Source organism: Mesorhizobium sp. WSM4884, from assembly GCF_029625675.1.
Classification (GTDB): domain Bacteria; phylum Pseudomonadota; class Alphaproteobacteria; order Rhizobiales; family Rhizobiaceae; genus Mesorhizobium.
In genome coordinates this window covers 317,844-371,863 of record NZ_JARTVO010000003.1, presented here as the reverse complement: position 1 = coordinate 371,863, position 54,020 = coordinate 317,844, and the positions used below count along the sequence as shown (strand labels likewise).

The window sequence follows — 54,020 nt, the reverse complement described above, 5'->3', positions numbered from 1 at the left end:
CCAGATCATCGCCGGAAAGCTGACTCGGCCGATCAGGTCCTGGATCTCGTAGCCGCGCAGCCGGATCACGCCGGGATGCATCTCGATGATGCCGGTCTGCCACCATTCCTCGCCACGCTCGCGGCCGGTCTTCTTCTCCGCGCTCATGCTCGCGCCCTTTTTTTGTCGCGCGCCGGCAACGCGGCGAACACCTCGTCCAGATGCTCGCCGAGCCGCGGTGGCGGCCGGGCGGGCGCCGGCGCCGCGCCGTCGACCATGAAGCCGCCGCGCACCACCGTCAGCGGCTTCTCCATGCCGGATACATGCTGGAAGCGGGTCGCCATGCCGCGCTCCGTCACCTGGCGCTCCTCCAGCACTTGCGGAATCGTCAGCACACGTCCCGCCGGCACGCCGGCCCGGTTGAGCTTTTCTTCCCAGATCGCGGCCGAGCCGCCGGCAAGCGCTTCCTCGATCAACGCCTTCAGCGCTGCCCGGTTCTCCTTGCGTGTCTCGCGTTCGGCGAAGCGCGGATCCGACGCCAGCTCAGGGCGTCCGATCAGCCCGCAAAGGGTGACGAACTGCTCCTGCTTGTTGGCGGCGATGTTGAGCAGCCCTTCGCCGGTGTGGAAAGCTCCCGAGGGCGCGGCCGTCATGTTCTCGTTGCCCATCGGCCGCGGCTCGACGCCGGCCGTCAGATAATTCGACACCGGCCAGCCCAGCGCCGACAGCGTGCATTCGAGCATCGAGACGTCGAGGAAGGCGCCCTCGCCGCTCGTCTTCTGCCTGACAAGCGCCGCGGCGATCGCAAAGGCTCCGACCAGCCCGCCAAGCGTGTCGGCGACGGGATAGCCGACGCGCAACGGCGCGGTCTCCGGCGTGCCGGTTATGCTCATGATCCCCGACAGCCCCTGGATGATCTGGTCATAGGCAGGGTTGCCGCGCATCGGTCCGGTCTGGCCGAACCCGGATATCGCGCAATAGACGAGGCTCGGCCGGACTTCCTTCAGCCTCTCGTGCCCGAGGCCGAGCCGGTCCATCACGCCGGGTCGGAAATTCTCGACCAGCGCGTCGGAGGTGGCGACGAGATCGAGGAAGCGGTCGCGGTCTTCCACCTTCTTCAGGTCGAGCACGACCGATCGTTTGCCCGCATTCTGCGCCAGGAAGGATGCGCCCATCCCTGCCTGGTTGAGTTCCGGCGAGGCGCCGAGCTGGCGCGCGAGATCGCCGCCCGGCGGCGCCTCGACCTTGATGACGTCGGCGCCGAGCAGCGCCAGCTGGTAGGCGCAGTAAGGGCCTGCGAGCACATTTGTGAGGTCGAGGACGCGGATGCCGGAAAGCAGGTCTGTCATAATCTTGGCAATCGCTCAGGCATCGCCTGGCACATGCTCCGGCCCGCGCGTGCGCCGGTGCTCGACATAGGCCCAGACATGCGGACCGACGAGACCGATGAAGGCGAGCGTCAAAAGCGTGAGCGACAGCGGGTGCCGGTAGAACACCGTCCAGTCGCCATTGGCGATCGTCATCGCCCGGCGAAACTGCGTCTCGGCGAGCGGCCCGAGGATCATGCCGATGATGACGGGCGCCGTCGGGAAATCGAAGCGCCGCATCAGAAAGCCGGCGATCCCCAGCAGATAGAGAATCACGAGGTCGATCGGCGACTGCGAGATGCCATACGTGCCGACGGTGGCGAACACCAGGATGCCGGCATAGAGCTGCGGCGCCGGGATTTTCAGCAGACGCACCCACAGGCCGATCAGCGGCAGGTTCAGGATGACCAGGATAACGTTAGCAATGAACAGGCTGGCGATCAGACCCCAGACGAGGTTGGCCTGCGTCGTCAACAGAAGCGGCCCGGGATTGATGCCGTAGCTCTGGAAGGCGGACAGCATGATAGCCGCGGTCGCCGAGGTCGGCAGGCCGAGCGTGAGCATCGGCACCAGCACGCCGGCGGCGGACGCGTTGTTGGCGGCTTCCGGCCCGGCGACGCCTTCGATGGCGCCGACCGTGCCGAATTCCTCCTTGTGCTTGGACAGCTTCTTCTCGATCGCGTAGGACAGGAAGGTCGGGATCTCGGCGCCGCCGGCCGGCATGGCGCCGATCGGGAAGCCGATCGCGGCGCCGCGCAGCCACGGCTTCCACGAGCGCGCCCACTCGGAAGCCGTCATGTAGAGCGAGCCCTTCAGCGGCACGATCTCGTCCCTGCCGGCATAGCGGCGCGAGGCCATATAGAGCGTCTCGCCGACCGCGAAGAGGCCGACCGCGACGACGATGACGTCGACGCCGTCGAGCAATTCGCCCATGCCGAAGGTGAAGCGTGGCTGCCCGGTCTGCAGATCGACGCCGATCATGCCGATGACGAAGCCGCCGAACAGGCTGGTGAGCCCCCGCACCGAGGATGAGCCGAGCACCGCCGAAACGGTGATGAAGGCGAGCACCATCAGCGAAAAATACTCGGCCGGCCCGAAGGCCAGCGCGAATTTCACCACGATCGGCGCCAGGAAGGCGACGCCCAGCGTGCCGAGCGTGCCAGCCACGAAAGAGCCGATCGCCGAGGTCGCAAGCGCCGCGCCACCACGCCCCGACCGCGCCATCCGGTTGCCTTCGAGCGCAGTGACGATCGTTGCGCTTTCGCCCGGCGTGTTGAGCAGGATCGAGGTCGTCGAGCCGCCATACATGGCGCCGTAATAGATACCGGCAAACAGGATGAAGGAAGCTTCCGGCGCCACCTGGTAGGTGATCGGCAGGAGCAGCGCGATGGTTAGCGCTGGCCCGAGGCCGGGCAGCACGCCGATCGCGGTTCCGAGCGTCGTGCCGAGCAGGCACCACAAGAGATTGGTCGGCGTGAAGGCGACCGCGAATCCGTGCGCGAGATAACCGAGCGTGTCCATCGCCTCAGCCCTTCCCGATGCCCAACACGGCGTTGATCAACGCATTGAGCTGGTTCTCGATCAGGCCGGCGCCGATGTTGACGCCGAGCGCCCTGGCAAAGCCGAAATAAGCCGCCAGCGCCAGGACCAGGCCAAGCAGCGCGTCGCGCAGCGGATGCCGGCTGCCGAAGCCGAAGCAGACCAGCACGAACATGACGACCGAGGCGGCGGTGAAACCGAGCGGCTGGATGAGCACGAGATTGGCGACGAGCCCAGCGATTACGAAACCCATCGCCTTCCAGTCGGTCGGCGTTTCCTTTTCCTCCTCGGGCTGCCAGCCGCCGCGCAGTGCGGCCAAGATGAGCAGCAGCGACAGGACCACCATGCCGGCCATGGTGATGTAGGGAAAGACCTTCGGACCGACCTTGGAATAGAGCGGCGACACCGGGATCGCCAGGGTCTGCCAGGCAACGGCGCCGGCGCAGGCCAGAAGTCCGATGCCGATCAAGAATTCCGGTATGGCAGGGTGCGGCGGTGACGCCTGCTGTTGGCTGGTGCTCATGATCTCCTCCCCGGATGGCCGGCTTGCAATCGCCGGCATCGCCACAGTTTCACCGCTGCTCGATCATCTGTCCATGCTGTCCGAAGGGGACCCGAGCCCCTTCGGACATCGCGGGCCGGACTCAGGCGAGGCCGAGATCCTTGAGGATGGCGCCGATGCGGGCCGTGTCTTCGGAAACGAATTTTGCGTAGTCGTCGCCGGTCAGCAGGATCGGCGTCCAGTTGCGGTTCTTGCATTCGGTCGCCCAAGCGTCGCTCTTGGCCATGGTCTCGACCAGCTTGATCATCGCCGCCTTGTCTTCGTCGGAAACGCCGGGCGGGGCAAAGACGCCGCGCCAGTTGAACAGCTCGACGTCGATGCCGGCCTCCTTCAGGGTCGGTGCGTCGATGCCTTCCTGGCGCTTGTCGGACGAGATCGCCAGCAGCCTGAGCGCACCCGCCTTGACCTGCTCGGAGAACTCGCCATAGCCGGAAATGCCGGCCGCGACCTGGTTGCCGAGCAGCGCCGACAACGCCTCGCCGCCGCCGGCAAAAGGAACATAGGACAGGTTGGCCGCGGGGACGCCGGCCGTCTTGGCGATCAGGCCGAACAGGATGTGGTCGGAACCGCCGGCAGAGCCGCCGGCCACCGGAACCTTGGTCGGATCCTCTTTGAGCGCGGCGACGAAATCATTAGCCGTCTTGAATGGCGAGGCCGCCGGCACAACCAGCGCCTCGAACTCGCCGGTGAGGCGGGCGATCGGGGTCACTTCGGTCAGGTTATTGGCGGCCTTGTTGGCAATGATGGCGCCGACCATGACCATACCGGCGACCATCAGCGAATTGCCCTTGCCCTCCCACTGATTGACGAATTGCGGCAGGCCGACCGTGCCGCCGGCGCCCCCGACATTGGTGATCTGCGAGCCCGAGATCAGCTTTTCGGAGCGCAGCACCTGGTCGATCGTGCGCGCGGTCTGGTCCCAGCCGCCGCCGGGTGCCGCCGGCACGAAAATCTGGATCTGCGGGGTGTCCTGCGCAAAGGCCGGTGCGAGGTGCAAAGCGGCGAAACCGGCAGCGCCGGCCGCGGCGGTGCTGGTCAAGAATTTGCGTCTGTTCAGCATGGGATTCCTCCAATCACGACACCTCCTCCGGTGCCTTGCCAAGACGTGGCCTGAATTAAGACCCGCATTCGAGTTCAAGCATTTGTTACTGCGTTCTGTCAACGGGAATGCCATTCTGCTGGACAGAACGATGCGGGCCGGATTAAATCCGCATGTCCGGGATCACACCCGGATGGGCGACCGAAGATGAAACCATCACCGAAATGACAGCCACTCCTCCCAGCCCGGCCCAGGCCGATGGCGTTGCGGCCCTCGATCGCGCGATTGCCATCCTCGACGCGTTCACCATCGCCGACCGGTCGCTCGGTCTCGCCGAGATCGCGGCCCGCACCGGCCTCTACAAGAGCACGATTCTGAGGCTGGCCAATTCGCTGATGCGCGGGCAACTGCTGGAGCGTCTGGAGGACGGACGCTATCGCATCGGACCGGCCACCTTCCGGCTTGGCGCGCTCTACCAGCGCTCGGTCGTGGCGATGGATATCCTGCTGCCGATCATGCGCGATCTCTCCGAGCGCAGCTGGGAAAGCGTCGCCTTCTACGTCCGCTCGGGCGACGTGCGCACATGCCTCTACCGGGTCGAGTCCAAGCACCCGATCCGCTATACGATACGCGAAGGCGACGTGCTGCCTTTGCTGGTGGGCTCCGGCGGACGGGTGCTTGCCGCCTTCTCGGGCGAGCAGGGCGAGCCTTACGAGACGATCCGGAAAACCTACAACTACATTTCGATCGGTGATCGCGACCCCCAGACGGCAGGCATATCCGCGCCCGTGTTCGGACCAGGGCGGACATTGGTCGGCGCGCTCACGCTCGCCGGCCCGAGCACGCGGGTCGATGCGGCTTTCCTCACGCGCATGAAGCGCCCGCTGCTCGAAGCTGCCGCCCGTGCCACACGCGCCTTCGGCGAGGATGCCTCGATGCTGGATGAAGCAAGCCGCGACATGGGCGCCGCTGGCTAAAGCGCGTCGCGATCTTTCAGATTCGCTCCAGGCGCTTTAGGTTTCTGATTTTGCGCATGTCTTTACCCCGAAACCGGTTCCCACTTTCGGGAGACATGCTCTAGGTTCGAGAGCGCGCCGGCTCATAGCCAGGCATCCGCTTCCCTGCTTGACTCACACATATCTCATTGGTTATAGATCAATCAATAGCCATTAGGTTATTTATCCAGATGTCGAACGCCCATGATATGCTTTTCCGGACGCTTGCTGATCCGACAAGGCGCGGCATTTTTGAGCGTCTGTGCCGCCAAGGCGAGCAGACGGTTGGCGCGCTCACGGCGCAGGCCGGTGTCTCGCAGCCGGCGGTCTCGAAGCATCTCGGCCTCCTCAAGGAAGCCGGACTGGTGCGCGACCGCCACGAGGGTCGGCAGACCCATTACAGCGCGCAGCTTGCAGCACTGGCGCCGCTGATGGACTGGACCCGTCAGATGGCCGGGTTCTGGGAGAGCCGGTTCGACGATCTCGAGGATCTGCTGAAGAGGATGGATCAATGAACGATATGCCGGCCGGAACGCGCTCCGTCGTCGTTGAGCGCGAGATCCCTTACCCGCCGGAAAAGATCTGGCGGGCGCTGACCCAGCCGCATCTCATCGAGGAGTGGCTGATGAAGAACGACTTCAAGCCGGTCGTAGACCACCGTTTCGAACTCAGCGCGGACTGGGGAGGCGTCGAGTGCCAGGTCCAGGCCGTCGAGCCGTACAAGATGCTGTCCTACACCTGGGACACCAAGGATCTGGAGAGCGTCGTCACCTGGACGCTCACCCCGACGGGCATGGGCACCCATCTGCGCATGGAGCAGACGGGTTTCCGCACCGATCAGCAACCCTACTACCGGGGCGCCACCGTTGGTTGGCAAAGGTTCCTCGCAGCCCTGGAAGAGGTCCTGGCGCGGATCGACTAAAGTCCCGCCGAAAGGATTCAAAAAGCAGAAACCGTTGGCGGGTGGCAACCTGCGGGCGTGAGCAATGGAGAAATGCGATGAAGATCAAGCTGACAAGTGTCTATGTCGACGACCAGGAGAAGGCTCTTGGCTTCTACACGGACGTGTTGGGTTTCGACAAGAAAGCCGATTTCACCAACGGGCCGTTTCGCTGGCTAACGGTCGCCTCGCCCGACGACCCGGACGGCACGGAGCTGCAATTGGCGCTGAATGACAATCCGGCGGCCATGGCCTACCAGCAGGCCATCTTCAAGCAGGGCCAGCCGGCACTCATGCTGTTCACCGACGACATCAAGGACGATCACGAGCGCATCACGGAAAATGGCGGCAGCTTCGCCATGGCGCCGACCGAAGTGACCGGCTCGACGATCGCGCAGCTCAACGACACCTGCGGCAATCTCATCCAGATCACCCAGCTGGCGCGTTGGTAAGCCGGCGTTTCATTCGTTCGGTCAAAGGAGGCAGCATTGGACTGGAGCAAATGGATCAGGCAACTGCATCGCTGGCTGTCGATCATCTTTACCATGACCGTCATGGCCAACTTCGTCGCCATGGCATTGGGCGAGCCTCCGGCCTGGGTGGTCTACTCGCCGCTCCTGCCGCTTTTCCTGCTGCTGTTCAGCGGCCTCTATATGTTCGTGCTGCCCTATGCCGCCAGATGGCGCGGTGGGCCGGCGCGCGAGCGTGTAGGACCGGCCTGATGGCGAAGGCGAAATCGCCGAAGGTTGCCGCTGGGCCCACGGGCGCGAAACCCGTCCTGCTTTCGGGCGGCAACCCGCAGATCGCCAAGGGCTATGGCGATGCCCCCGTGCGGGCCTATATCGCGGCTATGCCAGGGTGGAAGAGCGAGGTCGGCCGCCGGCTCGACCAGCTCATCATGCAGGCCGTTCCCAACGCGCAGAAGGCCGTCAAATGGAACTCGCCGTTTTACGGGATGGAAGGCGAAGGCTGGTTTCTCGGCATCCACTGCTTCACCGGATACATAAAGGTGGCCTTCTTTCGCGGCATGTCGCTGAAGCCCGTGCCGCCCGGCGAATCCAAGAGCAGGGACACGCGCTATTTCCACATCCATGAGGACGACCAGCTCGACGAAGCGCAGTTCCTCTCCTGGGTGAAACAGGCAAGCCAATTGCCTGGCGAACGAATGTAGGCGCATTATCGATCAAGCACGGTTCGCCTGAAGAGCCATCCCGGCAATCCATTTATCCGGCAGAAGAAACACAGATGGAGAAAAGTGGCGTGCAGGAAAGCAAATCTCCTTCCGAGCTCATCGATGGACGCATCGAGGAACTGGGCGATTGGCGGGGTGAGATGCTCGGCCGCCTCCGTGCCCTGATCAAGCAGGCCGATCCAGACGTCAACGAGGAATGGAAGTGGCGCGGGGTGCCGGTTTGGGAGGACGCCGGAATGATCTGTACCGGCGAGACCTACAAGGCAGTCGTCAAGCTGACCTTCGCCAGGGGCGCGGCGCTGCCCGATCCCGAACGGCTCTTCAACTCCAGCCTCGAAGGCAACACAAGGCGCGCCATCGATTTTCGCGAGGGTGAGGAGATCGATGAGGAAGCGCTCAAGGCTCTCGTCCGCGCAGCGGTGGCTCTGAACAAGATAAAATCCAAACGTTGAATCGCTGGGCGCGCCCATTTCGACTTCATTCTGGCGAGAGCAACTCGGCAGGCGACACTGGGGCGGAAATATCCCCATGACGTAGCGTACACCGCCAACCGTTTTGTCGAAGAATTTCGAAAACAAATACTGTCGGAATTTATCGGCTGTTAAACCAGGTACGCTATCTGGATTGGCGTCGCCAATTGCGGGGCAGACATGAGGGGAAGAACATCGTCTCAACCGACGGATGAACCGGTCGGACAGACGCCGACGGGGTCGCGGCAGGCTCTATGGAAATGCGATGAAGCTCTCGTCGACGGATGCCAGCCCTCGTCTCATCGGGCTGGTCTGGCCTTTCATCGTGGTCGTCCTGATCCAGGCCCTGGTGGCCAGCCTCAGCCTCTATACACTATCGGCCGTTCGCGCCTATGTCGGCGGCGAGAGCCAATGGTCGAAGGGGCAGAAGCACGCCATCTATTTGCTCAGCCTCTATGCCGATACCGGCAACGCGGAATATTTCCGCGAATACCGCCAGGCCATCGCCGTGCCGCTCGCCGATCGCTCGGCCAGGCTTGCGCTCGAAAAGACCAACCCTGACACCGAAGCGGCGCGGCTGGGTTTCCTCGGCGGCAACAACCATGCCGACGACGTTGCCGGCCTGATCTGGCTGTTTCGGAATTTCCGTCGCGTCAGCTACCTCGACATCGCCATCCGGCACTGGACGGAGGCCGACGAGATGATCCTCGCCATCGAGAAGCTCGGCGACGATATGCACGGAAGGCTCGAAGAAGGCCCCGCGTCGCAGGCGGAGATCAGCGCCTGGAAAGCCGACATCCACCAGCTCGACCACCAGATCGGACCCTTGTCCAAGGCCTTCTCCGACAGCCTCGGCGAAGGCTCGCGCGTCATCAAGATGGCGCTCACGGCTGCCAACCTCGTCACCGCGGCGCTGCTTATTCTGCTGGCGGTATGGCGCACGCGAAAGCTGATGGCTCAGCGGCAGGCGTTCCGAAGCGCCTTGAACGCCGAGCGCGAGCGCGCGCAGATCACGCTGGCCTCGATCGGCCAGGCCGTCATCAGCACCGATGCGGCCGGGCGGCTGGATTATATGAATGCCGTCGCCGAGCGCTTGCTCGCCTGTCCCCTGGACGCCGCCAAGGGCAAGCCCGTCGCCTCGCTGTTCCGGCTGATCGACAAGGACAGCGGTGTCGAGGAAATCGACCTGATACCGCGCCTCCTGGCCGGCGAGCCGCGCCGTTCCAACGTGCGGCCGCAGCTCCTGGAGCGCCCAGACCGTTCGGTCGTGCCAGTCGCGCTCAACGGTGCGCCGCTCAGCGTCTCCGGCAAGATTGTCGGCGCCGTTCTCGCGTTGCACGACATGACCCGCGAGCAGGACTTCATCGAGCGCCTGTCATGGCAGGCATCGCATGATGCGCTCACCGGTCTCGTCAACCGCCGCGACTTCGAGACCCGGCTGGCAGGCGCGATTTCTGAGCCGCCGGAGAGACCGGGCACGCATGCGCTGATGTATCTCGATCTCGATCAGTTCAAGCTGGTCAACGACACTTGCGGCCATGCGGCCGGCGATCAGCTGCTGCGCCAGATCTCGGTGCTGCTCCTCAATGAGTTGCCCACCGGCGACATACTGGCCAGGCTTGGTGGCGATGAGTTCGGCGTGCTGCTCTTCGATTGCGACACCGGCTGCGCCGTCGCCACGGCGGAACGGCTGCGCGCCACCGTCCAGGATCTGCATTTTTCCTGGGAAGGCCGGCCCTTCAACATCAGCGTCAGCATCGGCATGGTCGAGATCGCTGATTGCGGCATGTCACTGGAGCAAGTGCTGCGCGCCGCCGATGTCGCCTGCTACATGGCGAAGGAAAAAGGGCGCAACCGGGTTCAGCTTCACAGCGACAGCGATACGGCGCTGCGCGAACGCTTCGGCGAGATGGCCTGGGTCCAGCGCCTGCATGCCGCGCTCGACGAGAATCGCTTCAGGCTGCATGCGCAGGAGATCTCGCCGCTGCGTGAGAATGTCGCCGAGGTCGGCGCGCACATCGAAATCTTGCTGAGATTGACCGACGAGGACGGCAACTTCGTCACGCCGCAGAGTTTCATCCCCGCGGCCGAGCGCTACGGGCTGATGCCGGCGATCGACCGCTGGGTGGTGCGCAACACATTCCGAATTCTCGCGGCCAGGCTTGCCGATCCGCGCGCCATGCCGATATCGACCTGCGCCATCAACCTTTCCGGCGCCAGCTTCGGCGACGAGACGTTCCTCGGCTTCATGCGCGAGCAGTTGGCGACCCATGGCATCGCGCCCGGAACGATCTGCCTGGAGATCACCGAGACCAGCGCCATTGCCAACCTGACGGAAGCCATGCGCTTCATCGCCGACCTGCGCGGCTTGGGCTGCCGCTTCGCCCTCGACGATTTCGGCTCTGGTATGTCGTCTTTCGCCTATCTGAAGCACCTGCCGGTCGATTACCTCAAGATCGACGGCGGTTTCGTCAAAGACATGCTGGACGACCGCATCGACCGCGCCATGGTCGAGATGATCCACCATATCGGCAAGGTGACCGGAAAACGCACGATCGCCGAATTCGTCGAAAGCCAGGGTATCATGGAGGCTTTGCGAACGATCGGTGTCGACCACGCGCAGGGTTATGCGATCGCAAGGCCCCAGCCGTTCGACGCGACGACGGCTTTCCGCGGCGGCTGGATCGACGGGGGCGCAAGCGCGGATTCCTGGGAAGGCTTGGCGCAGACGTTGCGCCGCAAGGTCGGTTGAAACGGTCGCCGGCGATTCTTCTTCCGAACCGCTCCTAGCCTGTCGCCCCTCCGGCCTGCCGCTCCAGCAGGATCGTCGGCTTGTCGTGATAGGTGGTCCGCAGTATTTCGCGATAGCCGTTCTTTTCGGCCACCTTGAGCGAAGCGCCGTTGTCGGGATCGATGATGCAGACGGTCCTGGCTCGCCCGAACACCGCGTCTCCCCAGGCGACGATGCGCCCGACGACCTCGCTGGCAAGCCCCTGGCCATGCACGACGGAGGCCAGCGCCCAGCCGGCTTCCGGCACGCCTTCGATCGACGGCTCGATCTCACGCTTGAGATCGTGGAACCCGGCCTCGCCGATGAATCGGCCGGTAGTCTTGTCCTCGATCGCCCAGAACCCATAGCCGAGCAGCGACCACAGCCCGGCATGGCGCAGGAAACGCATCCAGCTTTCCTCGCGGGTGCGCGGCTTGCCGCCGATGAAACGGGTGACTCCGGGATCCGCCCACATCGCGACATAGGTCTCGAAATCATCGAGCCGATGCGGCCGCAGGACGGTCCGCGCCGTCTCGAGGATCGGCACACCAGCTTCCGTTCCAATGCCCATGGCATTCTCCTCCATTGAGGCGGCAGCGCTTAGCAAACCAGCGCGTTCCGGCAAGGGCCAGGATCGCGCCGGGTCATCCTCCAGCGGCGCGGGGAAATCGAGCACGCTCAACTGTCGACGACCGGCTGACATTTCGGCATCTGGGATTCTCGACCGACGATGTTACTCTTTTGACGAAACCGATTCAGCCATATCTCGCGGCGCCGCCCGAACACGGGACTAGACCATGGACACCATCGACCTTCTGCTGGCGATTGCCCATCACCTTCTGGTGTTCTCGCTGGCCGGCATTATCGGCGCCGAGTTCGTGCTGGTGCGTGGCGAGTTGGAGGCGACGACGCTCAAGCGCCTTGCCGGCATCGACCGCCACTACGGCATCATCGCCACGCTGATCGTCGTCGTCGGCATCTGCCGGGTGTTCTTCGGCCTGAAAGGCTGGGAGTTCTACGTCTACAACTGGGTGTTCTGGGCCAAGATGGTCGCCTTCATCATCGTCGGCCTGCTGTCGATCATCCCGACTGTTCGCATCATCGCTTGGAACAGGCAGGCGAGCGGCAATCCCTCCTTCTCGGTGCCGGCTGCTGAACTTGCCTCGGTGAAGAACTACGTCCGCGCCGAAGGCTTCATCTTCCTGCTCATCCCCGTCTTTGCCGCGGCGATGTCGCGTGGCTATGGCTATTAGTTCCTCGATATGGGATTTTGACAGGTTGCAGCCTGTAAAATTTCACGGTTCGTTTCCATGGAATCAGCGCGTCGTTTGAAATTAGCTGAAGCCTCCCAACCTCGTCATCCCAGGGCAAAGCAGGAGCGTAAGCTCCGTCGCGGAGACCCTGGGATCCATGCCGTGAATCCGACCGAAGAGCGCAGCGGAGCAGAATTCCGTACCGCAGCAGCGCTCATGCCTCATGGCATGGATCCTCGGGTCTGCGCGCGTCGCTTCGCTCCTTGCTTCGCCCGAGGATGACGATCGCGACGGGCGTTTCGGCCAATCTCCACGGCATGCGACCTGCCAATACAAACCTGGCCGACCGGTCAAAGTTCCTGTGTTCGGAGGCCAAACCTAGGCCATTCCGGAAATACTCTAAACCTCCGCCGGAAAAGCCTCCTTCAAGGGCGCGATCGGCACCAGCGGCGCCGGCACGGCGGTTGTCTTTTCCTTGGACTTGCAGATGTCGGCGATGACACAGGCCGGGCAGTCTGGCTTGCGCGCCCTGCAGACATAGCGGCCGTGCAGGATCAGCCAATGATGCGCGTGGCGCATATACTCGGCCGGAATCACTTTCAAGAGCCCCTGCTCGACCTGTTCCGGTGTCTTGCCGGGCGCCAGCCCGATCCGGTTGCCGATGCGGAAGATGTGCGTGTCGACCGCCATCGTGTGCTGGCCGAAGGCGACGTTGAGCACGACATTGGCGGTCTTGCGCCCCACGCCCGGCAGCTTGACCAGCTCGTCGCGATCTTCGGGCACCTTACCGGCATGGTCGTCGATCAGCGCCTTCGAGAGCGCGATCACGTTCTTGGCCTTGTTGCGCCACAGCCCGATGGTGCGGATGTAGTCGCCGACCTTGGCCTCGCCGAGCGACAGCATCTTTTGAGGCGTGTCGGCGACCGAAAACAGCGGCTTCGTCGCCTTGTTGACGCCGGCATCGGTCGCCTGCGCCGACAGCACCACCGCGATCAGCAACGTGAAAGGGTTGATGTAGTCGAGCTCGCCCTTCGGCTCGGGCCGCTGCACGGAGAAGCGCCGGAAAATCTCTTGCACCTCGGCGGGAGTGTAGAGCGAGCGCGGTCCGGCGTTGCGGGGCGGCGCCTTTGCTTTCGCGCCATTGCCCGAGGCGGAGGCTGATTGCTTTTTGACGAGCGAGGTATTTTTGGACTTGGGGGGCGCCATTTCCTTCCTATAATATCTTGCCATGAGCGACACAAACGCCTCGTTCGAAGCCGACAAGCCATTCTTCCAAGCCCTGCTGACGCCGCATCGTTCCCTCGGCCGCACCGGCTTTCTGATATTGATGGGCGCGCTGATGTTCGACTGGGCGGTCACCGGCGCGATCTTCCTGGCACATGGCGCTTGGCCGGTCTTCGGCTTCTTCGGGCTCGACGTGGTCGCCGTCTACATCGCCTTCCGCGTCAACTACCGCGCCGCACGCGCTCGCGAGGAAATATCGGTCTCGCGCACCAGCCTCGACATCCGTAAGACGGCGCCGTCGGGCCGCTTCGAGGATCATCGCTTCAACCCGTTCTGGACGCGGTTCTCGATCGCCCGCCATGCCGAAATCGGCATCACCAGAATGGCCGTCGAGGCGCAGGGCAGGAGCGTTTCGATCGGCGGTTTCCTCAACCCGGATGACCGCGAAAGTTTCGCGACGGCCTTTTCGCGCGCGCTGGCGACCGCCAAGGCGCGCTGAGTCAGCGCCCGTCAAAACCTGTATCGCAACAGCCTGCCGATCTTGCGTAGCGCCGGAATGTATTTCCAGAGGCGAACAAACAGTTTCGCGCGCAGACGCATGTGCGCGCCATGCTCCGGCCTGTAGGCCGGAACCTCTTCGACGAACCGCAGCTTCGGAACGGCCCGCTCCAGTTCGCGCGGATCCTCGATCGCCCAGTGGACCTCGGCGCCGGTCGCCTTGACGGCCGGATTGAGGCGAATGAGCGCCAGGCCGAAGCGGCTGTAGGCGTCGAACATCAATTCGCCGCCGACAAGATGCGCAGCGAGCCGTGAGAACAAACGCGGCCCTTCGTCGGCCGCGAGATAAGGCGTCAGCCCTTCCGCCACCACGATCGCCGGGCGATCGCGCGGCACCTCAGCCAGCCAATCCGCCTCAGTCACCGACGAGGCGATGAGGTGATAACGATCCCTGAGCGGGTAAAGCTTTCGCCTGAGCGCGATGACGTCCGGGTAATCGACGTCGAACCAGTCCACGCCTTGCGGCGGATCGACGCGAAAAACGCGGGTGTCGAGCCCGCACCCCAGATGCAGCACGATGGCGTCCGGATTTCTGGCGAGAAAATCCTGGACGCCGACATCCAGCGTCTTGGCCCGGATGGCGAAGCCGATGCCGAGGTTGCCGTCGACCTTGAGCCTGGAAAAATCATAATCGATCTTGCGCACCGCCGCGTCGGCGAAGTGGTCGTTAAGCAGTGAATGGGGCAGCCGGCTCTCCAGCGCCTTGCCGTAGAGTGTCATCAGCAGGGTCTCCCTCGCCCCGGTCAGACTTACCTTTTCGCCGGTCATGATTGTCCCTTCGGTTGCAGCCGACTCTATCTGGGTGCGGGCGAAGGGAAGGCAAGTTTCGGGTGGTGGCGAAGCACGGGAAGACCGATATTCGCGGCCAACGAGATATTGCCATGGGAGATATTGCCATGAACGCCCAGATGACCATGAATACCCGGATGCAACCGTCAGCGATCCTTCAGAACGACATCACCCCCGAAGGCAGCGACTACGAGGTCGTGCGTCGCGCCATCGAGAAGATCAGCCTCGACTACCGCGATCAGCCTTCGCTGGAGGTTCTGGCCGAGGCGGTCGGCGAGACGCCGACCGGCCTGCAGAAACTGTTCACGCGCTGGGCCGGCCTGTCGCCCAAGGCCTTCCTGCAGGCGGTGACCCTCGACCATGCGCGCAGGCTGCTCGATTCCGGCATGCCACTGCTGGAAACCTCGTTCGAGCTCGGCATGTCGGGGCCTGGCCGGTTGCACGACCTTTTCGTCACCCACGAGGCGATGTCGCCCGGCGACTACAAGACTCGCGGCGCCGGCCTCACCATCCGCTACGGCTACCACATCTCGCCCTTCGGCATCGCACTCATCATGGTCACCGACCGTGGGTTGGCCGGCCTTGCTTTCTGCGACGCCGGCGGCGAACGGGCTGCGTTCGCCGACATGTCCGGCCGCTGGCCGAACGCGACCTATGTCGAGGACATGTCGGCCACACAGCCCTACGCCGCGCGCGTCTTCGATCCGACGAAATGGCGCGCCGACCAGCCGCTGCGCGTGGTGATGATCGGCACCGATTTCCAGCTGCGCGTCTGGGAGGCGCTGCTGCGCATCCCGATGGGCAAGGCCTGCACCTATTCCTCGATCGCGGCAAGCATCGGCCATCCCGCCGCAAGCCGCGCGGTGGGTGCGGCGGTCGGCGCCAATCCAATGTCCTTCGTTGTTCCTTGCCACCGTGCCCTCGGCAAATCCGGTGCCCTCACCGGCTACCACTGGGGCCTGACGCGCAAGCGCGCCATCCTTGGCTGGGAGGCGGGGCAGCTGGCATCCTGAACCTCGATTTTTCCGTATGCGGTTGCAAAAAGCGTGGATCGCAATACAAAGAAATGACGCTAAAACAAAATTCCGCAAAAATTGGCAAATGCAACCGGCGACAACCTCTGGTTTCGCCGGTTGCATTTCGGGTCGCTTATTTTATTACTTCATTTAACACTAAATTAACCATGATAAAGGGATGATACCCCTACGTTGAGCCGACCGTTCGGCTCGAAAGAGGGGTCTCGATGAAATTCCTTCGCGCCGCGATGGCCGCAGGCCTGCTGACCGCTTGCGCGGGCCAGACGGCACAGGCCGCCACAGGAAATGTGCTGTTCAACGGCACCATCACCGCCACCTGCACGATCACAATCAATTCCAACGGCACGATGACCGTCAGCAGCAATCTTCAGTCGCTGAGCTCGCACAATGCCGGCGGTTCGGCCGGAAGCGCCCAGGTCGACACCACGGGCGGCGTTACGCTCAGCGTAGACCCGGTCACGTCCACCACCGTGCCTGCCTCGGATACCACCGCCACGACATGGACCCCGACCTTCGCCACCACCGGTGCGCAGACGATTGCGGAAACCGGCACCGCTACCGCGCTGACCGTACCGGGCACATCGACGGTCGCGGTCAACCTTGCCGGCACCAAGAGCGGCACGAACCGCTTCTCCGCCGGCAACTACCAGGCAACCGTGACACTGCGCTGCGAATAGCCTCTCGCGAAAGGAGCGGTCTTTGAGAACGATTGGATACCTGGCGGCGGCGCTGGCCGTCGTGCTGTCCCCCATTTCCGCGACGAGCCAGTCGATGACGCCGATGCGAGGCGAGGTGAGATCCTTCACGGATGCGTTCGCGGTGCGGGTGTTCCCCGGCAACCCGTACGACCAGCGCATTCGCGTCGAAGTCCATGTCTATGACCAGGATTTCCAGCCGGTCGACGCCAAGATCACGCCCAGCGCCTTCCTTCTGGCCGGCCAGGCATCGCGTCCGGTGCTGGTGGTCGTGCCCTTCGACGGCGCGAACGAGCGTAAAGTGCGTATCTGTACCGAGAGTATCCCCTTTCCAAGCGAGCAGACGCAGATAAGGGCACAGATATGCGGAAAGTTCTTCGGACATCGCAGGTCCTGACCCTCTCCCTGCTGTCAGCCTTGGCGGTCGTGAGTCAGGGGTTTGCCGAGGATATCCTGAACCTGAATCAGAACCAGACGGGGTTCAGCTTGCCCGGCGTCAGCCTGCCCCAGGGGCAGGACGAGGTCCATGCCAGCGACGGCACGACCTGCCGCTCAGCCGTTTCCGGCAGCGGCGCCTATCTCGACCTCGGTGTCATCCGGGGCAACAACACCAGCAGCCAGTCGAATAGCGACATCGCCACCTACGGCCGCGTGGTGATCCCGATCGGGCGGACGCCGAAGCGCCTCGATTGCAGCCGCCTCTACGAGCTCGAGGTCGAACGCCTGCAGATGGAGTTGAAACTCCTCAAAATGGGTGTAGGCGCCGACGGCCAGACGGGAAGCGTGGCGCCGGCCGCGCCCCAGGCTGCATCGGCCGGATGGGCCAATGAAGGCTGGACCATCAGAGGCACAAAAGGCAGTGACAAGAAAAAGAAGAAGAAATAGCCGCGCCTTGCTTGCCATGGCAGTGTTGGCCGCCTTTTGCGCGCCCGCGCAGGCCGCGATCGTCGGCACCTGCACCATCGTGGTCGGCAGCTCGGGAACGATGAAGGCAAACCCCTCCATCAACATATTCGGCTCCAAACAAGCGGGCGGGTCGAGCGCCACTGCCACCATCACGGCAAGCTCGCTTCTATGCACGATCCTCAATTTGCTCGACTGCTATTCCGTCTCCGCGCCGGCGCCGATCGCCTTTACATCCGCGCCGAGCGGCGGCGACACCAACGTCACTTTCGACACCGTCTTCCGCCTCGACGGTTCCGGGCTCGATATTCCAGGCAGTTCGCCGCAGCGCGTCACCAATGGAACCCATTCCATCCAGGTCGACCTCACGGCGACGAAATCGCCCGGCGTCTTCCCGGCAGGCAATTATCAGGGCACGGTCACCGTGCGCTGCGAATGATGCTGTGGGCCGGCGGCACGCATAAAGCGACATGATCTGGCAACCGGCCATCTTTGCGGCTAGCCTCGCGCAATCAATTGCGTAAAAGCAAGGCCGGTTCAGCCTTTTGTCGAAGGCCAACCCGCTCCGGCAGGAGGCGTTTCTTGATCATCATCGTCGGCTCGATCAACCTCGACCTGATCGCCAATGTCGACCGCTTGCCGGAACCTGGCGAAACGGTCCGCGGCTCCGGCTTCGCCACCGCACCTGGCGGCAAGGGCGCCAACCAGGCGCTGGCCGCTGCCCGCGCCGGCGCCCAGGTTCGCATGGTGGGCGCCGTCGGCAAGGACAGCTTTGCCGCCGAAGCGCTGGCGCTGCTGAAAGCCGGCAATGTCGACCTTTCCGGCGTCGGCGAGAGCTTCGCCTCCACAGGCACGGCACTGATCTTGGTCGGCGCCGACGGCGAGAACGTGATCGCCGTGGTGCCGGGCGCCAATGATTCGGTAGTTCCAGGCGACATTGCCAAAGCCCATCTGAAAAAAGGCGATGTCGTGCTCCTGCAGCATGAGATCCCGCTGCAGACGGTGGAATCGGCACTCGATGCGGCACGCTCGGCAGGTGCCGTCAGCGTGCTCAACACCGCGCCTTTTCGCGTCGAGGCCGCTAGCTTTCTCGGTAAGGCCGACTATGCCGTCGCCAACGAGACCGAGTTCGACCTCTATGGCAAGGCGCTGGCGCTCTCCGGACGTGATCGGCAGGCGCGGATGCGCGACTATGCGCGAAAGACCGGCCGCGCGATCGTCGTCACGCTCGGCGGCGACGGCGTGCTGGCGGCCACTCCCGACCAGTTCCTCGCCGTGCCGGCGCTGAAGATCACCCCGATCGACACGGTCGGCGCCGGCGACACCTTTTGCGGCTATTTCGGCGCCGGCCTGGCGTCCGGCCTCTCGCTCGAACAGGCGCTTGCGCGCGCTGCGGCGGCCGGCTCGCTCGCCTGCCTGAAGCCGGGCGCGCAACCGGCGATCCCGCTGGCAAAGGACGTCGACGCGGCCTTGGCCGCACGGTGAAAGCGATGCGCCCTGCAACCAAGCATGCCGTGCCGCCGGCCAGCGAGATTTGCCGCCTGTCCGCCCTGGAGCTGGCCGACAGGATGAGGCAACGCGATCTGTCGGTGCGCGAAGTCGTCAGCGCCTTTGTCGACCGCATCGAGGCGGTGAACCCGCTGGTCAACGCCATCGTGTCGCTGCGCGGGCGCGCCGACATCATCGCCGAAGCCGACAGGGCCGATGCCCATCTGGCGCGGGGCGGCGCGGCCGGATCGCTGTTCGGCCTGCCGATCGCCATCAAGGACCTTGCCCAGACCAGGGGCCTGAGGACGACCTTCGGCTCGCCGATCTTCGCCTATTTCGTGCCGCAAGAGGACGATTTCTTCGTCGAGCGTCTTCGCAAGGCGGGCGCCATCATCATCGGCAAGACCAATGTTCCCGAATTCGGGCTTGGTTCCAACACCTACAACAACGTGTTCGGGCCGACGCTCAACGCCTTCGATCCGACGCTTACCGCCGGCGGCTCGAGTGGCGGCGCGGCGGTAGCGCTGGCGCTTGACATGGTGCCGGTCGCCGACGGCAGCGACTTCGGCGGCTCGCTGCGCAACCCGGCCGCCTACAACAACGTCTATGGCTTCCGCCCGTCGCAAGGGCTGGTGCCGGCCGGCCCCGACATCGATGTCTTCCACGCGCAGATGGGCGTCGAAGGGCCGATGGGCCGCAGCGTCGCCGATATCGCGCTGTTGCTCGACGAGCAGGCCGGCTACCACCCGCGTGCGCCGCTCTCGCATGACAAGCAGGGCTCGTTCGTCGAACGTTTGGGGACGAAAGCCCCCGGCGGTCGTATCGCCTGGCTCGGCGATCTTGGCGGCCACCTGCCAATGGAGCCCGGTATCCTTGAGCTTTGCGAAGGCGCGCTGGCCCGCTTCGCCGAGGCATCGTTCCATGCCGAGCCGGTGGTGCCGGATGTCGATTTCGAGGCGCTGTGGCAAGCCTTCGTGACGCTGCGCCAGGCGAGCAGCGGCTGCGCGCTGAAGGCGCACTATGACGATCCGGAAAAACGCAGGCTGCTGAAGCCGGAAGCGGTTTGGGAAGTCGAACAGGCGATCCGCCTCAGCGCACCGCAGGTCCACGCCGCCTCGGTCCGGCGCTCCTCCTGGCACCGCACGCTGCTGTCGTTGTTCGAGCGCTTCGACCTCATCGTCCTGCCGACCGCGCAGGTCTTCCCGTTCGACGTGACCACCCATTGGCCGCGCGAGGTCGCGGGGCGGGCCATGGACAGCTATCACCGCTGGATGCAGGTTTCCGCCTTCGCCACCCTGGGCGGCTGCCCGGCGCTCAACGTGCCGGTCGGCTTCGACGGCAAGGGCAGACCCATGGGCATGCAGTTGATCGGCCGGCCGCGCGGCGACCTCGCCGTGCTCCAGGCCGGCGCCGCCTATGAGGCGACGCTGCCCTGGTCGGCCGGCGCAGTCTGACGGGCGCGCACTGCCGGCCGGCTTGCACCGACGCCAACTCCGTGCATTGATCGCCCTCCGCCCAAGTCGGCGCCTTCCTGTTCGAGGAAAGATCATGTCGCTGGAACTTTACGCCACCTATGTCGTCGCCTGCATCGTCATCGTCCTGGTGCCTGGGCCAACGGTCACACTGATCATCGCCAACAGCATGCGCCACGGCTCGAAGGCCGGTCTCGCCAATGTCGCCGGCACCCAAGCGGGGCTGGCCATCATGATCGCCATAGTCGGCATCGGTCTCAACACGCTGATCGCAGGCATGGGCCACTGGTTCGAGTGGGTCAGGCTGATCGGCGCCGCCTATCTGATCTGGATGGGCGTGCAGATGTTTCGCGCCAAAGGCACACTGAACCCAGACGGATCGGCCAAGAAACCGCGCGGCGGCTTCTTCCTGCAGGGTTTCCTGGTGGCGATCTCCAATCCGAAGACGCTTGTGTTCTTCGGCGCCTTCTTCCCGCAATTCATCGCGCCGCAGGGCAACTACACGCTGCAGATCATGGTCATGGGCCTGACCGCGATGATCTTCGCCGCCCTGTCGGATTCCACCTACGCGCTTGCCGCAGGACGCGCCGGACGCATCCTGTCGGCCAGCCGCGTCAAGCTGATGTCCCGGATCAGCGGCAGCTTCCTGGTCGGCGGCGGGCTGTGGCTGGCGTTCTCGAAGGCGAAGTGAGCGCCTCCCCCTTCTCCCCTTTGTGGGAGAAGGTGGCCGCGAAGCGGCCGGATGAGGGGTGTTGGAAGAAATGAGACGGCGGCGATTTCAAGCCTATCGCCAAGCTGGAACACCCCTCATCCGTCTCGGCGCTTCGCGCCGATCCACCTTCCCTCACAAGGGGGGAAGGAAAGGGCGCTAAAGCCGCCCCAGCCTCTCCACCAGCAGCGCGAAGAACGCATCATGGTCGATGTCGCGCATCACCATGGCGTTCTTTTCGCGCTTGGTGACGCCCCACCAGTCGATCACCGTCATGCCCATGGTGAGCTCGGAGGAGGTCTCTACGCTGACGTTGCAGCGGCGGCCCTTGAACAGCTCCGGCTTGATCAGATAGGCGATCACGCACGGATCGTGCAGCGGCCCGCCGTCGGTGCCGTATTTTTCCTCGTCGTAGCGCTCGAAGAATTCCAGCATCTCGGCGGTCGCGGTGCCGACCTTGGTGCCGAGCTGGCGGAAGGCCTGCGTGCGCTTGGCCGAGGTCAGCGCCTTGTGGGTGACGTCGAGCGGCATCATGACGATCGGAATGCCCGACTTGAACACCACGTCGGCCGCCTGCGGATCGACATAGATGTTGAATTCGGCGGCCGGCGTGACGTTGCCGCCCTCGAAGAAGCCGCCGCCCATCAGCACGATTTCCTTGATGCGCGGCGCAATCCGCGGTTCGCGGATCAGCGCCAGGGCGATATTGGTGAGCGGCCCGAGCGGGCAGAGCGTGATCGTGCCGCTCTCCTCGCGCATCAGCGTCTCGACGATGAAGTCGACGGCGTACTGCTCCTGCAGCGGCATGGTCGGTTCCGGCAGTTGCGGTCCGTTGAGGCCGGTCTTGCCATGCACTTCCTCGGCGGTGACGAGTTCGCGCGCCAGCGGGCGGATGGCGCCGGCATAGACCTTGACGTCGGGCCGGCCGGCGAGCTCGCAGATCTTGCGGGCATTTTTCTCGGTGAGCTTCAGCGGCACGTTGCCGGCAACGGCGGTGATGCCGACGACCTCCAGCTCGGAGCTGCCGAGCGCCAGCAATATGGCGACGGCATCATCCTGGCCGGGATCCGTGTCGATGATGATCTTTCGTGACTGGGGCATTTCAATTCCTTTTTGGGGAGTCTTTTTGGGCGGGGTTTTGATGGCTTGAACTTGTTCGCGCGGCGGACCATATCAAGACCATCGGGAAAAATGCCATCCGGGTTTTTCCAGTTTATGTCGCTCTTGAGAGGACAGTGTAACATGAGCCGAATGACGCCCTTCTCCAGCCCGCTTCTCTTGGGCTTCGACGCCATGGAAAAGACGCTGGAGCGTCTGGCGAAGTCGGGCGACAGCTATCCTCCGTATAACATCGAGCGCCTGAGCGCCTCCGACAGTAATGCCGAGCGGCTGCGCATCACGCTTGCCGTGGCGGGTTTCGCCGAGAGTGATCTCGACGTCACCACGGAGGAAAACCAGCTGATCGTGCGCGGACGCCAGACCGACGACACCGAGCGCGAGTTCCTCCACCGCGGCATCGCCGCACGCCAGTTCCAGCGCTGCTTCGTGCTGGCCGACGGCATGCGGGTGATCGGCGCGGAGCTGAAGAACGGCCTTTTGTCGATCGATCTCGACCGTCCCGAGGCCGAACGGCTGGTACGGAAAATAAACATATCGGTGAAAGACTGATCTTCGCCGATGGCTCTAATGCGGGATGGCCGGAAGTGGCGTCTCGCGCCAAGGAGGCTTGAAAATGAACAGAATTGACGAAACTCTGACCATGACCAGCGGCGAATTCGCCCATCTCGGCGAAGGTTCGGTCGCTTACCTGAGGAAAGTATCGAGCGACGATCTGCGCGGCCGCTTCCCCGGCCTCGGCGAGATCGCGCCCGGCCTGGAACTGTGGGCGCTGTTTGCCGCCAACGGTCAGCCGATCCTGCTTTCCGATGCCCGTGACCGGGCGCTGGCGGGCGCGCTGGAGAATGATCTGACCACGGTCGCTATTCACTGACCTGGTCGTTCCCTGAATCGAAAAGGGCCGCCCCTGGCGGCCCATGAAGTTTTATCCCCAAAACAGGGCTTTATCCAAAGCTGGGCTTGAGAAGCTTCAGGCCGCGTGCGAGGCCTGGGTATCCGACAAGAGCGCGTGGATCGCCACGGCGTCGCGCGTCCCTCTGATCTTGGCCACAGTGTCGGCATCGCGCAGCACGCGCGCGATGCGCGACAGCGCCTTGAGATGGTCGGCGCCGGCGCCTTCGGGCGCAAGCAGCAGAAACACCAGATCGACCGGCTGGTCGTCGAGCGCCTCGAAATCGACCGGCATCTCCAGCCGGGCGAACACGCCCGCGATCCGCTTCACGCCGGCGAGCTTGCCGTGCGGAATGGCGATGCCGTTGCCGACACCGGTGGAGCCCAGCCGCTCACGCTGCAGGATGGTGTCGAACACCTCCCGCTCCGGAATCCCCGAAATCGCCGCCGCCCTCTCCGACAGCAATTGCAGAAGCTGCTTTTTGGAATTCGCCTTCAACGCCGGCATGATAGCCGAGACGCTGATGAGATCGCTGAGATCCATGCTTGAAAAATCCCTTGCTCGCCTGCCGCGCCGGTCGTCCCCCTTGCGCGGCCGGCTTTCTTTATCCCTGCGCGACTTTGGTCGTCGACGGATCGATCCAGCCGATGTTTCCATCCGGCCGGCGGTAGACGATATTGACATGGTCGTTTCCGGCGTTGCGGAAAACGAAAACCGGACTGTCCTTGGTGTCGAGCTCGATGACCGCCGACGCCACCGACATGGTGCGAAGCGTCACGGTCGATTCGGCGACGATGGCCGGGGCAAAATTCTCCGGGATTTCCTCGTCATCGTCGGCGAGTGGCTCCATCACGGTGTAGGCGATGTCGGTGGCTTCGCCATTGCCGTTGCCGGAACTGTGCGACTTCAGTCGGCGCTTGTAGCGCCGCAGTCGCGTTTCGAGGCGATCGGCGGCCGTCTCGAAGGCAAGCGTGGGATCCTGGGCGTCGCCGGTCGCCTGCAGGGAGGCACCGGAATCGAGACGGATCATGCAATCGGCCGAGAAACGCGACCCCGCCTTGATGACCGTTACATGTCCTGAAAAACCCCGATCGAAATACTTTTCGATGGCTTCGTTGACACGATCGTTGATGCGCGTACGAAACGCATCGCCGATGTCCATGTGTTTTCCCGAAATGCGCAGATTCATCTGAAAACTGACCTTCCTTGCTCAGGCTTCAAACTGTCCCGAGTTTATACCCGTGGTGCGCGCGCACAAGCTTTGCGGCGGGACGCGCGCCGATTTTAGACCCGAACTTTCCGGTTGATCACAAGTCGCCTTCTTGGCCGTCCGAGGCCTTGCTTTGACGGACCCATTCGCGAGCGGGCATCACGGCCCGGCTCATGCGGGCGGGCTTCTAGACACTTCATGGCAGCTTGTCAATGAAGCACGAAAACTGTGGAAATCCGCCATTCCTCAAGCCTGCCCCAAACTAGGTCAGGCCGGTTGAACATCAACTGCCCCTAGCGCCCGGCGTTGGCCAACGCCCGCTTCTCCCGGCGCCGCTGCACGGATGAAGGGATGTTCATGCCCTCCCGGTATTTGGCTACCGTGCGGCGGGCGATGTCGACGCCGTTCTCCCGCAGCATGTCGACGATGGCGTCGTCGGAAAGCACGTCGGCGGGCTTTTCCTCGTCGATCAGCTGCTTGATGCGGTCGCGCACGGCTTCCGAGGAATGGGCTTCGCCGCCTTCCGCGGAGGCGATCGAAGCGGTGAAGAAATAGCGCAATTCGAAGACGCCACGCGGCGTCAGCATATATTTGTTGGCGGTGACGCGGCTCACCGTCGATTCATGCATGCCGATGGCGTCGGCCACGGTGCGCAGGTTGAGCGGTTTGAGATGCCGCACGCCATGGACGAGGAACGCATCCTGCTGGCGCACGATCTCCGAGGCCACTTTCAGGATGGTTTTCGCCCTCTGGTCGAGGCTGCGCGTCAGCCAGTTGGCGTTCTGCAGGCATTCGGCCAAAAAGTCCTTCTCCGCCTGGTCCTTGGCATGGCTGGAGACGCGGGCAAAGTAGACATTGTCGACCAGAACGCGCGGCAGCGTATCGGGATTGAGCTCCACGGCCCAGCTGCCGTCGGCGGCCGCCCGTACCTCGACATCGGCGACGATGGCGTCGCTCGCCCCGCCCGAAAACGCCGTGCCGGGCCGCGGATCGAGCGCCCGGATCTCGGCCAGCATGTCGAGAAGATCTTCCTCGTCGACGCCGCAGATGCGCTTCAGCGTCTGGAAATCTCGCCGCGCGAGAAGCTCGAGATTGGCCACCAGCGCCTTCATCGCCGGATCGAGCCGGTCGCGTATGGCAAGCTGCAGCGACAAGCACTCGGCGAGATCGCGGGCAAATAGGCCGGCCGGCTCAAAGGTCTGGCAGACCTCCAGCGCGTGCGCCACGGCCGCATTGTCCGCGCCCAGCCGCGCGGCGATTTCTTTCAGGTCGGCACGCAGATAGCCGGCCTCGTCGAGGCTGTCGGCGAGCTCACCTGCGATCAGGCGTTCGGCAGGGTTGGGGAAGGCCATCGCGATCTGTTCGCCGACATGTTCGCGCAGCGTCACGATCGTCGCGGCCATCTCGCCGACATCGAAGCCTTCCGCCGATGCGCCGGCGGCGCTGCCTCCGGACGCCGACTTCCATTGCGCCGTCAGGTCCGGCCCCAGCCTCTCGCTCGTGCCGGGATCGTCGGGAAACAGGTTTTCCAGCGAAGAGTCGAGCTTTTCCGAGATCGCCTCGGCGCTCCATTCCGTCTCGCCTTCGAACCAATCGCCCCCGGCGGCCGGTTCCGGCGCGGTCTCGTTCTTCTGCGGCTGGTCGCCGCCGGTCTCATCCTGCGGCTCGGCCCGCTCCAACAGCGGATTGCGCTCGATTTCCTCGTCGATGAAGCGTTCGAGCTCGACATGGGTGAGCTGCAGCAGCCGGATCGACTGCATCAGCTGGGGCGTCATCACCAGCGACTGGGACTGTCTGAGCTGCAGTTTGGCCGCCAGCGCCATGGTGGGATTCAAACGCCTCGTCTACGCATCGAACTGAAGGTTTTTCGGTCGGGCATAGAAACTGGCCCGGCTTTTGCTTGTCAAGGAAAACGCTAGCAGGAAGGGTTTACCGGAGCGTTATCCGGGGCGGAATTGGCAGGAAACCGGAAAAAATCAGCGAGAAATTGCGACAGAACCGGAATTTCACGCCTAGAGCGTGATCCCGAACCGAAGGACCGCGCATGGAGCGAACCTGAAAGATCGCGACGCGCTTTAGAGCGTGAACCCCTCGCCGAGATAGAGACGCCGAACATCGGCATTGGCGACGATCTCGTCGGCGCGGCCATGCGTCAGCACTTGGCCGGCATGGATGATGTAGGCGCGGTCGATCAGACCGAGCGTCTCGCGCACATTGTGGTCGGTGATCAGCACGCCGATGCCGCGCGCGGTGAGATGGCGGACAAGCTGCTGGATGTCGGCGACCGCGATCGGATCGATGCCGGCGAAGGGCTCGTCAAGCAGCATGTAGGCCGGCCGCGTCGCCAGCGCCCGCGCGATCTCGAGACGCCGCCTTTCGCCGCCCGACAGCGACATCGACGGCGCCTTGCGCAGATGGCTGATGTGGAATTCCTCGAGCAGCTCGTCGAGCGTGCGCTCGCGTTCCTTGCGGCTCTTTTCCACCACTTCCAGAACGGCGCGAATGTTCTGCTCGACATTGAGGCCGCGGAAGATCGACGCTTCCTGCGGCAGATAGCCGATGCCGAGGCGGGCGCGGCGGTACATCGGCATCGAGGTGACGTCGAAGCCGTCGATCTCGATTGTGCCTTCGTCCACCGGCACGAGACCGGTGACCATGTAGAAACAGGTCGTCTTGCCGGCGCCGTTGGGGCCGAGCAGGCCGACAGCCTCTCCGGCGCGCACGCCAAGCGTTACGCCGCTCACCACCTTGCGGCCCTTATAGCTTTTGGTCAGGCCCTTGGCGATCAGGGTGCCTTTGAACTTCGCCTTGTCGACGCCGACCGTTGCCGGCGCGGACGGTTTTGCGGCCGCCCGTCCCGGAAGACGAGCCAGCAGCGACGATACGCCGGCCATTAGTTGTTCGACGCTCCCTGCTGCTGCTCTCCTTGCTTCTGGGGTTTGAACGACATGATGACGCGAGGACAACCTTCGACATTGCCGAGGCCACTTTTCATCTGCACGGTGAGCTTGCAGCCCTTGAGCACGTTGTCGCCCTGCGACAGCACCACTTCCTTGCCTTTTAGCACCAGCACCTGCGTCTTCATGTCGAATGTACCGGTGTCGCCGGTGGCGATCTGGTCGTTCGATTTGATATAGACTTTGTTCTCGACCACGAGGTGGTCGATGTTGGCGGCACCGGTCATCGCCGACGCGCCGGCCGCCGCGCCTTTGGGGGCGTTGGCATCCTTGACGTAGTAGACCGTCATCTTGCCGGACTTGAGCAGGGTCGGGCCTTGATTGACCGTCACATTGCCGCTGAAGACGGCCATGCTGTCGGCTTGACGAACCTCGAGCTTGTCGCTTTCGATCTGGATCGGCTGGTCGCCCGACAATTTCAGCCCGGGGATCTGACTGCTCGCGCTTGACTGCGCAAACGAATTCGCCGTTCCCAGCAACAGCAGTGCGGAGGCTGCGCCCAGAAGCCACGCGGATTTACTGCGACGCATTCTCTTCTCCACTCTTAACCCCCGCCGCCTTCAGAGCGGCCGGATCGATGTTGACGCGCACACGGTTCTCGAAGACCACGACCTTGCCGTTCTCTTCCACCGACATCGAGTCGGCAGTGATGCGCGATCCGCCGCGGCTGACATCGACCGGATTGCTCGTCTTCATAGAGCCTTTGCCCATGTCTAGGAAGACCGATTTGAACTTGGCCACCATGCCGTCGGTGGTGGTCACCGAGACATCGCTGGTCAGGTCCATCGTGTTGGCGCCGCGATTGTAGATGCCATGCCCGGCATCGACCGCGACGACATTGTCGCTGGCGACGGGCAATTTGGCGTTGATGCCTTCGAGGTCGATGATGTCCTGCTTGCCGACATCCTGCGTCGCCCGGGTCGCCGTCAGCGAATAAGGCAGCTTCTGCTTGGTGAAGCCGTTGAGCTTGGGATTGGCCATCACCAGCTTGCCGTCCGAAAAGGCGGTGCCATCGGCCTGCACCGAGACCGAAACCGGCGCGGCGAGATAGGAATAGACCGGAAAGGCGACCGCTATTGCCGCCGCGAGCAGCGGCACCGCGAACTTCAGCACCCGCACGCGGCGCGAATGCCGTTGCGCGCGGTCGAACGCGTCGCCGCGCGTGCCGCTTTCGCCAGCGGCAGCCGACACCATTTCGGCATCGCTCGTTTCGTCAGATCGCGCCAACATGACTGTTTTCTAATGAGCCCTCGCCCCGCCAAACACCGCTTATAGGTGGTATGCCGGCCCCCGCAAGCAAGCACAAGCGGAGGAAAACTGCAAAAATGTGACGGCTACTACCGCACGACTAAGAGGAATTCGGCTGAACTGCCAGCCTTTCATAGCAGATAGGGCCCGGCTGCGTTAATTTTTCGTGAGGTCGCCGTCAACGTCCATCGCCGGGATCGCGACCGGCAGGAAACGGTAGCCGCGCGTGGGCGCTTGCTTTAAAAGCGTCTTTTCCCACCGATTGTGAGGCTGACAATGGCAATGAGAGCCGACGACCTGATCGACCGCCGCCGCTTGCGCCGCAAGCTGACGTTCTGGCGCGTGGCCGCGTTTGTGGTTCTGGCGGCGGCGCTGATCGCCTTTTCGGCATGGGTCTATGACGAGGATTTTGCCGGCCAGGCGGTCGATCACATCGCCAAGGTCAAGGTCGAAGGGACCATCACCGAGGACGAGGAGCTGATCAAAAGGCTGGAGACGATCCGCAAATCGCCGACCGTGAAAGGTGTCATCCTGTCGATCGATTCGCCCGGAGGCACCACGGTCGGCGGCGAGTCGATCTATGAGGAAGTGCGCAAGCTTGCCGCCGACAAGCCGGTGGTGGCCGAAGTCGGCACGCTGGCGGCATCGGCCGGCTACATGATCGCAAGCGCGGCGGACCACATCGTTGCCCGTCAGACCTCGATCGTCGGCTCGATAGGCGTGCTGATCCAGTATCCCGATGTCAGCGGCCTGATGGACAAGCTCGGCATCAAGCTCGAGGAAGTGAAATCCTCGCCGCTCAAGGCTTCGCCCTCGCCTTTCAAGCCGACCAATGACGACGAGCGCGCCATGGTGCGCAAGCTCATCCTCGACAGCTATGACTGGTTCGTCGGCATCGTCGCCGAGCGGCGCAAAATGACGCATGAGCAGGCGCTGGCGCTGGCCGACGGTTCGATCTTCACCGGCCGCCAGGCACTCGGCAATCACCTTGTCGACGCGGTCGGCGGCGAGACCGAGGCGATCGGCTGGCTGGCGACCAAGGGCGTCGACAGCAAGCTCAAGGTCGTCGAATGGAAGAACACAGAGGGGCGCGGCTACCTGTTTTCGAGGAGTATGACCAAAGCCGTCGCCAGCGCGCTCGGCCTGCCGGACGCCGGCGCCGATATCATTCACGAGCTTGGCGCCGACCGCTTGTTTCTTGACGGTCTCGTTTCAGTCTGGCACCCTTGACAAGTCGTTGGGACGAGCCAAAAAAGCAATAAAATCATCCTGATAATTTGACCGCAGTGGTTTACGGGGAACGTTCTCATGATCAAATCCGAACTTGTGCAGATCATTGCTGCACGCAACCCGCATCTTTTCCTGCGCGACGTCGAAAACATCGTCGGCGCCATCTTTGACGAGATCACCGACGCGCTTGCCGAAGGCAACAGGGTCGAGCTGCGCGGTTTCGGTGCCTTTTCGGTGAAAAACCGCCCCGCCCGCACCGGCCGCAACCCGCGCACCGGCGAATCCGTCGAGGTCGAGGAGAAGTGGGTGCCGTTCTTCAAGACCGGCAAGGAGTTGCGCGAAAGGCTGAACGGCGGCAAATAGGCGCCGCGCCGGCGGGTCGAAACGACGTCTGGGCGCTCAAAGCATGTCTCCCGGAAGTGGAGACCGGTTTCGGGACAAGGACATGCGCGCTTCAAACTGCCTCTCCATGGAGATCTGATGTTCAATCGCTTCGTGCTCGTCGTGGTCTTCGTGCCGCTGGCCATCATCCTGATTGCGCTTGCCGTCGCCAACCGCGGGCCGGTCGCCTTCACGCTCGACCCGTTCCATCCCGGCAATCCGGCGCTGACGCTGAACTGGCCGCTTTTCATCTTCCTGTTCCTGGCTCTAGCCGTCGGCATGGTCGTCGGCAGCATGGCGACCTGGGTGAAGCAGGGCCGCTACCGTAAGCTGGCGCGCCAGCGTGGTCTGGAGGCCGAGAGCCTGCGCCAGGCCGTGAGCCGCGCACCCGAAGCACCGAAAGGGCCGGCACTGCCCAAGCCGACGAACTGAACAGCGTGCCGTTACGGAGCCTTCAATGTTGACCATTTCGGCCGCCGAGGTCGATCAGGCGCTCTCCTTTGCCGGGCTGGTCGAGACGCTGCGCACCGCCTTCCGCGACGGCGCCGTGCAACCAGTGCGCCACCATCATGCGGTCGAGCGGCCGGACGGCGCCGCCTCGACGCTGCTGCTGATGCCGGCCTGGACCGATTTCAACGCCGCCGGCACCTCGGCGGGCGGCCACATCGGCGTCAAGATCGTCACCGTGTCGCCGGACAACAACGCCATCGGCAAGCCGGCGGTGATGGGCCTCTATCTGCTGCTTGACGGCGTGACCGGCGAGCCGGAAGCACTGATCGACGGCCAGCGGCTGACCCAATGGCGCACCGCTTGTGCCTCGGCGCTTGCCGCCTCCTATCTCGCTCGCGAGGATGCCTCGCGGCTGCTGGTAGTAGGCGCCGGCGCGCTGTCAACCTTCCTCGCCAAAGCGCATTCGGCGGTGCGGCCGATTAAGTCCATCCGCATCTGGAACCGCACGCCGGCCAATGCCGAAAAGGTAGCAAGCGCATTGCGTGCCGAAGGTCTCCCGGCGAATGCGGCCGGCGATCTCGAAGCCGAGCTCGGTGAGGCCGACATCGTGTCCTCGGCCACCATCTCGACTACACCTCTGATCAAGGGCGCGCTGCTGAAGCCGGGCGCCCATGTTGACCTGGTCGGCGGCTTCACGCCGCAGATGCGCGAAAGCGACGATGACGCGATTTCCCGCGCCCGCGTCTATGTCGACACCCGCGCCGGCGCCACCAAGGAGGCCGGCGACATCGTCCAGCCGCTGGCCTCCGGCGTGCTGAAGCCGGAAGCGATCGTCGCCGACCTGCATGAGCTGGCGCGCGGTGAGAAAGCCGGCCGGCAGAGCGACGCCGAGATCACGCTGTTTAAGTCGGTCGGCGCCGCGCTCGAGGACCTCGCCGCCGGCATCGCCGTCTACAAGGCGCTCAGTGCAAGGCAATAGGGGAATAGGGGAATAGGGCAATAAGGCAGTATGTGAACTGCCGGCTTACTGCCTTACTGCCTTACTGCCTTACTCACTCGGCCAGTAGACACGCAGCCGATGACCATCCGGATCGAGCGCGACGAAGGTGCGGCCGAAATCCATATCGGTCGGCGCCTGCAGGATTTCCAGGCCGCGTCCAGTCCAATCGGAATGTGCGGCGTCGACCGCAGCCGCGTTGTCGACAGCAAGCACCAGCTCGCCGCCTCCGCCCGCCGCGGCTGCCGCCGGTTCGACGGTGTGTCGCGACCAAAGGCCGAGCTTGAAGCCTTTGTCGAGCACGAACATGACATAGGTGGGCGAGGACTCGACCGGCTCGCGCCCGAGCAGCGAAGCGTAGAACGCACCGCTCCGTTCCGGGCTATCGACATAGAGGATGACGAAATTGGGTGTGGTCATGTCTGATCTCCAAGATGTTTAAACCTTGGTGACCCTAGACGACACCGCTGTCAGATTCTGGCAGCAGCTATCAACCGGCGGAGTCTCCCGGCGCGTTCCGGCCCGGTTTGTCGAGCGTCGTCCGCCATTCCTTGAGCATTGCCTGGCGACGGCGCGGATAACGGATATCGGTGACGGCGAGGCGAGACATGCGGTCGGTGCGGAAATGCCGGAAATCCTGGCGCATCTCGCACCACGCCACCATAACCCGCACCTTTTCGAAGAAACCGAGCGCGAACGGCCAGACCACGCGCTCCGACGCGGCGCCGTCGGCGTCGCGGTAAAGGAAGCCGAGCTTGCGCTCGTTGCGGATCGCCTGCCGAACCACCCCAAGGTCGATCGCCTCGACACCCACCGAACCCGGCCCGACCAGCAGTGTCGTGGCATCGAGATCCTCGCGCAGATCGTCCGGCAGTACTGCCGCGATCTTCGACAGCGCGTTCGCCGCGGCCGCGGCCAGCCGCGTGTCCGGCTGTTTTGCCACCCAGCGCGAGCCAAGCACGATCGCCTCGATCTCCTCGTCTGTGAACATCAGCGGCGGCAGCATGAAGCCGGGCTTCAGCACATAACCCAGGCCCGCCTCGCCTTCGATCGTTGCGCCCTGGCCCTGCAGCGTCGCGATATCCCGATAGAGCGTGCGGATCGACACGCCCATCTCGCCGGCAAGCGCGCGGCCACTGACCGGCCGGCGGTGGCGGCGCAGGATCTGGATCAGGTCGAGCAGGCGTTCGGAGCGGGACATGATCGGAGATTTGCCTGTTTCAACCGCGAGGTCCATTGCATTGCGACTGAACGGCGCCCGACCATCTTGTTGCGAAGGCGGAGGCCCTATGCCAAAAGCGGCCTGCCGTTCCGGAGATTTTTCTTGAAGTCCTTTCGCGACCGAAACCGCGACAACCGCCCTCGCCAGCCAGCGAAATCCGGCCCCGGCCAGCTGCCGCGCGGAATTGGCACCTCGCCCGCCAATCGCCAGGACCAGAAACCAGCGCCGCGTCCTCTTGCGCGCCGCGAGGGTCCGCTGCCCGCCGAGCGTCTGCCGCTGATCCTCGAGGTCCCGCCGAATGCCGAGTACGCGCTGCTGGACAGCGGCGCCGGAGAGAAGCTGGAGCGGTACGGCCCCTACCGCATCGTGCGTCCGGAAGGTCAGGCGATCTGGCAGCGAGCGCTTCCCGCGAAGGAATGGGAGCGCGCCGACGCCATCTTCACCGGCGACACCGACGAAGAAGGCATCGGCCGCTGGCGTTTTCCAAAAACGCCGCTCGGCGAAACCTGGCCGATGAAACATGACGGCATCGACTATCTCGGCCGCTTCACCTCGTTCCGCCATGTCGGCGTCTTTCCCGAGCAGGCCTCGCACTGGGACCACATGGCTGGGCTGATCGCGGCGGCCAGGCGTCCGATCAAGGTGCTGAACCTGTTCGGCTATACCGGGCTTGCCTCGCTGGTGGCGGCGCGCGCCGGCGCCGAGGTCACCCATGTCGACGCCTCGAAGAAGGCGATCGGCTGGGCGCGCGAGAACCAGGAGATGGCCGGCCTCTCCGACAAGCCGATCCGCTGGATCGTCGAGGATGCGGTGAAATTCGCCGAGCGCGAGGAGCGCCGCGGCAGCCGCTACGACATCGTCCTGTTCGACCCGCCCGCCTATGGCCGCGGTCCAAAAGGCGAGGTCTGGCAATTGTTCGAGGACCTGCCGGGCCTCGCCGATCTCTGCCGTTCGATCCTGACGCCGAAGCCGATTGCCGTGGTTCTCACTGCCTATTCGATCCGGGCTTCCTTCTTTGCGATCCATGCGCTGATGCGCGATACCTTCGCCGGCATGGGCGGCACGGTCGAGTCCGGTGAGCTGATCATCCGCGAGAAATCGGCCGGCCGCGCGCTGTCGACCTCGCTATTCTCGCGCTGGGTGGCTTGAAATGGTCGCTTACGACGGACATCGGCCGGTCGGCCAGGTCAAGGAAGTCACCAGCCTCGCCAATCCGCTGGTCAAGGACATCAAGGCGCTGGCGCTGAAGAAATTCCGCGACCAGCAGAACGCCTTCATGGCCGAAGGGCTGAAGCTTATCATCGACGCGCTCGATCTCGGCTGGTCGATCAGGACACTGGTCTTCGCCAAGGCCGGACGCGGCAACGCGGCGATAGAAAAAGTCGCGGCGCGCACGGTCGCCGCCGGCGGCACCGTGCTCGAGGTCTCGGAAAAGGTGCTGGCCGCGATCACCCGCCGCGAAAACCCGCAGATGGTCGTCGGCGTCTTCGCGCAGCAGACGCTGCCGCTAAAAGGTATCCGTGCCACGGACGGCGACGTCTGGGTCGCGCTCGACCGCGTGCGCGATCCCGGCAATCTCGGCACCGTGATCCGCACCGTCGATGCCGTCGGCGCCAAGGGCATCATCCTGGTCGGCGACACCACCGACCCATTCTCGCTGGAGACGGTGCGCGCCACCATGGGCTCGATCTTCGCCGTGCCGGTCGCCAAGGCGACGGAGCAGGCCTTTCTCGCCTGGCGGCGCGACTTTCCGGGCCTCGTCGCCGGCACGCATCTCAAGGGCGCGGTCGACTACCGCTCGGTCGACTTCTCCCGGGGCCCGGTGCTGCTCCTGATGGGCAACGAGCAACAGGGGCTACCCGACAGCCTCGCCGAGAGCTGCGACCGGCTGCTCAGGATCCCGCAGGCCGGCCGCGCCGATTCGCTCAATCTGGCGGTTGCCACAGGCGTGATGCTGTTCGAGATCCGGCGCGGCGCGCTGAAGCTCGACCCCGCCACCGACGCGCGATGAGGACTTCTAAGTGAAATCATGGTCTCCTTACGCCCTTCTGGTCGTTGTCGCCATCGCGCTCGATCAGTGGATCAAGCAGGTGGTCGAGAACGGTCTCGCCTTCCAGGAAAAGGTCGATCTCCTGCCGTTCCTGGCGCTGTTCCGCACCTACAACACCGGCATCGCCTTCTCGATGTTCTCCTCCTTCGGTGATACCGGCCTGGTGGTCATCGCAGCGCTCGTCGTCGCCTTCGTGCTCTATCTGGCCGTGCGCACGCCCACCGGCCACGTCATTGCCCGGATCGGCTTTGCCCTGATCGTCGGCGGCGCGCTCGGTAATCTTATCGACCGCGCCGTCTACGGCCACGTCATCGACTACATCCTGTTCCACACGCCAGTCTGGTCCTTCGCGGTGTTCAATCTCGCCGACGCCTTCATTTCCATGGGCGCGACACTAGTTGTCTTCGACGAGCTGATCGGCTGGCGGGAAACCAAACCTCAGGACCCGAGCAATTGACCTCGAGCTGCCATCGCCCCAAAGTCGACCCCAAGGCAATTCCAAGGAAAACGTGCAGCAGTTTTCCACCCGCAGCCGCATGAACAAATCGCCAGAACCGAGGAGACAAAAGTGTCCGATACCTTCAAAGCCATCCTCGTTTCGCGCGATGCCGAGAAGAAGCAATCGGTCGAGGTCGTCGACCTCACCGAAGCCGAGCTGATGGAAGGCGATGTCACCGTCGCCGTCGAGGCGACGACGGTGAATTACAAGGATGGACTGGCCATCACCGGCAAGGCGCCCGTTGTGCGCCGCTGGCCGCTGGTGCCCGGCATCGATTTCGCCGGTACCGTCATCTCCTCTTCCCATGCCGACTGGCGCAAGGGCGACAAGGTCATCCTCAACGGCTGGAGCGTCGGCGAGACGCATTACGGCGCCTATGCCGGACGCGCTCGCGTCAATGGCGACTGGCTGGTGCCGTTGCCCGAAGGCATGAGCCCGCATGATGCGATGGCCGTCGGCACCGCCGGCTATACCGCGATGCTCGCCGTCATGGCGCTGGAGCGGCACGGCATCGTTCCGGATCGTGGGCCGGTGGTGGTGACGGGCGCCGCCGGCGGCGTCGGCTCGGTCGCCATCTCGATCCTCTCCACCCTCGGCTACCATGTCATCGCCTCCACCGGGCGCAATGCCGAAAGCCCCTATCTGATCGACCTCGGTGCGGCCGAGGTGATCTCGCGTGAGGAACTCAGCCAGCCGGCCAAGCCGCTTGCCAAGGAACGTTGGGCCGGCGGGGTGGACTCCGTCGGCACCCACACGCTGGCCAACGTGCTGTCGATGACGTCCTATGGCGGCGCGATCGCAGCTTGCGGCCTGGCCGGCGGCATGGACCTGCCCACGAGCGTCGCGCCCTTCATTCTGCGCGGGGTCTCGCTGCTCGGTATCGATTCCGTCATGGCGCCAAAACCGGTCCGCCTCGAGGCGTGGCGCCGCATCGGTACCGATCTCGACTTGAAGAAGCTGTCGACCTTGTCGCGGTCTATCGGCTTCGACGGCATCATCGGCGCCGCGCGCGACATCGTCGACGGCAAGATCAGGGGCCGCGTGGTCGTGGATATGTAGTGCAATTCCAGGAAGTGTTCGGCGGTTTTCCGTCCGGAATTGCACTAAACCAAAGCAAAACCCGCGGGAATCCACGCTAAAACCTAAAATTCGAACGATCCGCCGCAGTCTTCCATAATCTCTGTCTGGCAAGGTTTCCGCATGTTCGCGGACTCCGAAATCAGGAAGGGCAGCAAGGCCGCAGGCGATGACGGGCTGGACCTCGGCGCGCCGAAGCGGCAGCTGCTTGCCGCGCCGCCGCTGGTCCCGACATTGCCGGCAGACAACCGTGAAGGCCTGCCGTTCCTGATGATCGTCGCCATCGCCGTGCTGGCCGGGCTGGCGCATCTCACCGGCGCACCGGCCTTCATCACCATCGGCCTCCTGGCGACGGGCCTCGGCGGCCTCGCCATGCATCTGCGCAACCGGCGCACCGAGCGTCGCGCCGCGGCGCTTCTCGATGAGACCGCCGCCCGCAGCCGCGCCGAGATCGAGACGCTCGCCGACCGCATGTGGGAGATGCAGGAGAGCGAGGAGCGTTTTCGCGGCCTGATCGATGCCCTCGGCGATCTCGTCGTCCATCGCGATCGCGACGGTCACATGGTCTACGCCAACAAGGTGTTCGCCTCGCTCGTCGGCACCGACCAGCGCGACCTCGCCGGCAAGACGCTTTCCGAACTCGGCATAGACGTCGGCGTCGTGCCCGATGCCGCCTTCTCGGACCATGAATGCCTGAGCTCCACCGATGTCGCCATCCGAACACCGAATGGGCCGCGCTGGTTCTCCTGGATCGAGCTCTCGGTGCGCGACAAGGATACGGGCGCGGTGTCGCACCGGGCGATCGCCCGCGACATCACCGCCCGCAAGCGCGCTGAATCCTCGCTGATCACCGCCCGCGAGCGGGCCGAATATGCAAGCCAGGCCAAGTCGCGCTTCCTCGCCACGGTGAGCCACGAGATCCGCACGCCGATGAACGGCATCATGGGAATGGCGAAGCTGCTTGCCGACACCGACCTTTCGCCCGAGCAGCGCACCTATGTCGGCGCCGTCTCCACATCGGCGAGCGCGCTGCTGGCCCTGATCGAGGATCTGCTCGACTATTCCAAGATCGAGGCCGGCCGCTTCGACCCCGAGCCGCAGCCGACCTCGCTGCGCGAGATCGCCGACAACATCATCGAGCTCCTGGCGGCGAAGGCCTTCTCCAAGAACATCGGGCTCGGCTGCTATGTCGAGCCCGATGTGCCGCAGATGATCACCGCCGACCCGGGCCGGGTGCGCCAGGTGCTGCTCAACCTCATCGGCAACGCCGTCAAGTTCACCGATGCCGGCGGCGTGCTGCTCACCGTCGCGCGGGCCCGCTCCGAGACCACCGATCGCATCTGCTTCACCATCGCCGACACGGGTCCCGGTCTGCGCGAAGAGGACATGGAGCGCATCTTCGAGGAATTCGAACAATCCGACGGCACCTCGACCAGGGTGCATGGCGGCGCGGGTCTCGGTCTTGCTATCTCGAAGCGCCTGGTGATCGCCATGGGCGGCACGATCTCGGTTTCGAGCCGGCTCGGCGAAGGGTCCGAATTCGTCTTCGACATCCCGGCCACGGCGGCAACCGAGCCGCCGCCGCATCGCCAGAACATCCTCTCGGACCGGCGCGCGGTGATCGTGTCGAAGAACGCGGTCGAGGCCGATGCCATCGCCCGCGCCATCCGCGCTCACGGCGGCGCCGTCGAGATCGCAGCGACGCCCAGTCAGGCCGCCCAATACGCGGCCGGCTGCAACGTGCTTCTGATCGATGCCGCGCTTGAAAACAGCGACGGTCGTCTGCTCAAGCGCCTGCGCGAGAGCGGCTTTGACGATTGCGAGGCAATCACCCTGATCGCTCCGACCGATCGCGGCATGCTTGGCGAATTCCGCGCCAACGGCTACGCGACGTTTCTCGCCCGGCCGGTGCGCGGCGAAACGCTGCTGCGTGTGCTGTTGACCAGCCATGTGTCGGCACCTGCCGAGCCGCGACCGGAACCGCGCGGCGCCGCGTCCGTTCGCCGCCGTGACCAGGGTCTGTCCGTGCTGATCGCCGAGGACAATGACATCAACGCCATGCTTGCCCGCGCCACGCTGCTGAAGGCCGGGCACCGCGTCAAGATCGTCGGCAACGGCAAGGCCGCGGTCGAAGCCGTCACCGACGCAGGCCTCAAGCATCGCTTCGACGTGGTCCTGATGGACCTGCACATGCCGGTGATGGACGGGCTGGATGCGATCGCCGCCATCCGCCGCCATGAGGAGGCGCTTGCCGTGCAGCCGGTCCCGATCATGGTTCTTTCCGCCGACAGCCAGGAAAAGACGCGCCATACCGTTCTGGCCCACGGCGCCAGCGGCTTCGTCACCAAGCCTCTCGACCCCGATGCGCTCGTCCAGGCCGTCGAGGGTCAGGCTGCTGCGTAACGATTTTTTTAGACTTTCTCGAACGCCTTGGAATGCTTGGCTTTGGTGGCAATAAGATAGCCGGTTGAGGGTATTGCCCAGCCGACGAAGTATTGCCGGGCTCGCCGTATCACGGTACTGTCACAATCCTGTTGCACCTACACCGTATCCCCGTGCCAAGAGGGATGGCTCGAAGGAGAATCACTCGTGCATACAGTCATGCCTGAATGCGACACTCGGCCGAACGCCAGCGGCGCCTTGCTCGCCGCGCGTACTGTCGATGCTGTCGCAAGCGGCGCACCGCTGGGCCGGATCGGCAACCTTGAAGTGCGGCTCGCCCGCAACGAGGCCGAGATCGCCGCCGCCCAGGAAGTGCGCTACCGGGTATTTTATGACGAGCTTGGCGCAAGGAAGGATCTGTTCCAGGCGCAGGACCGGCGCGATGCCGACCGTTTCGACCCGCTCTGCGACCATCTTCTGGTTTTCGACACCGCGCTTCCCGGTCCCGAGCATCGCCGCATCGTCGGCACCTACCGCCTGCTGCGGCAGGAGATCGCCACGGCCGCTGGCGGCTTCTATTCCGAAGGCGAGTTCGAACTGACCAAGCTGGTGGCGCGCCATCCGGGCCAGCGCTTCCTCGAGCTCGGCCGCTCCTGCGTGCTGCCGGAATACCGTTCCAAGCGGACCATCGAGGCGCTCTGGCAAGGCATCTGGGCCTATATCAACCACTACGGAATCGGCGTGATGACCGGTTGCGCGTCCTTCCATGGCATAGTGCCGGCGGCGCATGCGGAGGCGCTCACCTATCTCGCCCACCACTGCCGCACCGATCAGGCCTGGGACGTTCGGGCGGTGGCCGGCCGCTACTGCTCGATGGACCTGATGCCGATCGAGGCTGTCAACGCCAAGGCCGCGATCGCCGCCATGCCGCCGCTGGTGAAAGGTTACCTGCGCGTCGGCGCCCGCATCGGCGACGGCTGCGTCATCGACCACGAGTTTTCGACGGTCGATGTTTTCGTCGTCATGCCGGTCAAGGAAATCGGCGCCCGCTACGTCAACTACTATGGCGGTGAAGGCCAGCGCTTCGCGGCGTAACGAGTGAATGGTAAATAGTGAATGGTGAATGGTAGGAAGTAGCGGGCTGCGACGGCACTGAGGCTTTCTATTCACTATTCACTATTCACTATTAACTATTCACCATTCACCACTCCTCACGGAATATCCTCCGGCCTCCGGCCGGGCCGGCTTTTGTACGCAGGAAACGACCAGCCGAATTTGAGCGCACCGCCGCGCACCAGGAAGGCGGCCGCGAAGCCGAGCAGGCTGGACGGCAAGGCCGGCAGTCCGGCAAGGTCGCCGAGCGTGAAGAGCGCGGCGCCGGCAAGCGCCGCCGTGACATAGATTTCGGGCCTCAGCAGCACGGAAGGCTCCCCGGCAAGCAGGTCGCGCAATATGCCGCCGAAGGTCGCGGTGAGCACTCCGGTGATCACGGACACGACCGGCGAGCCGGTGATTGCCAGGCCCTTTGCGGCCCCCATCACCGCGAAGGCGGCAAGCCCGATCGCATCGAGCCAGAGCAGCAGCTTGTAGCGGGATTCGACGCGGTGGGCGCTGAAGAAGACAAGCACCGCCACCAAGGCGCAGATCAGCACATAACCGCTATTGGCGACCCAGAACACCGGCAGGTTGAGGATGACGTCGCGCAGCGTCCCGCCGCCGATGCCGGTGACGCTCGCCAGGAACAGGAAACCGATGATGTCGAGCTCCTTTCGCGACGCGGCAAGCGCGCCCGTCGCCGCGAAGACCGCGACGCCGGCATAGTCGAGCAGCTCGATGGGATTCATGAGGGTAAGGGAGTAAAGCAGTAAGGGAGTAGGTGAGTAGGGACTATAAATAGCATAAGCCGCATCAAATGTACGGCCGCCATTCCTACTCCCTTACTGCCCTACTCCCTTACTCCCCTAATCACGCATCCTTCTCGGCCTGCTCGTTCACCGGGCCCGGCTCGACCTTCGCCTCGGCGGCCGTCTTCGGTCCGCCCTTGGAGACGCCGACCATCGCGGGCCGCAGCACCCGATCGCCGATCGAATAGCCGGGTTGCACCACCTGGACGACGGTGCCGGCCGGAACGTCGGCGTTGGGCACCTCGAACATCGCCTGGTGGAAGTTCGGGTCGAACTTCTCGCCTTCCGGCGCGAGCTTCTTCACGCCGTGCCGCTCGAGCGCCGCCAGCATGGCGCGCTCGGTGAGGTCGACTCCCTCGATCAGCGCCTTGAAGCCGGCGTCGCCTCCGGCCTTTGCCTCGGCCGGAATGGCATCCAGCGCGCGGCGCAGATTGTCCGAGACCGACAGCATGTCGCGCGCGAAATTGGCGACCGCGTAAGTGCGCGCGTCATGCACGTCGCGCGCGGTGCGGCGCCGCAGGTTCTCCATTTCGGCCGCTGCGCGCAGCGCGCGGTCCTTCAGTTCCTCGTTTTCCTTCAGCAGCCGCACAAGCGCCTCATAGTCGCCGTCGACGCCGCCTTCCGCACGTTCGCCGGAAGCTTTGGCGCCGGAAGTCTGGTTGGCTTCGATTTCCTCGGGCGCGCGTTCGTCTTTTGCCTGGTCGCTCATCGCCGTTTCCCGTAATTCGGATTGGTTTGGATTTGCGCCCGATATCGAGGTTTAAGGGTCAAAAATCAAGGGGCAAGCACCGGCTGCCGCCCTCCTCGGGCCGTTCGAAATTAATTCAAACTTTACCGTACCGGGCGTCTTCGCTTGCCCTTGGGGACAGGTACGGGAACCATTGCCGGGCTGGAGGAGTTTCGAAGCCGACACAGGATTTTTGGGATCATGAAGGGCAACAACGGCGACAGGCGCGCCAGGCTCGCCAACGATATCAGGCGGCAAGTCGGCACGGAAGCAACGAAGCGCTTTCTGCGCACGCTGCCGGTATTTCGCCTGGAAAAAGAGGTGCCAAAGCGGCTTACGGACCTGCTCGACCGCTTGGACGGGGCGGAAGCGGATAAGGCGGGCGGCGCGCGGCGTCACTAGGGCAATTCCAGGAAAACGGTCTTCCCGTCCGGAATTGCGTCAAAACAAAGGGACAGAGCGATTCGCCGTTTCCGTGAAACGGTGAACCGCTCCAGACGCATGCCGCCCTTCGTGAAGTTCCACGGCGTAGGGCGCGGAAGGGCTACGCTGCCTTGCGCTCGTCGCGCATCAGCGCTTCACCATGACGTATCTCGGTGCCCAGCACCTTCAGGCACTCCCGCATGAAGGCGGCAAGCCCCGGCCATCCCTTGCCCGACACGAGATTGCCGTCGACATGGGCGCCAGTCGGCGGCACGTCGATATAGATGCCGCCGGCAAGGGTCACTTCCGGCTCACAGTACTGCAGCGCTGCGACTTCCTTGCCGCGCACCACGCCGTCGACCGCGATCAGGATCTGCACGCCGTGGCAGATGGTGAAGATCGGCTTGCCTGTCTCGTGGAAATGCTTGACCAGCGCCTGCACGCGCTTGTCGATGCGGATATATTCCGGCCCGCGCCCACCCGCCGCGTAGACAGCATCGTAGTCCGCGGGATTCACCTCGGCGAAGGTCTTGTTGAGGATGTAGTCGTGGCCGAGCTTTTCGGTATAGGTCTGGTGGCCCTCGAAGTCATGCAGTGAGGTCTTCAGCACGTCGCCGGCCTTCTTGTCCGGGCAGACGACATGGACGGTGTGACCGACCGCGTGCATGGCCTGTTCAAAGACGAAAATCTCGTATTCCTCGCTGAACTCGCCAACGAGCATCAATATCTTCTTGCCTGCCATGCCGTTTCCTCCTTTTGCTGGCTATTTATTTCGGAGCGCGAAATAATAAGCGTATCCTAAGGGCAAGGCGACGGAAGGGGAAGTGCAAATCGCACAGGTGGTCTGACCAGATGGATTCGATCCTGGCGGCAGGCTGGCAGACTCGGCTCAACCGAGGCGGAATCGAACGACCTGGTCAGACCAAGCAGGCAACGGTTCAGGCGGCTGCCCGGATAATGTCCGAGGCTTTCTCTGCGATCATGATCGTCGGCGCGTTGGTGTTGCCGCCGATCAAGGTCGGCATCACCGAGGCATCGACCACGCGCAGCCCCTCGAGCCCGCGAACTTTGAGCTTCGGGTCGACGACGGCCATATCGTCGATGCCCATCTTGCAGGTGCCGACTGGGTGGTAGATCGTGTCGGCGCGCGCCCTGATATGCGCCATCAGTTCGGCATCGCCGGAAGCGCCGGCGGTGTAGATTTCCTTGGCGCGATATTTCGCCAGTGCCGGCGCCTCCAATATGGCGCGCATCATCCGCGCGCCTTTGAGCAGAAGGTCTGCATCGCGCTCGTCCTCCAGGAAGCGCGGGTCGATGCGCGGCGGCGCCAGCGGGTCGGTGCTCGATAACCCTACCGCGCCGCGCGAATAGGGTCTCAGCACGCAGACATGGCAGGAAAAGCCGTAGCCCATATGCAGCTTGCGGCCATGGTCGTCGACGATGGCGATGCAGAAATGCAATTGCAGGTCTGGACGCTCGATCGCCGGATCGGATTTGAGAAAGGCGCCGGCTTCGGCATAGGGCGTGGCGATCATGCCTGTGCCATCCTTGCGCCAGCGCAGCATGTGCCTGATCAAGCCCGGCACGCCGCGCAGTCCGATGCCCATCAGGTCCGTCTCCCGCGATTTCCAGGCCAGGATGAAATCGAGATGGTCCTGCAGGTTCCGACCGACGCCGGGCAGCTCGTGGACGAGCGGAATGCCGTGCGCCGCGAGCTCGACCGCCGGACCGATGCCGGAAAGCATAAGCAGTTGCGGCGAGCCGAACGCCCCGCCGCAAAGGATGACCTCGCGCTTGGCTTCCGCCACGGCTTCGTCCTTGCCGATGCGATAGCGAACGCCTTTGGCGCGCTTGCCGTCGAGCACCACGCCCGTCGCATGCGCGCCGGTGACGACGGTGAGATTGCGCCGGCCGGTCGCCGGATGGAGATAGGCGGCGGCGGCCGAGCAGCGTTCGCCATTGCGGCGCTCACCCCAAAACTGCGTCACCTGATAGAGCCCTGCCCCTTCCTGGTCCGGGCCGTTGAAGTCGTCGTTGCGCCTGATCTGGTTTTCACAGCAAGCCTCGACAAAGGCCCTGGAGATAGGGCGCGGCTCCTGCTGCTCCGCCACCCTGAGCGGCCCATCGCCGCCGTGCAGCGGATCGGAGCCACGCTGGTTGCCCTCGGCGCGCCGGAAATAAGGCAGCACCTCGTCCCACGACCAGCCGTCGCAGCCAAGGTCGGCCCATTCGTCATAGTCGCGGCGGTTGCCCCGCGTGTAGAGCATGGCGTTGATGGCGCTGCAGCCGCCCAGGGCCTTGCCGCGCGGCTGATAGCCCCTGCGGCCGTCGAGAGCCTCTTGCGGCACCGTCTGGAAGGCCCAGTTGTTGATCTTCGGCCGGCCCGGCAGCAGCGCGATGATGCCGGCCGGAGCGCGGATCAGCAGGTCCTTGCCGTCGCCTCCCGCTTCGAGCAGGCAGACCGTCTTCGATGGATCCTCGGAAAGCCTGGCCGCAAGCGTGCAACCGGCGGACCCGCCGCCGGCGATCACATAGTCGTAACGCATGGTTCCCTCCCCGGCGGATATTTCCGTCCGTTCTTAGAGAGAAGACTTGCACGAAGACCTTGTAAAGATGCCGCTGCGTCAGCCTGGGCGTTTGCGCCGCCAGGAATATTTCGGCCCCTTGGCTTCCGGCTCCACCGCCGGCTGGTAGTAGACCGGCAGGCCGCCGGTGCGCCCCTCCTCCAGACGCTTCAAGAGCACCGGATTGGAAACCTCGAACTCGTCGAAGCCGAGCCGCAGCATATGCGGCAGCTGATCGACCAGCACCTGGCCCGTGGCGCGGACCGCGCCCTTGAAATTGTGGCGGCTGCGCAGCAGCTCGCCCTTGGAGAAGGAGCGGCCGTCGTTGAAGGCCGGAAAGGCCAGCGCCACCAGCGACAGCTGATCGAGCAGGCCGACGATCTTGTCGAGTTCGTCCCCGGGCAGCAACAGCACGCCGATGCGCTCCTTGGCCGACTTGCGGGTCTCGTCATCGAGCGCCAGGAAAGCCTGCAGCGGCAGGATGAAGCGGCCATTGCCGGCAAGCGCCTCGGCGCTTTCGGCGTGGGTCCAGTCGTCCTCGCGAAAACCCTTCGGGGTCCAGAGGCGAGTTTCCGATTTGGTCGGTTCAGTCATCAAGCAATTCCTAAAACTCAAAGAACGCCTAGGGTGTGTTGAGATTCAGGTCAGGCCGAGTCGAAAACGGCGACTTCCGAGAACCGGAGCGGAGCGTACTAAAGTACGTGAGCACCGGAAGCGCAGGAAACCGCCGTTTGCAGGCCGGCCTCACCTGAATATCAACATAGCCTAAAGGGATGCGTCGGTCAGCGACTTCTCCAGTCCCGACAAGTGGATGCCGCACTCGGTCTTGGCGTGACCTGCCCAGCGACCGCTGCGCGCGTCCTCGCCAGGCTGCACCGGCTGCGTGCAGGGGAAGCAGCCGATCGAGAGATAGCCATAGGCGACAAGCGGATTTTCGCGCAGCGCATGCGCGCGCATATAGTCGGCCTGGTCCGACGTCGTCCAATGCGCCAGTGGGTTGACGCGGATGCGCGAGCCGACCGCCTCGAAGACGGGGAGCGCCGCGCGCGTCGAAGCCTGGAAGCGCTTTCGCCCGGTGAACCAGGCGCGGAACGGCTCGACGCCGCGCGCCAACGGCTCGACCTTGCGCACGTTGCAGCAGGAGTCGGTATCGGTTTCATGCAGCCTGCCGGTCGGATCGACGCGCTCGAGCGCTGCTTCATTCGGTTTGATCACCCTGACATCGGTCAGGCCGAAATCGGCGACCAGCGCGTCGCGATAGCCCAGCGTTTCCTCGAAGTGCTTGCCGGTATCGAGAAAGATCACCGGCAACGAGCGGTCGATCTTGGCGATCATATGCAGGAGCACCGCTGAATCCGCACCGAAGGACGACACGGCGGCGACCTCGCCGCGGAAGAATTCACGCGCCGAGCGTTCGATGATCTCGATCGGCTTCAGATGGCCGAGCAGCGCGTCGAGCCCGGCCGCTTCCGCGGCGACACCGGCCTCGACGCCGCCCGTCCGATCAAGCGGCCTTGGTTTCGCCAGCATAGAGCGCCTCCTTGAACGGCGCGGGACCGACACGGCGGTAGGCGTCGATAAAACGTTCGTCGGGACTGAGCCGAAGGCCGAGATAGGTTTCGACGATCTGCTCGATGGCATCGGTGATCTCTTCCGATGAAAAGCCGCGGCCGATGATCTCGCCGACCGACGTGTTCTCGTCGGCCGAGCCGCCGAGCGTCACCTGGTAGAGCTCGGTGCCCTTCTTCTCGACGCCGAGAATGCCGATGTGGCCGACATGGTGGTGGCCGCAGGCATTGATGCAGCCGGAGATCTTCAGCTTCAATTCGCCGATCTCGCGCTGCCGCTCCAGCGAGGCGAAGCGGCGAGAAATCTCCTGCGCCACCGGAATGGAACGCGCCGTGGCCAGCGAGCAATAATCGAGGCCGGGGCAGGAGATGATGTCGCTGATCAGGTTGGAATTGGCCGTCGCCAGGCCGATCTCGACCAGCGCGTCATAGACCGCCTTGAGGTCGGCGCGCGCCACATGCGGCAGGATGAGGTTCTGCTCGTGGCTGACGCGCAGCTCGTCGAAGGCATATTTCTCGGCGATGTCGGCAACGGCTTCCATCTGGCTATCGCTGGCGTCGCCGGGAACCTCGCCGATACCCTTGAGCGAGATCGTCACCGCCGCATAGTCGGGGTGGCGATGCGTCACGACATTCTGGTCGAGCCATTCCGAGAAACTCTTGGAATCGAGCCGCGCCTGCTTCACCTGCGCGTCGCCTTCCGGCCGGTCCGGCAATGCCGGCGGCGCGAAATAGGCGTTGATCGCCTGGATATCGGCATCCGGCAGCTTCAGCTCGGCGTCCTTGAGTTCCCGCCATTCGGCCTCGACCTGGCGGGTGATCTCCTCGACGCCAGTTTCGTGGACGAGGATCTTGATGCGCGCCTTGAACTTGTTGTCGCGGCGGCCATAGAGGTTATAAACGCGCAGGATCGCCGTGCAGTAGGACAACAGCTCGGCTTCCGGCAGGAAGTCGCGGATCTTCTTGGCCACCATCGGCGTGCGGCCCTGGCCGCCGCCGACATAGACGGCAAAGCCAAGCTCGCCGGCAGCATTCTTCTTCAGGTGCAGGCCGATGTCGTGCGTCTGAATGGCGGCGCGGTCGCGCTCGGCGCCGGTCACCGCGATCTTGAACTTGCGCGGCAGATACGAGAACTCCGGATGCACCGAAGACCATTGGCGCAGGATTTCCGCATACGGACGCGGGTCGGCGACCTCGTCGGCGGCGGCACCTGCGAAGTGGTCCGCGGTGACGTTGCGGATGCAGTTGCCGCTGGTCTGGATGGCATGCATCTCGACGCTCGCCAGATCGGCGAGGATCGCCGGAACATCGGACAGCGCCGGCCAGTTGAACTGGATGTTCTGCCGTGTGGTGAAATGGCCGTAGCCCTTGTCGTATTTTCGGGCGATATGGCCGAGCATGCGCAACTGCCGGCTGTTCAGCGTGCCATAGGGCACGGCGATGCGCAGCATATAGGCATGCAGCTGCAGATAGACGCCGTTCATGAGCCTGAGCGGCCGGAACTGCTCCTCGGTGATCTCGCCGGCAAGCCGGCGCTGCACCTGGTCGCTGAACTCGGCGACCCTGGCGCGAACGAAATCTTGGTCGAACTCGTCGTAACGGTACATGCTTCGTCTTCCGGGGCGCGTCCGCCCGCTCTTTCCTTGAAACTTATGCCGCCCGGGCCGGTGCCGGGGACGCCTGCTTGCCGATATCGGTGCGGATGGTTGGACCCGCGGCGCGGATCTTCTCGCGCAGCCGCACCGGCTCGACCAATCCATTGACCACGGCGACATCGATGATGTTGACGTCGACCACTTCGTTGTTGGCGGCCGCCGCGGCGCCGATCGCCTCCAGCCTGTCCTCAGCCACCTTGTCGTGGGCGATGTCGGCATGGCCGACTGTCTCCGCCCAGCCGCCATCGGCGTACCAGACGGCGATGCCGTCGGAGAGCCTGTTCGCGGTCAGAACCTTCATTGCCGTACTCCTTCGGCCACCGTACTGTCGGCGGCCTCTTCATGCCCTGTGTCTTCGCGCCCTGTGTCTTGGTGCCCTGTGTCTTGGTGCTTGTGTGTCGTGAGCGGCTCGGATTGCTCGAAATTGGCGCCGGCGACCGCGTCGCCGATGATCGTCATGACCGGACCGATGAGATCGGCGCGCGCTTCGAGCGACGGCAGGTCGGCCAGCGTGCCGTGGAAGCGGCGGCGGTTGCCGAGGCTTGCATTCTCGACGACGGCGACGGCAGTGTCCGGCGACAGTCCCGCTTCGATCAGACGGCCGGCAACTTCGGCAGCGACCGAGCGGCCCATATAGACGGCGACGGTGGCGCCGGAGATGGCGAGCTTGGCCCAGTCGGGCAGCGAGTTGCCCTTGAGGTCGTGTCCGGTGGTGAACACCATCGAGGAGGTCACGCCGCGCAGCGTCAGCGGCAGTTCGAAATCGGCGGCTGCGGCGAAGGCGGCGGTGACGCCCGGAACCACCTCATAGGCGATGCCGGCCTCGCGCAGCGCCGCCATCTCCTCGCCCGCCCGGCCGAACACCAGCGGATCGCCGGATTTCAGCCGCACCACGCGCTTGCCGGCGCGGCCGAGCTCGATGAGCAGTGCATTGATCTCTTCCTGGCTCTTGGAGTGGCAGCCCTTGCGCTTGCCGACGGGCAGGCGCTCGGCGTCGCGGCGGCCCATCGCGACGATCGCCTCCGGCACCAGCGCATCGTAGACGATCGCGTCGGCTTCCATCAGCAGGCGATGGGCACGCAGCGTCAAGAGATCCTCCGCGCCCGGACCCGCGCCAACCAGCGCGATATGGCCAGCCGCCAACTCGTTCGAAGCCAGAAGATCGAGCGCCGAATCATGCGCCCTGGCGAATTCTCCGGCCTCGACAGCCTTGGCCGGAGCGCCGGCGAAGAAGTCGCTCCAGAAGCGACGGCGGCGATTGCCTTTCGGCAACCGCTCGGCGGCGGCGCGGAACGAAGCCGCCAGGGCGGCCAGCCGGCCGAGCGACGGCGACAGCATGCGGTCGATGCGCACGCGCAGCAGCTGCGCGAGCACCGGGCCGGCGCCCTCGGTGCCGATGGCGATCGCAACCGGCGCCCGGTTGACCAGCGCCGGCGTAAAGAAATCGCAGAGTTCCGGCCGGTCCACGGCGTTGACCGGGATGCCCAGCCGGCGCGCATCTTCGGCGACCCTGCGGTCGAGCGCCTCGTCGCCGCTGGCGGCAAACACCATGGCCGCCCGTTCGAGCTGCGCGGCGTCATAGGCGGCATTTACATGGACGGCGCCGGCTGTTGCGATGAAATTCAGAAGTTCGGGATCGGCATCGTCCGCGATGATGCGCAGCGCCGCGCTCGACTGCGCGAGCAGCCTGGCCTTGGCAAGCGCCCCCTCGCCGTTGCCGACGATAGCCACGGCTTCGCCGTCGACCCGCAGGAAGACGGGGAAGGCGTTGAGCTTGGCATTGGCTGGCGACATGGGCGACAACGATTAAGAGGACAGTCTGGCAGTTTTATGCGGACGCGGCAAAAACCAGAAGGCAAGCACTCGCGCATCCCATGATGGCAGGCAATCGCTTTTTCGCAGCCGCGAAAGGCAGGAGAAAAAAATTCTACGCCGGAGCTTGAGGTTTCCAGACACCCCGCTTGCGGCCATTGATCCAGCATGATTTTTAGCGCCGTCCCCTCAGCGCGGCAAAACGGTTTTTTCTAATTTCTACTAAGTTAGTAGATTAAAGCCGTGCCCTCACCGGCGACCGGTTGTTGCACTTTGCAAGAGATGATCGCGGTCGTCGTCCTTGGCTGGAACAATCACACTCGGCGGCACGTTTGGCTAGCGATCCCATCCCGCCGACAGGCCGCGCTTTGAACCTGATCGGCATATCTGGAAGCTGACAAGGAGGAGCGCCGATGAGCATCAAGCTGAAACGGGGTCTTTGGGTTATCGTGGCTGACGGCGAGAAGGCGCTTTTCCTCCGCAACGAAGGCGACACCAAATATCCGGACCTGCAGGTCGTGCAAGAGATGGAGCAGGAAAATCCGGCCACGCGGGAGCAAGGCACCGACAAACCGGGCCGATACGCCGAAGGACCGCGCAGCGCGATCGAGGAAACCGACTGGCATCGCTTGGGAAAGGAACGTTTTGCCGACGATATTGCCGACCGGCTCTACAAGCTTGCGCACCGGGGTCAGTTCGAAGAGATCGTGCTGATTGCGCCGCCGCGGGTGCTAGGCGAAATGCGGCAGAAGCTGCACAAGGAAGTCTGCGAAAAAGTTCAGGCCGAAATCCCCAAGACGCTGACCAACCATACCATCTTCGAGATAGAGGGTCTGCTCCTGGCGGCCTGAAACGCCGCATGGCGAGAGTACATCGAGCGCTCGATGCCGCGGTCTGCCGACAGCGGCCGAGTGCCTTTCTTTTTTCGGAACCCGCCCCGGCGCCGATTTCTGCCCGGCCATGGTTGCATCATCGCCGCGCTCTCCACCATATTGCGAAGGGCGACGGCCTCGGCGGCGCTTATCCGACATCATAAATTTCCGAAAGGCGCTCCATAGACAATGTCGCATGACACGCCCCTTATCGCCACCATCGTCGCCGGTTTGGGGCTTGCTTTCGTCTTCGGAGCGTTGGCCAACCGTTTCCGCATCCCGCCGCTGGTCGGCTATCTGATAGCCGGCGTCCTGGTCGGCCCGAACACGCCGGGGTTCGTTGCCGACGCCGGCCTCGCCAACGAGCTCGCCGAGATCGGCGTCATCCTCTTGATGTTCGGCGTCGGCCTGCATTTCTCGCTGAAGGACCTTTTGTCGGTCCGCGCGATCGCCGTGCCCGGCGCCGTCGTGCAGATCGGCTTTGCCACGCAGCTTGGCGCCGGCCTCGCCTGGCTGCTCGGCTGGTCCCTGGGCGCCGGCCTGGTCTTCGGCCTCGCTCTATCCGTCGCCTCGACCGTGGTGCTGCTGCGCGCCATGCAGGAACGGCGACTGATCGAGACCGGGCGCGGCCGCATCGCAGTCGGCTGGCTGATCGTCGAGGATCTGGCCATGGTGCTGGCGCTGGTGCTGCTGCCGGCGCTGGCCGGCGTGCTCGGCGGCCAGCCGCAGGCGGACGACCACTCGAGCCTGCTGTCGCTGCCTGCCAGCTACGGCATCTGGGGCGTGGTCGGCATGACGCTCGCCAAGGTCGCCGCTTTCGTCGTCGTCATGCTGGTCGTCGGCCGCAGGGTCATCCCGTGGATCCTGCATTATGTCGCCCATACCGGCTCGCGCGAGCTGTTCTGGCTCTCGGTGCTCGCCATTGCGCTCGGCGTCGCCTTCGGCGCGGCGAAACTGTTCGGCGTCTCGCTGGCGCTCGGCGCCTTCTTCGCCGGCATGATTATGAATGAATCCGAGCTCAGCCACCGTGCCGCGGAAGAATCCCTGCCGCTGCGCGACGCGTTCTCGGTGCTGTTCTTCGTCTCGGTCGGCATGCTGTTCGATCCGTTGAGCCTGGTCAGCAACGGCCTTCCGATTCTCGCCACGCTTGCCATCATCGTCATCGGCAAGTCGCTCGCCGCCTTCGTTATCGTCATTGCCTTCCGCTATCCGATCGCGACGGCGCTGATGATTTCGGCCAGCCTCGCCCAAATCGGCGAATTCTCCTTCATCCTGGCCGAGCTCGGCGTCGGGCTGAAGCTGCTGCCCGATCGGGGCCGCGACCTGATCCTTGCCGGCGCCATCCTGTCGATCCTGCTCAACCCGCTGATGTTTCTCGCCGTCGACCGAATGAAGCCATGGCTGGAAAGGCGCGCCGGCGCGGCCACGCCGGAGGAAGGGCCGATCGGCCCGGCGACGGAGCCGGGTCAGGTGGCTTCGGCGCCGGCGACTTCGGAGAAAGAGGACGGCCCGCCCCCCAAGTCGACGCTGACCGGCCATTCCATCCTGATCGGCTATGGCCGCGTCGGCAGCCTTGTTGGGGCCGCGCTGAAAGAGGCAGCCCTGCCCTTCCTGGTCATCGAGGATGCCGACAAGACGCTGGCGAAGCTGAAGGCCGACAGCATCGAGACGGTGGCCGGCAATGCCGCCAACACGGAGGTCTTTTCCGCCGCCAATCCGGAGGGCGCCAAGCGGCTGATCCTTGCCATCCCGAATGCCTTCGAGGCCGGGCAGGTCGTGCTTCGGGCCCGCGCCGCCAATCCGGCGATCAACATCATTGCCCGTGCCCATTCCGATGCCGAGCTCGAGCACCTGAAAGGGCTCGGCGCCGACACGGTGATCATGGGCGAACGCGAGATCGCGCGCGGCATCGTCGAGGTAGTCACCGGCAAGACCGCCGATCCGGCTGAGCCTGCCTGGGGGATCAAACCGCAGCCGGCTTGAGTATCAGGCGAGGAACGCCGATCCGCCGTTTTGCGCGATGTCGCCGAGATATTTCGCCGGCGGCTTGCCGAGCGCCTTCTTGAACATGGTGATGAAGGCGGTGACCGATTCATAGCCGAGGTCGCCCGACACCTGCTGCACGCTCATACCGGAAGCCAGCCCTCGTATTGCGACGATCAAGTGCAATTGCTGGCGCCAGCGGCCGAAGGTCAGCCCTGTCTCCTTCACCACCAGACGCGCGAGACTGCTCTCGCTGAGCGCGACGCGACCGGCCCATTCCGCCAGCGTGCTGCGGTCGGCGGGATCGTTCGCCAATGTTTCGGCGATCCGCCGCAGCCGCGGTTCGGCCGAGATCGGCAGGTGCAATTGCTGCACGGGCATGCGTGGCAGCTCGGCCAGCAAAATCTCTCCCAGGAAACCGCATCTTGCATCGTCCGGCGAACAGTTCGACAGTTCGACGATCAGTTCGCGCAGCAGCGGCGAGATCGACAGCGTGCAGCAGCGGTCCGGCAGGTCGGCGGCTCCGGGCTCGATATAAACGAAGAAAATCCGGGCATTGGCGGTTGCGATATTGCTGTGCTTCATGCCGCCCGGAATCCACACGCCGCAATGCGGCGGCACCATCCACAGACCGCTGGGCACGCGGCAGGTGACACCGCCTCCCAGCGCGAAGACGAGTTGCCCTTTGCGGTGCCAGTGCTCGGGCACTTCGGCCCGAGTCTCGGTCACATCGACGCGCACGGCGATCGCCGGCGCGAGCACGTCGTCGACATCGAAGTCCAGCCAGGGCCAGCGGAGCGGCTGTCTCATTGAATGTTTTTAGCGATCATTTGGTTCTATATCTAAATTTTTCAGTCACGAAAGTCGATAGGCTCGAGCCCATAATCGTCGCGACCAAAACTCCAATTCCAACGGTGGCCCATGCTTGCCCTTGCTATCTCTTCAGACAGCCCCAACCGGCTGAAACTCACCGAGACCGACGAGCCAAACTGCAATGCGCATGAAGCATTAGTGGCTCTTCATGCAACATCGTTGAACCGTGGCGAACTGCGCCTGCTCGCCATACGCCCCGATGGCTGGATACCTGGCCAGGATATCGTCGGGATTGTCGAGCGCGCTGCGGCCGACGGCTCCGGGCCAGCCGTGGGCACCCGGGTTGCGGCTTTGGTCGACGAGGCCGGCTGGGCCGAACGCGTCGCCGTTCCAACCGACCGCCTCGCCGTCCTGCCGGATGGCGCCAGCTTCGCGTCCGCAGCCACGCTTCCGGTGGCGGGGACGACGGCGCTACGGACTTTGCGCCATGGCGGCGATCTGGCCGGCCAGCAGGTCCTGATCACCGGTGCAAGCGGCGCTGTCGGTCGTTTCCAGATCCAGATCGCCCGCGAGCAGGGCGCGCGCGTGACCGCGGTCGCCGCTTCCCAGTATGACGAGGATCTGCGTGGCTTGGGAGCCGAGCAAGTCGTCGAGTCGATCGCGCTGGCCGAGGGACCGTTTTCGCTGATCACCGAGTCGGTCGGCGGCAAAAGCCTCGCGCACGCGATCGAGCGCGTCGCGCCCGGCGGGACCATCGTCATGTTCGGTTCGAGCAGCGGTGAACTGACGCCCGTCGGTTTCCGCCAGTTCGTTCCGGGTCACGAGGGAGCGAGACTTCAGACTTTCGCTTATTACACTTCCGGTGAAGGGATCGGCGCCGACATCGCCTTGCTGCTTGGCTTGGTCGAGGCCGGCCGGCTGGAAACCCGCGTAGCCTTGACCGTGCCGTGGACCGAGATCGGCCAGGCGCTCGACGCGCTGCGACAGCGCAGCTTCAGCGGCAAGGC

61 protein-coding genes (2 of these 61 cut by a window edge) are annotated in these 54,020 nt (G+C 64.2%); 34 read left to right on the top strand and 27 right to left on the bottom strand.

All coding sequences use genetic code 11. From position 1 onward, the window contains the following. The 5 genes from P9236_RS07085 to P9236_RS07065 form a co-directional block, all read right to left on the bottom strand. A protein-coding gene (locus tag P9236_RS07085) for a citryl-CoA lyase (RefSeq protein WP_278073889.1) crosses the window boundary here: on the bottom strand, positions 1 to 147 show its 5' end (the start). The gene continues 693 nt to the left of window position 1, outside the view; 147 of the gene's 840 nt are visible here — the first part of the coding sequence; its start codon is at positions 145 to 147; its stop codon lies off the left edge, out of view. After that, positions 144 to 1,328 (bottom strand): CoA transferase, encoded by a 1,185-nt coding sequence (locus P9236_RS07080; protein WP_278073888.1) that lies wholly within the window; start codon positions 1,326 to 1,328, stop codon positions 144 to 146. The genes P9236_RS07085 and P9236_RS07080 overlap by 4 nt, the downstream gene beginning before the upstream one ends. Positions 1,329 to 1,343: 15 nt before the next feature. After that, positions 1,344 to 2,867: a tripartite tricarboxylate transporter permease gene (locus tag P9236_RS07075; protein WP_278073887.1), complete on the bottom strand. Its 1,524-nt coding sequence runs from the start codon at positions 2,865 to 2,867 to the stop codon at positions 1,344 to 1,346. Positions 2,868 to 2,871: 4 nt separating this feature from the next. Further along, the gene (locus P9236_RS07070; RefSeq protein ID WP_278073886.1) at positions 2,872 to 3,408 is read right to left on the bottom strand and encodes a tripartite tricarboxylate transporter TctB family protein; all 537 of its coding nucleotides are present in this window, start codon (positions 3,406 to 3,408) and stop codon (positions 2,872 to 2,874) included. Between the two features lie 121 nt (positions 3,409 to 3,529). Further along, positions 3,530 to 4,507, bottom strand: coding sequence for a tripartite tricarboxylate transporter substrate-binding protein (locus P9236_RS07065; RefSeq protein WP_278073885.1), 978 nt, complete (start codon positions 4,505 to 4,507; stop codon positions 3,530 to 3,532). Positions 4,508 to 4,710: 203 nt separating this feature from the next. On the opposite strand from P9236_RS07065, the gene P9236_RS07060 reads away from it, so the two are divergent. From P9236_RS07060 to P9236_RS07025, 8 genes are all read left to right on the top strand, one after another. Continuing rightward, entirely contained in the window at positions 4,711 to 5,463 is a 753-nt protein-coding gene (locus P9236_RS07060) for an IclR family transcriptional regulator (RefSeq protein WP_278073947.1), read from the top strand. A 209-nt stretch (positions 5,464 to 5,672) separates the two neighbouring features. Further along, positions 5,673 to 5,996: a metalloregulator ArsR/SmtB family transcription factor gene (locus tag P9236_RS07055; RefSeq protein ID WP_278073884.1), complete on the top strand. Its 324-nt coding sequence runs from the start codon at positions 5,673 to 5,675 to the stop codon at positions 5,994 to 5,996. Beyond that, on the top strand, positions 5,993 to 6,403 hold the full coding sequence (locus P9236_RS07050) for an SRPBCC domain-containing protein (protein ID WP_278073883.1): 411 nt from the start codon (positions 5,993 to 5,995) through the stop codon (positions 6,401 to 6,403). The genes P9236_RS07055 and P9236_RS07050 overlap by 4 nt, the downstream gene beginning before the upstream one ends. Before the next feature lie 77 nt (positions 6,404 to 6,480). Then, the gene (locus P9236_RS07045) at positions 6,481 to 6,873 is read left to right on the top strand and encodes a VOC family protein (protein ID WP_278073882.1); all 393 of its coding nucleotides are present in this window, start codon (positions 6,481 to 6,483) and stop codon (positions 6,871 to 6,873) included. Positions 6,874 to 6,909: 36 nt separating this feature from the next. Then, positions 6,910 to 7,143: a hypothetical protein gene (locus tag P9236_RS07040; RefSeq protein WP_278073881.1), complete on the top strand. Its 234-nt coding sequence runs from the start codon at positions 6,910 to 6,912 to the stop codon at positions 7,141 to 7,143. Continuing rightward, positions 7,143 to 7,592 (top strand): DUF1801 domain-containing protein, encoded by a 450-nt coding sequence (locus P9236_RS07035; protein WP_278073880.1) that lies wholly within the window; start codon positions 7,143 to 7,145, stop codon positions 7,590 to 7,592. Before P9236_RS07040 ends, P9236_RS07035 begins: the two co-directional genes overlap by 1 nt. 74 nt (positions 7,593 to 7,666) lie before the next feature. Then, complete coding sequence (locus P9236_RS07030) at positions 7,667 to 8,065, top strand: DUF1801 domain-containing protein (RefSeq protein WP_278073879.1); 399 nt, start codon at positions 7,667 to 7,669, stop codon at positions 8,063 to 8,065. A 283-nt stretch (positions 8,066 to 8,348) separates the two neighbouring features. Further along, positions 8,349 to 10,835 carry an EAL domain-containing protein gene (locus tag P9236_RS07025; protein ID WP_278073878.1) on the top strand — a complete coding sequence of 829 codons (2,487 nt, stop codon included), beginning with the start codon at positions 8,349 to 8,351 and terminating at the stop codon, positions 10,833 to 10,835. A gap of 34 nt (positions 10,836 to 10,869) precedes the next feature. Here the strand turns inward: P9236_RS07025 and P9236_RS07020 are convergent, their stop codons facing one another. Next, positions 10,870 to 11,424, bottom strand: a complete 555-nt coding sequence (locus tag P9236_RS07020; RefSeq protein WP_278073877.1) for a GNAT family N-acetyltransferase — start codon at positions 11,422 to 11,424, stop codon at positions 10,870 to 10,872. Between the two features lie 226 nt (positions 11,425 to 11,650). Here P9236_RS07020 and P9236_RS07015 point away from each other — a divergent pair, with 226 nt between their 5' ends. Continuing rightward, positions 11,651 to 12,106, top strand: a complete 456-nt coding sequence (locus P9236_RS07015) for a DUF2214 family protein (protein ID WP_278073876.1) — start codon at positions 11,651 to 11,653, stop codon at positions 12,104 to 12,106. A gap of 399 nt (positions 12,107 to 12,505) precedes the next feature. Here the strand turns inward: P9236_RS07015 and nth are convergent, their stop codons facing one another. Beyond that, a complete protein-coding gene (gene nth / locus P9236_RS07010; RefSeq protein ID WP_278073875.1) occupies positions 12,506 to 13,312 on the bottom strand; it encodes an endonuclease III in 807 nt (268 codons plus the stop codon). Positions 13,313 to 13,334: 22 nt separating this feature from the next. Here nth and P9236_RS07005 point away from each other — a divergent pair, with 22 nt between their 5' ends. Beyond that, positions 13,335 to 13,829, top strand: a complete 495-nt coding sequence (locus tag P9236_RS07005; RefSeq protein ID WP_278073874.1) for a DUF2244 domain-containing protein — start codon at positions 13,335 to 13,337, stop codon at positions 13,827 to 13,829. Positions 13,830 to 13,840: 11 nt separating this feature from the next. Here P9236_RS07005 and P9236_RS07000 read toward each other — a convergent pair whose 3' ends face one another. Continuing rightward, a complete protein-coding gene (locus tag P9236_RS07000; RefSeq protein WP_278073873.1) occupies positions 13,841 to 14,656 on the bottom strand; it encodes a class I SAM-dependent methyltransferase in 816 nt (271 codons plus the stop codon). 128 nt (positions 14,657 to 14,784) lie between these two features. Here P9236_RS07000 and P9236_RS06995 point away from each other — a divergent pair, with 128 nt between their 5' ends. The 8 genes from P9236_RS06995 to P9236_RS06960 all read left to right on the top strand — a co-directional run bounded on the left by P9236_RS06995 (position 14,785) and on the right by P9236_RS06960 (position 20,963). Next, positions 14,785 to 15,690, top strand: coding sequence for a methylated-DNA--[protein]-cysteine S-methyltransferase (locus P9236_RS06995; protein WP_278073872.1), 906 nt, complete (start codon positions 14,785 to 14,787; stop codon positions 15,688 to 15,690). A gap of 230 nt (positions 15,691 to 15,920) precedes the next feature. Next, entirely contained in the window at positions 15,921 to 16,391 is a 471-nt protein-coding gene (locus P9236_RS06990) for a hypothetical protein (protein ID WP_278073871.1), read from the top strand. 22 nt (positions 16,392 to 16,413) lie between these two features. Further along, positions 16,414 to 16,806 carry a hypothetical protein gene (locus P9236_RS06985; protein WP_278073870.1) on the top strand — a complete coding sequence of 131 codons (393 nt, stop codon included), beginning with the start codon at positions 16,414 to 16,416 and terminating at the stop codon, positions 16,804 to 16,806. Next, positions 16,773 to 17,294, top strand: coding sequence for a hypothetical protein (locus P9236_RS06980; protein ID WP_278073869.1), 522 nt, complete (start codon positions 16,773 to 16,775; stop codon positions 17,292 to 17,294). The genes P9236_RS06985 and P9236_RS06980 overlap by 34 nt, the downstream gene beginning before the upstream one ends. Positions 17,295 to 17,310: 16 nt before the next feature. Beyond that, positions 17,311 to 17,751, top strand: a complete 441-nt coding sequence (locus P9236_RS06975; protein WP_278073868.1) for a hypothetical protein — start codon at positions 17,311 to 17,313, stop codon at positions 17,749 to 17,751. 143 nt (positions 17,752 to 17,894) lie between these two features. After that, entirely contained in the window at positions 17,895 to 18,797 is a 903-nt protein-coding gene (locus P9236_RS06970; RefSeq protein ID WP_278073867.1) for a ribokinase, read from the top strand. Between the two features lie 5 nt (positions 18,798 to 18,802). After that, a complete protein-coding gene (locus P9236_RS06965; RefSeq protein ID WP_278073866.1) occupies positions 18,803 to 20,254 on the top strand; it encodes an amidase in 1,452 nt (483 codons plus the stop codon). A 94-nt stretch (positions 20,255 to 20,348) separates the two neighbouring features. Continuing rightward, a complete protein-coding gene (locus P9236_RS06960) occupies positions 20,349 to 20,963 on the top strand; it encodes a LysE family translocator (protein WP_278073865.1) in 615 nt (204 codons plus the stop codon). Between the two features lie 177 nt (positions 20,964 to 21,140). On the opposite strand, the gene P9236_RS06955 is transcribed toward P9236_RS06960, so the two are convergent. Beyond that, positions 21,141 to 22,082, bottom strand: coding sequence for a nucleoside hydrolase (locus P9236_RS06955; protein ID WP_278073864.1), 942 nt, complete (start codon positions 22,080 to 22,082; stop codon positions 21,141 to 21,143). A gap of 141 nt (positions 22,083 to 22,223) precedes the next feature. Here P9236_RS06955 and P9236_RS06950 point away from each other — a divergent pair, with 141 nt between their 5' ends. Beyond that, on the top strand, positions 22,224 to 22,649 hold the full coding sequence (locus P9236_RS06950; protein WP_278073863.1) for an Hsp20 family protein: 426 nt from the start codon (positions 22,224 to 22,226) through the stop codon (positions 22,647 to 22,649). Positions 22,650 to 22,713: 64 nt separating this feature from the next. Next, complete coding sequence (locus tag P9236_RS06945; protein ID WP_278073862.1) at positions 22,714 to 22,971, top strand: DUF1150 family protein; 258 nt, start codon at positions 22,714 to 22,716, stop codon at positions 22,969 to 22,971. 96 nt (positions 22,972 to 23,067) lie between these two features. Here the strand turns inward: P9236_RS06945 and ptsN are convergent, their stop codons facing one another. The 6 genes from ptsN to lptC form a co-directional block, all read right to left on the bottom strand. Beyond that, positions 23,068 to 23,532, bottom strand: a complete 465-nt coding sequence (gene ptsN, locus P9236_RS06940) for a PTS IIA-like nitrogen regulatory protein PtsN (RefSeq protein WP_071100357.1) — start codon at positions 23,530 to 23,532, stop codon at positions 23,068 to 23,070. Between the two features lie 61 nt (positions 23,533 to 23,593). After that, a complete protein-coding gene (gene raiA / locus P9236_RS06935) occupies positions 23,594 to 24,178 on the bottom strand; it encodes a ribosome-associated translation inhibitor RaiA (protein ID WP_278073861.1) in 585 nt (194 codons plus the stop codon). A gap of 314 nt (positions 24,179 to 24,492) precedes the next feature. Further along, positions 24,493 to 26,022: an RNA polymerase factor sigma-54 gene (gene rpoN / locus P9236_RS06930; protein WP_278073860.1), complete on the bottom strand. Its 1,530-nt coding sequence runs from the start codon at positions 26,020 to 26,022 to the stop codon at positions 24,493 to 24,495. Positions 26,023 to 26,274: 252 nt separating this feature from the next. Then, on the bottom strand, positions 26,275 to 27,093 hold the full coding sequence (gene lptB, locus P9236_RS06925) for an LPS export ABC transporter ATP-binding protein (protein WP_278073859.1): 819 nt from the start codon (positions 27,091 to 27,093) through the stop codon (positions 26,275 to 26,277). Then, on the bottom strand, positions 27,093 to 27,686 hold the full coding sequence (locus P9236_RS06920; RefSeq protein WP_278073858.1) for an LptA/OstA family protein: 594 nt from the start codon (positions 27,684 to 27,686) through the stop codon (positions 27,093 to 27,095). The genes lptB and P9236_RS06920 overlap by 1 nt, the downstream gene beginning before the upstream one ends. After that, positions 27,673 to 28,386: an LPS export ABC transporter periplasmic protein LptC gene (gene lptC, locus P9236_RS06915; protein WP_278073857.1), complete on the bottom strand. Its 714-nt coding sequence runs from the start codon at positions 28,384 to 28,386 to the stop codon at positions 27,673 to 27,675. The genes P9236_RS06920 and lptC overlap by 14 nt, the downstream gene beginning before the upstream one ends. Positions 28,387 to 28,680: 294 nt before the next feature. On the opposite strand from lptC, the gene sppA reads away from it, so the two are divergent. From sppA to P9236_RS06895, 4 genes are all read left to right on the top strand, one after another. Further along, positions 28,681 to 29,634: a signal peptide peptidase SppA gene (gene sppA / locus P9236_RS06910; RefSeq protein ID WP_278073856.1), complete on the top strand. Its 954-nt coding sequence runs from the start codon at positions 28,681 to 28,683 to the stop codon at positions 29,632 to 29,634. Positions 29,635 to 29,712: 78 nt separating this feature from the next. Further along, on the top strand, positions 29,713 to 29,997 hold the full coding sequence (locus P9236_RS06905) for an integration host factor subunit beta (protein ID WP_027165368.1): 285 nt from the start codon (positions 29,713 to 29,715) through the stop codon (positions 29,995 to 29,997). A gap of 117 nt (positions 29,998 to 30,114) precedes the next feature. After that, positions 30,115 to 30,447: a DUF1049 domain-containing protein gene (locus P9236_RS06900; protein WP_278073855.1), complete on the top strand. Its 333-nt coding sequence runs from the start codon at positions 30,115 to 30,117 to the stop codon at positions 30,445 to 30,447. Positions 30,448 to 30,472: 25 nt separating this feature from the next. After that, a complete protein-coding gene (locus P9236_RS06895; protein WP_278073854.1) occupies positions 30,473 to 31,444 on the top strand; it encodes an ornithine cyclodeaminase family protein in 972 nt (323 codons plus the stop codon). Positions 31,445 to 31,513: 69 nt separating this feature from the next. Here P9236_RS06895 and P9236_RS06890 read toward each other — a convergent pair whose 3' ends face one another. Continuing rightward, positions 31,514 to 31,882, bottom strand: coding sequence for a VOC family protein (locus P9236_RS06890; RefSeq protein WP_278073853.1), 369 nt, complete (start codon positions 31,880 to 31,882; stop codon positions 31,514 to 31,516). Between the two features lie 70 nt (positions 31,883 to 31,952). Beyond that, positions 31,953 to 32,663 (bottom strand): YafY family protein, encoded by a 711-nt coding sequence (locus P9236_RS06885; protein ID WP_278073852.1) that lies wholly within the window; start codon positions 32,661 to 32,663, stop codon positions 31,953 to 31,955. A gap of 123 nt (positions 32,664 to 32,786) precedes the next feature. Between P9236_RS06885 and P9236_RS06880 the strand changes: the two genes are divergently transcribed. The 6 genes from P9236_RS06880 to P9236_RS06855 all read left to right on the top strand — a co-directional run bounded on the left by P9236_RS06880 (position 32,787) and on the right by P9236_RS06855 (position 39,787). Beyond that, a complete protein-coding gene (locus P9236_RS06880; RefSeq protein ID WP_278073851.1) occupies positions 32,787 to 33,833 on the top strand; it encodes a class I SAM-dependent rRNA methyltransferase in 1,047 nt (348 codons plus the stop codon). Between the two features lies 1 nt (position 33,834). Further along, the gene (locus P9236_RS06875) at positions 33,835 to 34,695 is read left to right on the top strand and encodes an RNA methyltransferase (protein WP_278073850.1); all 861 of its coding nucleotides are present in this window, start codon (positions 33,835 to 33,837) and stop codon (positions 34,693 to 34,695) included. A 10-nt stretch (positions 34,696 to 34,705) separates the two neighbouring features. Beyond that, complete coding sequence (gene lspA / locus P9236_RS06870) at positions 34,706 to 35,191, top strand: signal peptidase II (protein ID WP_278073849.1); 486 nt, start codon at positions 34,706 to 34,708, stop codon at positions 35,189 to 35,191. Positions 35,192 to 35,302: 111 nt separating this feature from the next. Next, complete coding sequence (locus P9236_RS06865; RefSeq protein ID WP_278073848.1) at positions 35,303 to 36,292, top strand: MDR family oxidoreductase; 990 nt, start codon at positions 35,303 to 35,305, stop codon at positions 36,290 to 36,292. 141 nt (positions 36,293 to 36,433) lie between these two features. Then, positions 36,434 to 38,713, top strand: a complete 2,280-nt coding sequence (locus tag P9236_RS06860) for a PAS domain-containing sensor histidine kinase (protein WP_278073847.1) — start codon at positions 36,434 to 36,436, stop codon at positions 38,711 to 38,713. 186 nt (positions 38,714 to 38,899) lie between these two features. Beyond that, positions 38,900 to 39,787, top strand: a complete 888-nt coding sequence (locus P9236_RS06855; protein ID WP_278073846.1) for a GNAT family N-acetyltransferase — start codon at positions 38,900 to 38,902, stop codon at positions 39,785 to 39,787. Between the two features lie 116 nt (positions 39,788 to 39,903). Here the strand turns inward: P9236_RS06855 and P9236_RS06850 are convergent, their stop codons facing one another. Then, on the bottom strand, positions 39,904 to 40,536 hold the full coding sequence (locus P9236_RS06850; protein ID WP_278073845.1) for a trimeric intracellular cation channel family protein: 633 nt from the start codon (positions 40,534 to 40,536) through the stop codon (positions 39,904 to 39,906). Between the two features lie 121 nt (positions 40,537 to 40,657). Further along, the gene (gene grpE, locus P9236_RS06845) at positions 40,658 to 41,305 is read right to left on the bottom strand and encodes a nucleotide exchange factor GrpE (protein WP_278073844.1); all 648 of its coding nucleotides are present in this window, start codon (positions 41,303 to 41,305) and stop codon (positions 40,658 to 40,660) included. A 219-nt stretch (positions 41,306 to 41,524) separates the two neighbouring features. Here grpE and P9236_RS06840 point away from each other — a divergent pair, with 219 nt between their 5' ends. After that, positions 41,525 to 41,725, top strand: a complete 201-nt coding sequence (locus P9236_RS06840; protein ID WP_278073843.1) for a hypothetical protein — start codon at positions 41,525 to 41,527, stop codon at positions 41,723 to 41,725. 142 nt (positions 41,726 to 41,867) lie between these two features. Here the strand turns inward: P9236_RS06840 and P9236_RS06835 are convergent, their stop codons facing one another. From P9236_RS06835 to cysG, 7 genes are all read right to left on the bottom strand, one after another. Next, positions 41,868 to 42,488 (bottom strand): DJ-1/PfpI family protein, encoded by a 621-nt coding sequence (locus tag P9236_RS06835; RefSeq protein ID WP_278073842.1) that lies wholly within the window; start codon positions 42,486 to 42,488, stop codon positions 41,868 to 41,870. Positions 42,489 to 42,684: 196 nt separating this feature from the next. Continuing rightward, a complete protein-coding gene (locus tag P9236_RS06830) occupies positions 42,685 to 44,292 on the bottom strand; it encodes a GMC family oxidoreductase N-terminal domain-containing protein (RefSeq protein WP_278073841.1) in 1,608 nt (535 codons plus the stop codon). Between the two features lie 78 nt (positions 44,293 to 44,370). After that, complete coding sequence (locus P9236_RS06825; protein ID WP_278073840.1) at positions 44,371 to 44,904, bottom strand: DUF934 domain-containing protein; 534 nt, start codon at positions 44,902 to 44,904, stop codon at positions 44,371 to 44,373. A 171-nt stretch (positions 44,905 to 45,075) separates the two neighbouring features. Beyond that, positions 45,076 to 45,840, bottom strand: a complete 765-nt coding sequence (locus P9236_RS06820; protein WP_278073839.1) for a phosphoadenylyl-sulfate reductase — start codon at positions 45,838 to 45,840, stop codon at positions 45,076 to 45,078. Beyond that, positions 45,815 to 47,485 (bottom strand): nitrite/sulfite reductase, encoded by a 1,671-nt coding sequence (locus tag P9236_RS06815; RefSeq protein ID WP_278073838.1) that lies wholly within the window; start codon positions 47,483 to 47,485, stop codon positions 45,815 to 45,817. The genes P9236_RS06820 and P9236_RS06815 overlap by 26 nt, the downstream gene beginning before the upstream one ends. A gap of 43 nt (positions 47,486 to 47,528) precedes the next feature. Further along, a complete protein-coding gene (locus tag P9236_RS06810) occupies positions 47,529 to 47,834 on the bottom strand; it encodes a DUF2849 domain-containing protein (protein ID WP_278073837.1) in 306 nt (101 codons plus the stop codon). Then, positions 47,831 to 49,327 (bottom strand): siroheme synthase CysG, encoded by a 1,497-nt coding sequence (gene cysG / locus P9236_RS06805; protein WP_278073836.1) that lies wholly within the window; start codon positions 49,325 to 49,327, stop codon positions 47,831 to 47,833. Before cysG ends, P9236_RS06810 begins: the two co-directional genes overlap by 4 nt. A 431-nt stretch (positions 49,328 to 49,758) precedes the next feature. Between cysG and P9236_RS06800 the strand changes: the two genes are divergently transcribed. Continuing rightward, entirely contained in the window at positions 49,759 to 50,196 is a 438-nt protein-coding gene (locus tag P9236_RS06800) for a host attachment family protein (protein WP_278073835.1), read from the top strand. Between the two features lie 210 nt (positions 50,197 to 50,406). Next, entirely contained in the window at positions 50,407 to 52,200 is a 1,794-nt protein-coding gene (gene ybaL / locus P9236_RS06795) for a YbaL family putative K(+) efflux transporter (protein WP_278073834.1), read from the top strand. A gap of 3 nt (positions 52,201 to 52,203) precedes the next feature. Here the strand turns inward: ybaL and P9236_RS06790 are convergent, their stop codons facing one another. After that, positions 52,204 to 53,010, bottom strand: coding sequence for a helix-turn-helix transcriptional regulator (locus tag P9236_RS06790; RefSeq protein ID WP_278073833.1), 807 nt, complete (start codon positions 53,008 to 53,010; stop codon positions 52,204 to 52,206). A 111-nt stretch (positions 53,011 to 53,121) separates the two neighbouring features. Between P9236_RS06790 and P9236_RS06785 the strand changes: the two genes are divergently transcribed. Next, on the top strand, positions 53,122 to 54,020 hold the 5' portion of the coding sequence (locus tag P9236_RS06785; RefSeq protein WP_278073832.1) for a zinc-binding dehydrogenase. It continues 22 nt past the right edge of the window; 899 of the gene's 921 nt are visible here — the first part of the coding sequence; it begins with the start codon at positions 53,122 to 53,124; its stop codon lies beyond the right edge, outside the window.

Excerpts from the sequence above, each read along its gene's own strand:
- P9236_RS07005 (WP_278073874.1), top strand. The coding sequence starts at position 13,335 with ATGAGCGACACAAACGCCTCGTTCGAAGCCGACAAGCCATTCTTCCAA.
- P9236_RS07065 (WP_278073885.1), bottom strand. The coding sequence starts at position 4,507 with ATGCTGAACAGACGCAAATTCTTGACCAGCACCGCCGCGGCCGGCGCT.
- P9236_RS06980 (WP_278073869.1), top strand. The coding sequence starts at position 16,773 with ATGCGGAAAGTTCTTCGGACATCGCAGGTCCTGACCCTCTCCCTGCTG.
- P9236_RS07000 (WP_278073873.1), bottom strand. The coding sequence starts at position 14,656 with ATGACCGGCGAAAAGGTAAGTCTGACCGGGGCGAGGGAGACCCTGCTG.
- P9236_RS06975 (WP_278073868.1), top strand. The coding sequence starts at position 17,311 with ATGGCAGTGTTGGCCGCCTTTTGCGCGCCCGCGCAGGCCGCGATCGTC.
- P9236_RS07030 (WP_278073879.1), top strand. The coding sequence starts at position 7,667 with ATGGAGAAAAGTGGCGTGCAGGAAAGCAAATCTCCTTCCGAGCTCATC.
- P9236_RS06900 (WP_278073855.1), top strand. The coding sequence starts at position 30,115 with ATGTTCAATCGCTTCGTGCTCGTCGTGGTCTTCGTGCCGCTGGCCATC.
- P9236_RS06875 (WP_278073850.1), top strand. The coding sequence starts at position 33,835 with ATGGTCGCTTACGACGGACATCGGCCGGTCGGCCAGGTCAAGGAAGTC.
- P9236_RS07020 (WP_278073877.1), bottom strand. The coding sequence starts at position 11,424 with ATGGGCATTGGAACGGAAGCTGGTGTGCCGATCCTCGAGACGGCGCGG.
- P9236_RS07045 (WP_278073882.1), top strand. The coding sequence starts at position 6,481 with ATGAAGATCAAGCTGACAAGTGTCTATGTCGACGACCAGGAGAAGGCT.
- P9236_RS07055 (WP_278073884.1), top strand. The coding sequence starts at position 5,673 with ATGTCGAACGCCCATGATATGCTTTTCCGGACGCTTGCTGATCCGACA.
- P9236_RS06800 (WP_278073835.1), top strand. The coding sequence starts at position 49,759 with ATGAGCATCAAGCTGAAACGGGGTCTTTGGGTTATCGTGGCTGACGGC.
- P9236_RS06905 (WP_027165368.1), top strand. The coding sequence starts at position 29,713 with ATGATCAAATCCGAACTTGTGCAGATCATTGCTGCACGCAACCCGCAT.
- P9236_RS07025 (WP_278073878.1), top strand. The coding sequence starts at position 8,349 with ATGAAGCTCTCGTCGACGGATGCCAGCCCTCGTCTCATCGGGCTGGTC.
- P9236_RS07070 (WP_278073886.1), bottom strand. The coding sequence starts at position 3,408 with ATGAGCACCAGCCAACAGCAGGCGTCACCGCCGCACCCTGCCATACCG.
- P9236_RS06895 (WP_278073854.1), top strand. The coding sequence starts at position 30,473 with ATGTTGACCATTTCGGCCGCCGAGGTCGATCAGGCGCTCTCCTTTGCC.
- lptB (WP_278073859.1), bottom strand. The coding sequence starts at position 27,093 with ATGGCCGGCGTATCGTCGCTGCTGGCTCGTCTTCCGGGACGGGCGGCC.
- P9236_RS06995 (WP_278073872.1), top strand. The coding sequence starts at position 14,785 with ATGAACGCCCAGATGACCATGAATACCCGGATGCAACCGTCAGCGATC.
- P9236_RS06830 (WP_278073841.1), bottom strand. The coding sequence starts at position 44,292 with ATGCGTTACGACTATGTGATCGCCGGCGGCGGGTCCGCCGGTTGCACG.
- ptsN (WP_071100357.1), bottom strand. The coding sequence starts at position 23,532 with ATGGATCTCAGCGATCTCATCAGCGTCTCGGCTATCATGCCGGCGTTG.
- ybaL (WP_278073834.1), top strand. The coding sequence starts at position 50,407 with ATGTCGCATGACACGCCCCTTATCGCCACCATCGTCGCCGGTTTGGGG.
- nth (WP_278073875.1), bottom strand. The coding sequence starts at position 13,312 with ATGGCGCCCCCCAAGTCCAAAAATACCTCGCTCGTCAAAAAGCAATCA.
- rpoN (WP_278073860.1), bottom strand. The coding sequence starts at position 26,022 with ATGGCGCTGGCGGCCAAACTGCAGCTCAGACAGTCCCAGTCGCTGGTG.
- P9236_RS06825 (WP_278073840.1), bottom strand. The coding sequence starts at position 44,904 with ATGACTGAACCGACCAAATCGGAAACTCGCCTCTGGACCCCGAAGGGT.
- grpE (WP_278073844.1), bottom strand. The coding sequence starts at position 41,305 with ATGAGCGACCAGGCAAAAGACGAACGCGCGCCCGAGGAAATCGAAGCC.
- cysG (WP_278073836.1), bottom strand. The coding sequence starts at position 49,327 with ATGTCGCCAGCCAATGCCAAGCTCAACGCCTTCCCCGTCTTCCTGCGG.
- P9236_RS06960 (WP_278073865.1), top strand. The coding sequence starts at position 20,349 with ATGTCGCTGGAACTTTACGCCACCTATGTCGTCGCCTGCATCGTCATC.
- P9236_RS06810 (WP_278073837.1), bottom strand. The coding sequence starts at position 47,834 with ATGAAGGTTCTGACCGCGAACAGGCTCTCCGACGGCATCGCCGTCTGG.
- raiA (WP_278073861.1), bottom strand. The coding sequence starts at position 24,178 with ATGAATCTGCGCATTTCGGGAAAACACATGGACATCGGCGATGCGTTT.
- P9236_RS06860 (WP_278073847.1), top strand. The coding sequence starts at position 36,434 with ATGTTCGCGGACTCCGAAATCAGGAAGGGCAGCAAGGCCGCAGGCGAT.
- P9236_RS06820 (WP_278073839.1), bottom strand. The coding sequence starts at position 45,840 with ATGCTGGCGAAACCAAGGCCGCTTGATCGGACGGGCGGCGTCGAGGCC.
- P9236_RS06885 (WP_278073852.1), bottom strand. The coding sequence starts at position 32,663 with ATGTCCCGCTCCGAACGCCTGCTCGACCTGATCCAGATCCTGCGCCGC.
- P9236_RS07015 (WP_278073876.1), top strand. The coding sequence starts at position 11,651 with ATGGACACCATCGACCTTCTGCTGGCGATTGCCCATCACCTTCTGGTG.
- P9236_RS06920 (WP_278073858.1), bottom strand. The coding sequence starts at position 27,686 with ATGCGTCGCAGTAAATCCGCGTGGCTTCTGGGCGCAGCCTCCGCACTG.
- P9236_RS07060 (WP_278073947.1), top strand. The coding sequence starts at position 4,711 with ATGACAGCCACTCCTCCCAGCCCGGCCCAGGCCGATGGCGTTGCGGCC.
- P9236_RS06955 (WP_278073864.1), bottom strand. The coding sequence starts at position 22,082 with ATGCCCCAGTCACGAAAGATCATCATCGACACGGATCCCGGCCAGGAT.
- P9236_RS06890 (WP_278073853.1), bottom strand. The coding sequence starts at position 31,882 with ATGACCACACCCAATTTCGTCATCCTCTATGTCGATAGCCCGGAACGG.
- P9236_RS06835 (WP_278073842.1), bottom strand. The coding sequence starts at position 42,488 with ATGGCAGGCAAGAAGATATTGATGCTCGTTGGCGAGTTCAGCGAGGAA.
- P9236_RS06840 (WP_278073843.1), top strand. The coding sequence starts at position 41,525 with ATGAAGGGCAACAACGGCGACAGGCGCGCCAGGCTCGCCAACGATATC.
- P9236_RS06990 (WP_278073871.1), top strand. The coding sequence starts at position 15,921 with ATGAAATTCCTTCGCGCCGCGATGGCCGCAGGCCTGCTGACCGCTTGC.
- P9236_RS07075 (WP_278073887.1), bottom strand. The coding sequence starts at position 2,867 with ATGGACACGCTCGGTTATCTCGCGCACGGATTCGCGGTCGCCTTCACG.
- lptC (WP_278073857.1), bottom strand. The coding sequence starts at position 28,386 with ATGTTGGCGCGATCTGACGAAACGAGCGATGCCGAAATGGTGTCGGCT.
- P9236_RS06965 (WP_278073866.1), top strand. The coding sequence starts at position 18,803 with ATGCGCCCTGCAACCAAGCATGCCGTGCCGCCGGCCAGCGAGATTTGC.
- sppA (WP_278073856.1), top strand. The coding sequence starts at position 28,681 with ATGGCAATGAGAGCCGACGACCTGATCGACCGCCGCCGCTTGCGCCGC.
- P9236_RS07080 (WP_278073888.1), bottom strand. The coding sequence starts at position 1,328 with ATGACAGACCTGCTTTCCGGCATCCGCGTCCTCGACCTCACAAATGTG.
- P9236_RS07035 (WP_278073880.1), top strand. The coding sequence starts at position 7,143 with ATGGCGAAGGCGAAATCGCCGAAGGTTGCCGCTGGGCCCACGGGCGCG.
- P9236_RS06945 (WP_278073862.1), top strand. The coding sequence starts at position 22,714 with ATGAACAGAATTGACGAAACTCTGACCATGACCAGCGGCGAATTCGCC.
- P9236_RS06950 (WP_278073863.1), top strand. The coding sequence starts at position 22,224 with ATGAGCCGAATGACGCCCTTCTCCAGCCCGCTTCTCTTGGGCTTCGAC.
- P9236_RS06850 (WP_278073845.1), bottom strand. The coding sequence starts at position 40,536 with ATGAATCCCATCGAGCTGCTCGACTATGCCGGCGTCGCGGTCTTCGCG.
- P9236_RS06790 (WP_278073833.1), bottom strand. The coding sequence starts at position 53,010 with ATGAGACAGCCGCTCCGCTGGCCCTGGCTGGACTTCGATGTCGACGAC.
- P9236_RS06815 (WP_278073838.1), bottom strand. The coding sequence starts at position 47,485 with ATGTACCGTTACGACGAGTTCGACCAAGATTTCGTTCGCGCCAGGGTC.
- P9236_RS07050 (WP_278073883.1), top strand. The coding sequence starts at position 5,993 with ATGAACGATATGCCGGCCGGAACGCGCTCCGTCGTCGTTGAGCGCGAG.